This window comes from Bordetella bronchialis (assembly GCF_001676705.1).
Classification (GTDB): domain Bacteria; phylum Pseudomonadota; class Gammaproteobacteria; order Burkholderiales; family Burkholderiaceae_B; genus Bordetella_C; species Bordetella_C bronchialis.
This window is the reverse complement of record NZ_CP016170.1, coordinates 1,422,694-1,478,697: the sequence shown is the minus strand read 5'-3', so window position 1 is coordinate 1,478,697 and position 56,004 is coordinate 1,422,694. Positions and strand designations below refer to the sequence as shown.

The following is a 56,004-nucleotide window of genomic DNA, read 5'->3' as shown; positions in this document are numbered from 1 at the left end:
GTCTTGTTCACAGGGTGCACCGCCTTGGTTGCCTGTCAATCCATGAGGATCGTGCGGTTCCTGCGGTTGGATCGATTTCCGCCATAGATCTCGCATATAGCCTCATTCCAAGCAAGCGGTGCTCGGATCCATAGCAGGCTCGGACGAAGCCATGGGCACGCTTTCGGATGACGGCGCGTGCGAGTGAGTGCAGTCAGAGTGCAGCGGGCGGGCGTCCGAGTGCAGTAGTTGCGGGTAGAAGACGCTATCGCAGCCGAGCCGCCCCGGCGTAACTAACGGAAATATAAGGGAATTATGGCCCGCCCTACACGATTCGAACGTGTGACCGCTCGCTTAGAAGGCGAGTGCTCTATCCAACTGAGCTAAGGGCGGATGGCATGGACGCGGCATCGGCCGGCGCCGATCCGGGGAGCGGCGAATTTTACCCTGTCCCCGCTCCCGCAACCCGGGGCCGGCCGCAAAAACGGCGCGGGTCCTGTGGCATGGCCCTCACAGGTGTAATCCAATATCAGCCGCAGGTAACGAAGTCGTACACCCCTGCGCTAGGGACTTTACGCCATTCGTACACATCGTGGCGGGCCGCGGCGGAGCGCCGGCCCTTCCTCTGCCGTCATCGACATTACAGGTCGTTTCAACCCCTGCCAGGGGCGATGCTAGAGTGCAACGTCCCGAATCCAGGCAGCAGAAGACCCTATGCCACGCACTGTATCCCAGCGCCTGACACGGCAATTGGGCGGTATCGCCGCCCTGATCTCCGCGGCCGCCGCCTGCACCGCGCACGCGGGCGTCAGCTACAAGCTGGACCGCGCCAGCGCGGCCCCCGGGACCCGCATCCAGGTGCAGGCCGTCTATTTCAACGATACGGAGGCCGGCGGCCGCTGGCAGCCGCCGCGCAGCCTGGTGCTGCAGTGGCGCTCGCCCTCCGGCGCCGTAGTGCGCAGCCTGGCGCAAGCCGACAGCGACGACCTGGAGTTCAACGTGCCGGTCAACAACTTCGCGCGCATGTCATGGACCGCGGTCGTGCCGACCAACGTGACCGGCCTGCAGGCCGTCTCCATCGAAGGCGAACCGGCGCTGATGGCCCTGGACGCCAGCGGCATAGGCGCCATCGCGAGCAAGCCGGCCGACGTACCGGTGGTCGATGCGCGCACCGGCAAACCCTTGCCGCCCGCCGAAGTCGAGGCGACCGGCGTTTCTCCCGTGGAAGGCCCCGCGCCCACGCAGGTGGCGGCGCAATCCGCGCCGGATTCCATCGGCAACCCTGCCTTCGACCGGCTGCGTGCGGGCCTGTCGGAATACCAGCCGACCTATTTCGACCTGCGTACGCGCGACCGCACCACGGCCAAATTCCAGTTCAGCTTCAAGTACCGGCTGTTCACGCCCGAGCGCGGCGAGGAGGCCGGCTTCCTGGACCACCTGTACCTGGGCTACACGCAGACATCAGTGTGGGACCTGGAGGGCGATTCGCGCCCCTTCATCGATACGACTTTCAACCCCAGCCTGTTCTGGCTGTCGGAAAGGATGTGGCAATCCAAGGACAACAATTGGTCCCTGGGCATGGCCAGCGGCGTGGAGCATGCCTCGAACGGCAAGGCAGGCGACGACTCGCGCTCGGTCAACGACGCCTTTGTGCAGCCCGCCCTGAACTATCGCTTCCAGGGCGGCAGCACCTTGACCTTCGCGCCGCGCATCAAGGGCTATTTCGCGCTGGGGGACGAGAACCGCGATTACACCGACTACACGGGCTGGGTGGACTATCACCTGCGCTGGGCCCAGGACAACGGCCTGGTCGCGTCGGTGATGTACCGGCAAGGCGACAGCGCGCGGCGCACCACGCAGCTGGATCTGGCGTGGCCGCTGAAGCGCACCTTCCTGAACATGAATGGCTATTTGCACCTGCAGTACTTCAACGGCTACGGCGATACCCTGCTGGGCTACAACCAGCGGCAGCGTTCGCAGATAGGCATAGGCCTGTCGCTGGTGCCTTGACGGCCCGGGGGGCTCATGGCGCCGGCCGATACGCCAGCACCGCGCGCTGGGCGTCGATATGCGCGTAGAGCAGCGTCTCCACGGCGGCATAGTCGGCGGCCGGATAGATATCCTGGCCGATGCGCAGCCGTCGCGTCACGGTGACGATGCCGTCGGCGTCCGCCCGATGTCGCGCCGTGACCTGCCCGGCGGCAGTGGCGACATCCACATCGGCGGGCAGGTGCTCCACCACCGTCCCCGCCGGCAGGCGGATGCGGTAGGTCCACATATAGTCGCGCGCGCCTATCATCAGCGGGAAATGGCGCTTGCCGCCGCGCGCGATATAGGCGCGTAGATCGCCGCTGGGCGTCATATCGATGCCCAGCGGCACGGTCATATACGTGGAAGGCGAGGCCCGCACGACGCCATGCGGGCTGCTCCAGCTTCCCGATAACTTCAGCGGCTCCGCCAGGTTGCCGGGATCGCTGGCATGCAGGGATCCGAAACCGCCCTCGGGGGTGGGCGCGAGCAGGCGCGCGGCGAGCGTCTCCGGCGACCCGCCGGCGGCCACCGCGCGGCGCAGCGGCGCCTCCAGGCGCGGCGATGCGCTCATCGTATTCGTGCCCGTGACGGTGCCATCGGCCGCGATGGCCAGGCTGGCAACGGACCGGTACCGGTTCTGCTCCCGTGGCGATGCAGGCGTGCGCCGCACCTCGCCTCGGTCCGTCGCGATGACCGCCAGTTTGCCCGACAGCAGAATATCCAGCGCGCCCAGGGCCGCGTAAGGGTCGGTGGTATTGCCGTAGACATCGAAGTCGGGCAGGTACACCAGGGCATGGTTGAAGGACGAGCCCGACCACGACGGCAGCGGCTGCATGCGGTTGTCCCAATTGACCAGCGCCGCCTGGGCCCGTATGCCGACGGCCGCCAGCAAGGCCTGCATAAGGACTACGTGGTCCTTGCAATCGCCATAGCCGTTGCGCAGGACAGAGGCGGCGTCGTGGGGCACGAGATCGTCGGCCGGATCCAGGTAGACCGCCACGTAGCGGATGTGTGCAGCCACCCAATCGTGCAGGGCACGGGCGGCGTCCAGACCCTTGGCTTCGCCCGCGACGCTGCGGGCCAGCGTGGCGATTTCCGGCGTGACCGCGGCCTTGCCGGCGCTGCGCTGTGCATAGATCGCGCCGATTTCCTCGTAGCCGGACAGCGTGGACGCGACGAAGGCGGGGCCCACGTCCACGGGCGCCACCATATAGGGCTCGGCCGCGGGGGCCGCCTGCACGGCAATGGACGCGGTGACGACCCGCATGCCGTCCTCGACGGTCTCGTTCGTCTCGAAGCCGCCGCGCTGACGATAGGCCAGGGGCAGGCCCGCGGGCGCTTGGATGCGGATGTCCACCGCCGTATGGGCTTGCAGGCCCAGCAGCACGTTGGCGCTGAAGCCGAATATCTGCGGCGCCTTGATGGTGTGGCGCCACTTGCTATGCAGCACGCTTCCCGCCTGCAGTTGCGGGAACACCACCGTGGCCGTCTGCGTGGCGACGAAGCCGGGCGCGTTACGCGCCGCGGCGCTGGGCCGCGTATAGATACTGGCCGCCGGCACATCGATGCGGGTGCCGTCGGGATGCTGGATCCAGGCCTCCAGCACTTCCAGGCTTTCGTCGCCGGGATCGAAGTCGAAGGACGCGGTACCGGCATCGGCGCCCATCGCCGCCTCGGTCAGCCGCGTTTCTACCGTGCGGATTTCCGTGTAGCGCTTATCGGCTTCCACCGTGTATTCATGGCGCGCATAGTGTTTCTGGCCCGGCGCGATCTGCGCCTTGGCCAGGCCCGGCACGATGCAGGCGAACAGGACCCACACGGCCGCGGCCTGCCGGCCCCGCGACCGGGGACACCGCGCGGAAGTCGCGGTACGCGTATGGCAGCCATGGCCGCGGACTCTTCCGGGCAGCGAGGACAGGAATCGCAGCGATCGCAAATCGGTCTCCCACGGGGCATGCCCGCCACGGATCGGTCGACCCGTGCCTGGAGCGGGCAATCGGCGGCAGATTGTCCCATGGGAGTGGCGGGCATGGCATTCCGGCGCAAATGCGTTGGAGCGGCGCCGCGAGGGCGCCTTCCCCGCCAGGGTGCCGCGTCAATCCCCGATAGGCGTATGCGAGGCCACGCCGCTGCGCAGCTCCAGGTCCGGCATGCGCCGCACCACCAGCAGCGACAGGACGGCGATGCCCGCGCCGAAGGCGAAGATATCGCGGAAGGTCGATGCCACGCCGTCCATCAGGACGCGCCGCGTCCCCTCGGGCAGGTTGGAGAGCACGTCGCTGCCATGCCGCAGGGCCCCCAGGTCGATCTGCTGAGTGATCCCGGCGGCCAGGAGCGAACCGGCGAAACCCAGGCCCAGCAGCGTGCCGGCCAGCGCGCTGCCGAAGGCGCTGCCCATGGACCGCAGCACCAGCACCGACCCCGTGCCGGCGCCGATGTCGCCCGGCTCCAGCGCGTTCTGCACCACCATGATGGTGGCGACCATGCAGGAACCCAGGCCGACACCCGTCAGCAGCGTGGCGGCCAGTACGGCCGCCAAGGGCACGCCGGGACCCATGAAGGCCAGCAGGCACAGGCCGATGCAGCCGCCGATGAAGCCGGCCGACAGAATGCCGCGCATGCGTCCGGTGCGGCGCGCCAGATTGCTGCTGATGATGTTGCCCAGGACGTTGGACAGCAGGAAGGGGGTGACGAACAGCCCGGACTCGGAAGCGCTGGTGCCGCGCACCAGCTGGAAATACAGCGGCAGGGCGAAGATGCACAGGAAGATCGCCAGCGCGCCCAGGGAAGAGGCCGCGATGCCGCATACGAACACGCGGTTGCGGAACATGCGCGGAGGCAGCAGCGGATCGGCGGCGCGGCGCTCCTGCCACACCAGTCCGCCCAGCGCGGCCGCGCTCAGGGCGACCAGCCCCAGTATCTGCGGCGAAAACCAGCCGTAGCTGGCGCCGCCCCAGCTCAGCGCCAGCAGGCAGGCAACGATAGAGGCGGCCAGCAGCAACGAACCCATGATGTCCAGGCGGACCTTGCCGCCGCGCGGCTTGAGCATGCGCAGGCCGCGATTGCAGGAGTACATGGCGAACAGGCCCAGCGGCAGGTTCAGCCAGAACAGCCAGCGCCACGAAAGATGCTCCGAGACGTAGCCGCCCACCAGCGGCCCGGCGATGGAGGCCACGCCCCACACGGCCGCCATATAGCCCTGGTAGCGCCCGCGCTGGCGCGGCGCCACCACGTCTGCGATGGCGGCCTGGGCCAGCGACATCAGCCCGCCGCCGCCCAGGCCTTGCAGCACGCGGAAGGCGATCAACTGGTCCAGCGTCTGCGCGAGCGCGCACAACACCGAGGTGACCACGAACACTCCGATCGAGATCGTCAGCAACTGGCGACGTCCGTAGATATCGGAAAGCTTGCCGTAGATCGGCGTTGTCACGGTCGCCGCGATCAGGTAGGCGGCGACGATCCAGGACAGGTGCCCGAATCCGTTCAGGTCCGCGGCAATGGCGGGAACCGCGGGAATCACCACTGTCTGGTCCAGCGCGGCAAGCAGGATACAGAGCACGATGCCGCCGATCACGCGCATGATCTCGCGGTGGGTCAGGCTGGCGGGGGATGCTGCAGGGGCGGACGGTGAAGCGAGCGTGCCGGTGGGCGTGGACATGATGCTGCGGGGGGCGCGACGGAGAAGCTGGCCGGTGACCAGGGCCAAAAAAGGGGACGACGTTGAAGTCTTATATAAGTTATATATATTAATATATATCTCATACTCCCGAGCCGTACGCGTCCATCGATCCATCGAGAAAGGCGATACCGCCGGCGAAAATCCCTTCCGGCCTTCCCGGCCAGTACCCAGGGAACGCATATCGAAGATCTCTTACCCAGGAGCGCGCCACGCCGCCTGGGCGTGGCCGTGCTTCCTCGACGGCCACTCGGCTAGGAGATCATCATGCAGATACGCCCTTCTTCCAATACCGCTTCCGATCTGGCCGACTTCCAGGCGCGGATGGCCGCCGAGCAAGCGGCGATACGCCAGATCAATGACGCGATCGACATCGACTGCCTGGTGCGCAGCTACTACGGCACCCTGGACGCCACGACACCCATGTATGACGAGCCGGGCTTTCCCGCCGCGCTGGGCTCCCAGGTGGAATTGGGCATACGCGCCCAGCTGGCCGCCTTGGTGGACAAGGCAGCCACCTTGCTCGCCGAGCATTCCTCCACGTTCACCGACGCGGATGAACGCCGTTTGCAAAGCGGCTTCGGCGACAAGATCCGCCAGGCCAGCCTTCACCCGGAAGAACGCCTGTACTTCTACAGCCAGCCGTTCAAGGCCACGTTGGAACGAAAACTCGCCCTGGCGGACCGCGCGGGCCTTTCGGACCACGGCGCCGCGATGAAGGAATTGCGGACCCTGGTCCATTTGCTGGGCGATCCTTCCCGTTTCTTCACGGCCGTGGTCGGCAAAAGCATCGTGCAGGACTTCGCCGACGCTTTCCAGAAAGCGACGGACGGCGCCTTCGCGGCATCCACGGCGGGCACGGAATCCTCGTCGCGGCGTTTTCCGCTGGCGTAAGCGCCCACGGTTCCGTCGGCATCGGCGCCTTGCCCCCCGGCGCGGGGCGGGGATTTCGCCGGGCGCGCGCGGACCCGGCGAGCCGTTTCTACGCCTTCAGGGCCGCCAGCGTTTCGTGAATGATCGCCAGCGTGGCCTCGCGTTCGGCGCCCGTCAGCGGCAGGCGCGGCTCGCGCACCGTTTCCGCGTAGCCGGCCGTGACGTTTTCCGCCAGCTTGATGTACTGCACCAGCTTGACGTGCGTGTCCAGGTGGAAAAGCTTGATCAGCTTGCGATACAGGACGCGCGCGCCGTCATAGTCGCCCTTCACGGCCAGCTCCAGCAGTTGCACCGATTCCTTGGGCAGCGCGTTGGCCATGCCGGAGACCCAGCCCTTCACGCCCAGCGCCGCGCTTTCCAGCACCAGGTCGTCGACGCCGCAGAACACGGTGTAGCGGTCGCCCAGGCGGGCATAGATATCGGTCACGCGCGTGGTGTCGTAGGTCTCTTCCTTGATGCAGGCCAGCGTGGGTTCGTCGGCCAGCTGTTCCAACAGCTGGGGCGTCATATCGACGCCGTAGCCGCGCGGATTGTTGTAGATCATGATCGGCAAGCCGCTGGACCGCGCCACGCCGCGGTAGAAGGCCATGGTCTCGGCCGCGTCGGACTTGTAGGTCAAGGCCGGGAACACCATCAGGCCGTCCACGCCGATGCGCTCGGCTTCCTTGGCATAGCGCCCCGCCGCGGCCGTGGTCGTTTCGGCCAAACCGGAGACGATGGGCACGCGCCCCTTGATCGTTTCCTTGGCGATGCGCAGCACCGTCAGTTTCTCTTCGGGCGCCAGCGAGGCGTTTTCGCCCACCATGCCCATCATCACCACGCCGCCCACGCCGTTGGCGAGCAGCCGCTCCAGCCCCGCCGCGATCGCCTCGTGGTCCAGGGATTGATCCGCCTTCATCTTGGTGGTCACGGCGGGAAAGACACCAGCCCAGTTCACTTTCATGATTTCCGTCCGATAGAAAAATAGGTGTAGGCCCGGGTGGCGCCGGCGCCGCCCGGGAATGGCGCGTCAACGCAGGTGCACGGGCTTGCCCGCCTTCATCACCATGGCCAGGTGTTCCCCCTGGCCGCACAGCAGCGATATATCCGCGACGGGATCGCCGTCGACGATCAGCAGGTCGGCATACGCGTCCGCCGCGATCACTCCCAGCTTGTCCTTCTGCCCGACGATCTCCGCCCCCACTTGCGTCGCCTGGCAGATCACTTCGAAGTTGCTCAGTACCTGCGAGCGGATGCGCAGCTCGTCGCTCTGGAAGGTATGCATTTCGCCCAGCAGGTCGGACCCCAGGCCCATGCGCACGCCGTGCCGCTTGAAAATCTCCAGCGATTGCAGGCCTTGCAGGCGGACGTCGTCGATCTTGGCCACGGCCTCCGGCGGCACGCCGTATTGCGCGCCCACCTTGTGCAGGGCGTCGTAGGTCACCAGCGTGGGGACGGCGAAGGCACTGTGCTCCGCCATGGCCGCGGCCGCGGCGTCGTCGACCAGGTTGCCGTGCTCGATGGTGCGCACGCCCAGCTTCACCGCGCGCGCGATGGCCTGCCCCGTGTAGGCATGCGCCATGACGTAGGTCTGGTGCGAGGCCGCTTCTTCCACGATGGCGGAGATCTCGTCGCGCGAGTACTGCAGATTGCCGATGGGATCGGTGGGCGAGGCGACGCCGCCGGACGCCATGATCTTGATATGGGTGGCGCCCGCGCGCATCTCTTCGCGCACCGCCTTGCGCACCGCATCCACGCCATCGACCACGCGGGCGATGGCGCCCAGGTTGCGATGGCAGGGACAGGGGTCGGGATCGCTCGGGTCGATGCGTTCGCGGAAGTCGCCATGGCCGCCGGTCTGCGACAGCGCCTTGCCGGCGATGAACAGGCGCGGGCCGTCTATCAGGCCATCGTCGACCGCGCGGCGCAGCGCATAGTCGGCGCCGCCCGCGTCGCGCACGGTGGTAAAGCCGCGGCGCAGCATGGCGGCCAGGATGGGCACCGCGCGCAGCGTGGCGAAGGCGGCCGGCATGCGGGCATTGGTGCCCAGGTTGGCCATCGAGGCGACCACATGGACGTGGCAATCGATCATGCCCGGCATCAGGGTGCGGCCGGCGACGTCGATGACCTGGTCGTCGCGCCCGGCCTGGACGGGCCGCGGCGAGACCTCGCGGATGCGGTCGCCTTCGACGACGACGTCATAGGCGCCGTCGTCATCCTTGTGATGCGCGTCCAGGACGCGCGCGTTCTTCAGAATCAGCATAGCGGGTTCGCCTTGTTGAAACGGGAAATCGAATAAGGCCGCAGGTCCAGGCCGGGCTGGCTTCCCGCCAGCAGGCTGCCGACGATGGCCCCCGTGGTGGCGGCCTGCGTCAAGCCCAGATGGCCATGGCCGAAGGCATAGAGCAGGCGGTCCGTGGCGGGCGATGGGCCGATGACCGGCAGCGAGTCCGGCGTCGCGGGCCGGTTGCCCATCCAGCGCCGCGCATTCCGCTCGTCCATGCCGGGCAGATAGCGCCGCGCCAGGGCCAGCAGCGCGTCGCTGCGGCGGTAGTTGGGTGGCGCGTCCAGGCCGGCGAACTCGGCGGCGCCGCCGATGCGCAGCCCGACCGCCAGCGGCGTCGCGACGAACTTGCGCTCGGCGAAGATGACCTCGCGATCCAGCATGCCGGTCGCGCCCGGCAGCGTGGTGTTGTAGCCGCGCTCGCTTTCCAGCAGGACCCGGTCGCCCGCCGAGCGGGCCAGCGCGCCGGACCACGCCCCGGCGGCGACCAGCAGGCGGTCGCCCGCGTGCCGGCGCCCATCGCGATCCACGGCCGCGGGGCGCAGGGCATCGTCCAGCGCCAGCGTGGCGACATCGGCAGTCACCAGCCGGCCGCCATCCTGGCGGATGCGTTCGCGCAACGCGCGCACGATATTCAGCGGGTCGTCGACATGCGCCCAGTCCTCCAGCATGACGGCATGGCGGAATACCGGCGCCAGCGCGGGCTCCAGTGCGCGCAGTTCATCTCGCGCGACGGGACGCCAGCGCACGCCCAGCTCGCGCTTCCATGCCCATTCGCCAGCGTCCGCGGCATAGGCGGCGTCGGTCTCATAGACGGTCAGCGCGCCGCGGCGGTGCAGCTGGCCCGCCATGCCCAGGTCGTCCAGCACCGGCGACAGGTCGGCCAGGGCGCGTTCGTTCAGCGCGGCCAGCGCGCGCGAAATACGGCGGAAGTGTTCGGGCCGCCCCACCTGATTGAATACCCGCAGCCAGGGCAGCAGGCGCGGCGCATGGCGGGGGCGGATGGCCAGCGGCCCCAGTGGGTCCATCAGCCAGCGCAGCGCCTTCAGGCTGAAGCCGGACACCGCGATGGGGGTCGATTCGCTGACGGCGATGCCGCCCGCGTTGCCATGCGACGCGCGGTCGCCTTCGAAATCCCGATCCAGCAATGTCACGCGCCAGCCGAGTTGCTGCGCGCGGCGTGCGCAGGCCAGGCCGATCACGCCCGCCCCCACCACGACAAGTTCCGTCATGCTCTGTCCGCTCTATGCATCGTGTTTACCCAGGAAAAGATCGGCCGCGCGGCTGTCGTTCAGGAGATCGCGCGCGTCCCCTTCCATGGCGACCACGCCTTGGTCGATGATGTAGCCGCGCTGGCTGACCGCGAGCGACTGGCGGGCGCGCTGTTCCACCATCAACACCGTGGTGCCGGCGGCCGGAAGGCCGCGCACATAGGCAAAGATCTCATCCACGCGCGCGGGCGATAGCGCCGCCGTCGGCTCGTCGAGCAGCAGCATATCCGGTTCGCGCATCAGCGCACGGGCGAAGGCCAGTTGCTGGCGCTCGCCGCCCGACAGCGTGCCCGCGGGACGGCGGCGATGGCGCACCAGCGCGGGGAACATCTGGTACATGGCATCGGCCCGCGCGCGCGGACGCTTGACGCCCTGCACCACCAGCAGGTTCTCATGCACCGTCAAGGAGGCGAACACGTTGGCCACCTGGGGCACGTAGCCGATGCCGCGGTCCAGGCGCGATTCGACGCTCAGGGCCGCGATATCGCGGTCGCGCAGCAGGACCTGGCCGCCGGTGCGCGGCAGCAGGCCCATCACCGCCTTGATGATGGTCGACTTGCCGGCGCCATTGGTGCCGGCGATGGTGACGATCTCGCCCGGCAGGACGTGCAGCGAGATGCCTTTCAGGATATCGGCATCCCCATAGCCGCCGCGCAGCGCGGACAGGCGCAGTACGGGCTGGACGCCGGCGCCGTCCGCGGCGGTGGACGGCGGCGCGCCATGACGGACCGCCGTGGGCGCCAGGGTGCTCGTCGGGGTGCTCATGGCGTCTCCGTGGCGACCGGCGCCAGCGCGCCCATGTACGCTTCCCGCACGCGGGCATCGGCCAGCACCTGGCCGGGTTCGCCGTGCGCCAGCAGGCGGCCGCCGTCCAGCACGTACAGGTCGGACACCAGGCGGTTCAGGGCCATCAGGTTGTGCTCGATGATCAGGAAACCGATCCCGCGGCGCGCGTTGATCTCGCGGATGCGCTGCGAGATCTCTTCGATCAGCACGGGATTCACTCCGGCATAAGGTTCGTCCAGCAAGATGAATTTGGGATCCGACATCAAGGCGCGCCCCAGCTCCAGCAGTTTCTTCTGTCCGCCGGACAGGCCGCCGGCCGGCTTGTCGGCCACCGCATTGAGCTTGAGGAAATCCAGCATGTGCTGCGCGCGGTCGGCGATCTCCGCTTCGGCCCGCCTTACCCGGCCCGGCGCAAGGAACAGCGGCAGCAGGGACTCGCCGGGTTGGTCGCGCGGCCCCACCATCAGGTTCTGCCGCACCGTCAGGTGCATGAATTCGCGCGGGATCTGGAAGGTGCGGCCCAGGCCCATGCGGGCACGCGCCGCGGGGCCGGCGCCGCCCAGGACGGCGCCGCCGAAGGCGACCTCGCCCGCCGAGGGACGCAGGAAACCGCTCAGCACGGCGAAGAACGTGCTTTTGCCCGCGCCGTTGGGACCGATCATGCCGTGCAGGCCGTCCAGGCTCATGGACAGCGTCACGCCATCCAGCACCTGGAAGTCGCCATAGGATAGGGAGACACCGCTGGTCGCCAGGGTAGTCATCGCGCGCCCCTGGCGCCGAACAGGCCCTGCGGGCGCCAGCGCATGAAAAGAATTAGGATCAGCCCGACCACCCCCAGCTGCACGCTGCCCATGTCGGCATCCGAGACGCCGGGGATGATGCCGCGCGTAAAGCGCACGCCTTCCAGGAACAGCACCAGCAGCACCGCGCCCGCGACGCTGCCCGAGAGCCGCGCCACGCCGCCCATGATGATGGCCATCCACACGTAGAAGGTGATCAGCGGCACGAACTGGTCGGGCACGATATAGGTCATGTAGTGCGCGAAATAGGCGCCGGCCAGGCCGGCCAGCGCGGCGCCCACCATCAGCACCTGCGTCTTGAAGCGCGCCGGCTCCTTGCCCAGCACGCGCACCGCGGTTTCGTCGTCGCGTACCGCCTGGATGGTGCGGCCATAGGGACTGTGCGTGATCCGCCGCAGCAAGGCCACGGCCAGCGCGATGGACAGGGCCAGCAACACCAGCAGCAGGGTGTCGCTGAAGCGCGCGCCGCCCCAGCCGGCGCCCAGCCGCGGCACGCCCGGTATGCCTTGCACGCCATTGGTCAGCCACTGCTCCTGCACGAGCACCAGGCGCACGATCTCGGAGAATCCCAGCGTAACGATGGCCAGATAGTCGTCGCGCAGGCGCAGCGCCACCCGGCCCAGCGGCCACGCCAGCAGCGCCGCGGCCAGCATCGCGGCCGGGAAGGACAGCAGCGGCGACCAGCCCGCCTTCAGGGTCAGCAGCGCAGACGCGTAGGCGCCGATACCGAAGAAGCCCGCCAGGCCGAAGTTGATCAGTCCGGTAAAGCCGTATTGCAGGTCCAGCGCCAGGGCGAGCAGCATATAGATGCCCATGATCACCAGGATGGACAACAGGTAAGTCAGCATCAGCGCACCCCCACCGGCCGGTTGAACAGCCCTTGCGGGCGCAGCAGCAGCACGATCATCATGAAGACGTAGCCCAGCGCGATCTTGTAGACGAAGCCCACCACCGGCGTGGACAGTTCCTGCAGCACGCCCAGCAACAGGGCTCCCATGACGGCGCCCACGGGATTGCCCAGGCCGCCCACCACCGCGGCGGCGAACGCGGGCAGCAGCAGGTTCCAGCCCGCGTCCGGATAGACCACCGTGCGCATGCCGGTCACGGTGCCGGCGATGCCGCACACCACGCCGGCGATGGTCCACATGGCCAGCATGCATCGTTCGCGGCGGATGCCGCTGACGCGGGCCAGGTCCGGATCGTCGGCGATGGCGCGCAGGGACCGGCCCAGCGGCGTGGCATAGAGGATGACGAATACCAGCGCCAGCGTCGCCAGCGTCAGCGCGGCCAAACTGAGGTCCGCCGGTGCGATGGAGATATCGCCGAAGCGCCAGGCGCGCTCCAGCGGCATGTCGAAGGCGCGCGGGTCGTGGCCGAACAGGACGCCCAGCGCGGCGCGGATGACGAAGCCCACGCCGATGGAAGTCAGCAGCAGCGTAATGACCGAGCGGCGGATGACCGGCCGGAAAGCCAGCAGAAAGGCCAGCACCGATGCGACGGCGCCGCCGGCCGCGCCGGCCAGGCCGGCGACGACGAGCGATCCCGACAGGTGATGCGCCGCCAGCCCCGCGTAGCCGCCCACGGCGACGATATCGCCGGTGGCGGCATTGGGAAAGCGGGCCAGCCCGTAGACCAGGGTCAGCGCCAGGGCCGGCAAGGCGATGATCAGCCCTTCCACCAGCCCGTTGATGACCAGATTGACGTAATCGGCGTAGGACACGCGGCGGCCCTACAGCTTGACCACGTACTTGCGCACGAGCTTGCCGTTTTCCACGAAGGAGGCCGCGAAATCCGGCGTCACGTCGTTGTACTGGTCGAAGTTCAGCGCGCTGGAGGCACCGACATACGTGATGCGCTTGCCGGCTTCCAGCAGTTTCTTGCCTTCCGCGAAGCTGGTCACGGTCTGGCCGCCGGGCGTGCCCATTTCATGCACCTTCTTCGCCAGTTCCGGACCGCTGGCCTTGGGGCCCAGCGCCTGCACCGCCAGCGCCAGGATGATGGCCTGGTCATAGGCCATGGGCGCGTAGACGTTGCCGGCGACGTCCACGCCCTCCTTGCCCAGCGCGTCGCGCACGTGGGCATAGTTGGGCGCGTTTTCGTTGCTGACCGATTCCACCGAAATAATGCCTTCGGTCACCTTGGGGCCGAGGGCCTTGATGAGATCCGCGTTGGCCGCCCAGCCGGGAATGATCCAGTGCGTGTCGATGCCGGTCTGGTACCACTCGCGCAGCAGGATGGTGGTGTCGGCCAGGTAGGAACCGGTGACGATGACATCCGGCTTGGCCCGCAGCACGGATTGCAGTTCGGAACGGTAGGACGGCCGGTTGGGCTCGTACACCACGCTGGCCACGACCTTGCCGCCGGCCGCCTTCCAGGCTTGCGCGAAACCTTCGGTATTGCCAATGCCGGAGGCGTTGTTGAAGGCCATGGTGGCCGGCTGTTTGTAGCCCTGGCGCTCCGCGATCTTGGCGAAGGCCTGGCCGAAGCGGCCGTTGGTGGCCTGGAAGCGGAAGCCCAGGCGCTTGGGATTGGCATCGGCGCTCAGGGCGGGCGCGCCCGAACCGTGCATCAGCGGAATATCGGCCTCGTTCGTCAGCGGAATAACGGCCAGCGATTCGCCCGAACTCCAGCAGCCGAGTATGGCGCGCACCTTGTCCACTTCGATCATCTTCTTGGCGCCGGTGACCGCTGCCTGCGGCGCGGTTTGCGTGTCTTCGACCACGACGCGGAATTGCGCGCCCTGCGCCCCGCCCGCCGCGTTGATTTCCTTGGCCGCGAGCTGGATGGCCTTGACCATGCCCGGCCCGTAGGGCGCGCCGGAACCGGTAAGCGGGCTGAGCGCGCCCACCACGAAGTCGGAGGACTGCGCCAGCGCGGGCAGGCTGGAACTGCTGGCCGCGGCGGCGACCAGCGCGGCGGCGACGAAATGACGGCGGTTCATGTGGGCTCTCTCTAAGGGCTCGAAGACGCGGTACGCGCGCCACGCGGGTCCGACCCAGACATCGCGATACTAGATTGGATCCAATATCCTGGATACGGCACCCATGCTAAACTGCGGCTCACCCCCGGGTCAATAAGACGGGGCCTAGGGTTTACGTGAGACTCCATGAACCAACCGCCCTTCCCCGCGGGGGATAACAAACTCGTGCGGCGCACCACGGTCGACCTGGTGCTGGACGCACTGCGCCAGCAGATCCTGTCCGGCCAACTGCGGCCGGGCGCCCCGTTGCGGCAGGAAGCGCTGGCGGAAGAGTTGGGCGTCAGCCGCATCCCCGTGCGCGAGGCCATCCGACGGCTGGAAGCCGAAGGCCTGGTCTCCGTGCATGCGCATCGCGGCGCCTATGTCTGCGCCATTTCGGCCGCCGACGTGATCGAAACCTTCGAACTGCGCCTGCAGATCGAACCCTGGCTGTTCGGCGAAGCCATCCGTGCCGGCGGCGGCACGCGGCTGGACGCCGCGCGGGCCGCGCTGGAGGCCACCCGGCACGCCGACGCGGCGGACTGGGGGCGCGTCAACTGGCGCCTGCACGAAACCCTCTACCTGCCGGCCGGCCGCGACCTGGCGATGACCGTGCTCAAGCAGTTGCATGACCGCGGCGATCGCTATCTGCGCTTCCAGGTCGTCAACCTGCCGCTGCGCCAGCAGGCCCATGCGGAGCACCTGCAATTGATCGAGTACGCGGAAAAAGGCGACGTCCCGGCCGCCGTCAAGGCCTTGCGCGCGCATATCCAGGTGGCGCTGGAGCAGGTGGTGGACGTGGTGGCCGGATTGACCCAGCACGCCGGGCAATGAATGCGATGGAATAAATCCGGCCGCCGTGGTGTACACTCCCATGCAAACCCACCACACGGAGGTCTTATGGTTCGCAACTTCACGTTTTCCGCCCTGGGCGTCGCCGCCCTGCTGATCGCCGGCAGCGCCATGGCGGCCGCCCCCGGCAAGGCCAGCAATGGCGTGCTGGTCGGCGACAAGGGCATGACGCTGTACACCTTCGACAAGGACACCGCCAATTCCGGCAAGAGCGTCTGCAACGACAAGTGCGCGGCCAACTGGCCTCCCCTGGCAGCCGCCGCCGGCGCCAAGGCCGACGGCGCGTGGACGGTCATCTCGCGTGACGACGGATCCAAACAATGGGCCTACAAGGGCCAGCCGCTGTATTACTGGGTGAAGGACCAGGCGCCCGGCGACAAGACCGGCGACGGCGTCGGCGGCGTCTGGCACGCGGCCAAGCCCTGAGCTTCATGGCATCGGCGGCGGGCGTGGAGCAGATCCTCGCCCATATCCCCTCGCTGCGCCGCTACGCCCGCCTGCTGGCGGGCGACGCGGCCGGCGCGGACGACCTGGTACAGGACACGCTGGAGCGGGCCTGCGCCAAATGGTCGCTGTGGAAGCCCGGCACCGCGCTGCGCGCGTGGCTGATGACCCTGATGCATAACCTGTACCTGAACCGGGTCCGCGATTGGCGCCATGACGACAATCACGACATCTGGGACGAACATACCGACGTGGCGCACGAGCCCCTGGCCCTGGCGCCCGACATGCTGGACCTGCAGCGCGCGCTGGCGCGCCTGAGCCCCACGCTGCGTACCGTGCTGCTGCTGGTGACCGTGGAGGAATACACATATGCGGAGGCCGCGGAAATCCTGCAGATTCCCATCGGCACGGTCATGTCGCGGCTGCATCGCGCGCGCGAAGCGGTGCGGGCGGCCATGGCCGGGCCCGACGGGGCGGCCGCGCCCACTCCCCTGCATCTGGTGAAGCGATGATGGAAACCGACGCCCCTGTCTCGGATGACGATCTGCACGCTTTCGTCGACGGCCAGCTGGACGCGTCGCGCGTGCCGGCGCTGGCCACGGGTGCGCTCGCCAGCGCGCCCCCGCAATTCGTGCGCGACGCCACGGCCGCCTATGCCGTGTTCGCGCCGGAAGTGCGCCATCCCGTGGAGGTCGGCGCGCAGGAAGAGGCGCATCTGGTGCAGTGGCTGAGCCGCCGCCTGGGCCGTCCCCTGGCGGCGCCGTCCCTGCAGGACCGCGGCTTCCGGCTGTTGGGCGGCAGGCTGCTGCCCGGCGAAGCGGCCGCCCAGGCCGGCGCCAACGCCAATCCGGCGTCGGCCACGAAGACAGCCGGCGGCGCGGCGGGCAATGCGCTGGCGCGCGCCCAATTCATGTACGAGGACGGCCGCGGCCGCCGCGTCACGCTGTACGTCGCGGTGTTCGCCGCCGACGTGGCCCCACGGGAAACCGCCTTCCGTTCCGTGCGGTCGGGCAGCGGCACGGCTTTCTATTGGGTGGAGAACGGCTACGGCTACGCCTTGAACGGCGACCTGCCGGCCGCCGAATTGCAGGCCCTGGCCGGCGACGTGTACGATCAGCTGTTCCCGCGCTAGCGCCGCCGCGACGGCCGAGCGCGCCATCGCAACGCAGCTCAACGGCACTCGAACGGCACCGCCCATGTCACCGACCCTGATCCGTCCCATCGAAGCGCGCGACGAAGCCCGCTGGCGCACCCTGTGGGACGCCTACACCCGTTTCTACGAGCGCGAGCCGGACGAGGCGGTGACCCGCCATACCTGGGCCCGCATCCTGGATCCCGGCACGCCCGTGCACGCCATCGTCGCCGAGGACGCCGGCCAGGTCATCGGCATCGCGAACTACCTGCTGCACGAGAACACCTCGACCCTGACCCCGGTGTGCTATCTGCAGGACCTGTTCGTCGATCCCGGGGTGCGCGCCCGCGGCACCGGCAAACTGCTGATCGACTGGCTGGTCGACCAGATGAAGGCGCACAATTGGTCGCGGCTGTACTGGCAGACCCGCGAAAACAACTACCGGGCCCGGGGGCTGTACGACAAGTACACCGCGCACAGCGGCTTCGTGCGCTATGCGATCAACAACGAGGACATCTAGGGCCATGCGGGACACGTCGGGACTCTACAGCGCCGGCGGCGGCCGTGCCGGCCCGCGCGTCGCCGTCATCGGCGCGGGCATCGTCGGCGCCGTCACGGCGTACACGCTGCGCCAGCGCGGCGCCGACGTGACCTTGATAGACCGCGACGAACCCGGCAGCGGCTGCAGCTTCGGCAATTCCGGCGCCATCAGCCCCGGTTCGGTGGCGCCGCTGGCCATGCCGGGCATCCTCAAATCGGTCCCCGGGATGATGCTGGACCCGGAAAGCCCGCTGCGGCTGCCGCTGGCCTACCTGCCGCGCGCCCTGCCCTGGCTCGCGCGCTTCGTCGCCGCTTCGCGCCCCGCCGCCGTCGCCGACGCGGCGCGGCGGCTGGCGGCGCTGCACGCCGGCGCGGTGGAGCGGCATGTGGCGCTGGCACGGGAGATCGGCGTGCCCGAGTTGATCCTGCGGCGCGGCCACCTGCATCTGTATCCCGACGAGGCGGCGCTGGCCAAGGATGCGGCGGGCTGGCGGCTGCGCGAGCAGTACGGCTACCGCTTCGAGAAACTGGACCGCCCCGGCATCCTGGACCTGGAACCGGCCGTCGGCGCGCGCTACCGGATCGGCATGTTCCTGGCCGACCATGCCACGGTGCTGAACCCCTTCCGCTACGTACAGGCCGTGGTGCGCGCGTATGCCGCGCGCGGCGGCCGCGTGCTGCGCGGCCAGGCCGCCGCGCCCCGGCGCAACGGCGGCACCGGCTGGCGTGTCGGCGTCAACGACGCGCCGCACGATTTCCAGCACGTGGTCGTCGCCACGGGCGCGTGGACACCGCGGCTGCTGCGTCCGCTGGGCGTACGCCTGCGCCTGGAAAGCCAGCGCGGCTACCACGTGCAATTCCAGGGCGCGTCCTCGACCATTTCGCGCACCGTCGTGCTGGCCGACCGCAAGGTCTTCATTACGCCGATGGAAGACGGCTTGCGCGTGGGCGGCACCGTGGAGATCGCCGGCCTGTCGCGCGCCCCCGATCCGCGGCGCGCGCAAGTGCTGGCGCACATCGCGCGCGACACCTTCCAGGGACTGGATCGGGCACCCGTCACGGAATGGATGGGACACCGTCCCTGCATGCCGGACTCCGTGCCCGTGATCGGCCCGGTCGCCGGCCAGCCGGGCCTGTGGATCGCCACGGGTCACGGCCACCTGGGCCTGACCGACTCCGTGCATACCGCCGTACGCATCGCCGACGCCATGCTGGGCGATGCACGCCAGGCCCGCGACACGAAATCGGACGGCTCCGCAAGGGACGCCGTGCTGTAGCCCACCACACAGCAATCCGGCAAGCGCCTGCCCGGCCTTGCAGCCGGCGCCGCGGCATCCAGGCCCGCACCGCGCCACCCTTACCGGCCGCATGCCCCGCTCGCCCACGGCCCTGAACGGCTGGAAGGCGCCGGGGCCATTGCATCGCGGCTTCCAACGGAGCGACAACCCATGACGATTTCCACCACGGGCCCCGGCACGCCGCCGCCCGCCTATCCGCAACCCGCGGGCATGCCAGTCCTTGCCACGGCGCCCGGCCACGCGACCGCCGACGCCTTGGCCGCCTATCGCGCCGAGGCCGCGGACGCCGCCCCGCCGGGCGGTTGCGGGTGGCGGCCCAGGTCGGACGGCATCGCCGGGCGCCAGGATGCGCCGTCCGGCGGACGGCCGCCGGATGCGACGCGCGAACCGTCGCGCGCCACGGCCGTCCCCTGCCAGGTGCACGGTGTGGACGAATTCTTCAAGGTCGTGGCGAAATGGTCCAGGCAGGAGCCGTCCGTGGCAAGCGTGGCGCAAGGGATCTACCTGGGCGACCGCCTGGACGCGGCGGCGATGGACCTGCTGCGCCGCATCGTGGCCGAGTGGCAGGCACGCGGCGTCCTCGCCCCCTTGATGGCGCGCGTCATGGCGCGCTACGAGCGCGATGGCACCCTGGCGGCCACGATAGACGACCTGATGTCCAGGGACCCCCGCAAGGACCGGGCGGCGGCCGGCCAGGCGGCGCGCGAATTGCTGGCTTCCTGGAGCGACGATCCGCAAGCCGCAAAAGCCAGGTTCGATCTGCTGCTGGATCCGGACAGCGATATCGGAGATGGCGCCGATAGCGATAGCGGGAATGCGGCCGATACCGCGTCCGCGCGCCGCTGACTCCTTATCAGGCCACCGGTGTCAGCGGCCGCCGCCTTTCGAACCAGCCGTCCAGGTTGGCGATGACCAGGTCGGCCATGGCTTGCCGCGTCTCGACGGTGCTGCTGCCGATGTGCGGCGACAGCACCACCTGGTCCATCGCGCACAGTGCCGGCGGCACGTCGGGCTCGTTCTCGAATACGTCCAGGCCGGCGCCGGCGATGCGGCCCTCGCGCAAGGCCGTGACGAGCGCGTCCTGGTCCACCACGCTGCCGCGCGATACGTTGACCAGGATGCCGTCGGCGCCCAGGGCTTCGAGCACATCCGCGTCGACCACGCGCCGCGTGTCGCCGCCCCCCGGCAGGGACAGCACCAGGACGTCGCTGGCGCGGGCCAGCGCGCGGACATCCTCGCAATACAGATAATGCGCGGGCACATCGCGCCGCGGCGAGCGGTTGTGATAGGCGATGTCCATGCCGAAGGCTTCGGCGCGCCGCGCGATCTGCCGGCCGATGTTGCCCAGGCCCAGGATGCCGCAGCGGCGGCCGCCCAGCTTGCGGCCCAGCGGCGGCGTTTCGCCGCGCCAACGTCCCGCGCGCACGAAGCGGTCCAGCTCGCAGATGCGCCGCGATACGCCCAGCATCAGCGCCAGCGCCGTATCGGCCACGCAGTCGTCCAGCACGCCGGGCGTATTGGTGACGACGATATCGCGCTGGCGTGCCGCCGCCATATCGATGGGGTCGATGCCGACGCCAAAGCTGACGATGACTTCCAGCGATGGCAGCGCCTCTATCATCGCCCGCGTGGCGCCGTAGCGGCCGCTGGTGACGATGCCGCGGATGGCCGCGCCCTGCCGGGCCAGGCGGGCGGCGGGATCGTCCATTTCCCACCAGCGGTGGACACGGTATTTGCCCTCGATCCGCGCCATGAGTTCCGGCAGCAGGGGGCCGGCCATCAGGAGCTCCACGGGCGTGGCGTGTGTGGCGGTCGTAGCGGTCGTAGCGGTGTGATTCACGGCGTGGGAAGCAACAGTCTGCATAAGGGTTATCGGGGCGGCGCGCCGTCCGCGCATCGCCTAGTCGACGCGCAGATTGCGCTGTTTGATGATGTCGCCATAGCGGGCGCGTTCGCGGGCCGCAAGATCGGCCAGTTCCGCCGGGGTGGAGCCATGCGGCACGGCGCCCTGCGAAATAAGCTTTTCCTTGACGTCCGGCAGGTCGGCGACCTGGCGGATCGCCAGCGACAGTTTATCGACGATGGCCTGCGGCGTGCCGGCGGGCGCCAGCACGGCGGTCCAGGAGCCCGTTTGCGCATTGCGCACGCCGGCTTCGTCCAGCGTCGGCACATCGGGCATCACGGGCGAGCGCGCCGGCCCCGTGACGGCCAGCGCGCGCAGCTTGCCGGCGTTCACGTAGGTGACCGTTTCCAGTACCGAGGCGAACAGCATGTCGACCCGGCCGGCCATCAGGTCGGTCATGGCCGGCCCGCCGCCCTTGTAGGGCACGTGTGTCAGTTGCACGCCCGTGGCCTGCTGGAAGATCTCACCGGCCAGATGCGGCGCGCCGCCGGTGCCGGAGCTGGCGAAGGTATGCGCGCCGGGCTGGGACTTGGCCAGCGCCACCAGCTCGCCCACGGTTTTGGCCGGCAAATTGGGCGGCACCACGAGCACGAAGGGCAGGTCGGAAAACAGCGAGACCGGCACGAAGGCCTTGGCCGGATCGCTGTGCAGCTTGTACAGCCAGGGATTGATGGCCAGCATGCCGGAATTGGCGAACAGCAGCGTGTAGCCATCCGGCGCGGCGCGCGCCACGAGGTCGGCGGCGATCTGCCCGCCCGCGCCGGGCCGGTTGTCCACCACGACCGAGGCGTTCATCCGCTGGCCCAGCGCCGCGGCCAGCAGCCGGGCCGAGATGTCCGTCCCCCCGCCGGGAGAGAAAGGCACGATCAGGCTGATGGGGCGGGATGGAAAGTCGTCCGCGGCGCGGCCGGCGCCCGGCAGGGCGGCGGCCAGGGCGAAGGCGGCCGCGATCATGCGCACACGCAGGCGCGCGGCGGGCTTGGTGTTCATCGTCGTCTCCTCGTCGTTGGACGCGGGGCGGCGCGCACCGCCTGCCGGGGACCGGGGCCCTGGCATGCCGCCCGCGGGCCGTCCGGTCTGCGCCGGCCTGGTCCCGGGGCCCGACCCTTCGGATGAAGGGCGCGTCCGCCGCGTCGTGGCAGCAAGGAGTATAGGAAGGGATTCCCGTGATCGGTGCGATCGAGCTATAAATAGCAACGATCAATTCAAGCCTTGTATCGATGGAACTTCGCCAACTGGAGTGCTTCGTGGCGGTCGCGGAAGAGCTGCACTTCGGCCGAGCCGCGGCGCGCCTGTGCATGACCCAGCCTCCCCTGAGCCGCCAGATCCAGCTGCTGGAACAGGCGCTGGGCGTCACGCTGCTGGAGCGCAGCAGCCGGGTGGTGACGCTGACCTCCGCGGGACGCAGCTTCCTGCGCGACGCCCGCCATCTGCTGGCCTATTCCGCGCGAGCGGCCTCCAGCGCCCGGCGCGCATCGGGCGGCGAGGCCGGCCATATCACGCTGGGATTCACCGCGGTGGCCGCGTATCGCCTCATGCCGGCCTGGGTGATGAAGGCGCGCGAAATCCTGCCGGACGTGGACATCGAACTGCGCGAGCGCGTCTCCACCGACCTGGGCCGCCTGCTGGTGGCCGGCGAGCTGGACGCGATGCTGGCCCGCCACCTGCCCCGCCAGGACGGCCTGGCGCACCGCCTGATCGAACGCGAGCCCATGGTATTGGCCGTGCCGCGCAAATCGCCGCTGCTGGCCCGCGACGCCGTCCCGCTGCGCGCCCTGCACGGCCAGCCTTTCGTGGCCTACGCACCGGGCGAAGGCAAGTACTTCTACGAGCGCATCGCCGCGGCCCTGGGGGCCGCCGGCGTCGAACCGGACTATGTGCAACACGCGGGCCAGACCCACACGCTGCTGGGCCTGGTGCGCGCGGGACTGGGCGTGGGCCTGGTGCCGGATTCGGCCCGCGAGCTGCGGATGGAGGGCGTGTCCTTCCTGCCGGTGGCGCAGGACAAGCTTTACGCGGATATGTACCTGGCCTGGCGCGAGCGGCACGACAATCCCGCGCTGGATGCCTTCATCGCCCGCGTGGTGGAAGCGCCCGCGGCAAGGCGCTAGTGCCTTGCCGCGGGTGCTCAGGCGGCCGCGGGCGCGACGGCCGCGCCTTCGATGCGATGACGCTTCAATGCATCGGTGACAAAGCCGCTGGCTTTCATTTCTTCCACGAAGGCGCGCAATTCCTTCGCCGCGGCGTCGCCACGTCCCTTGGGCAGGCCCATCGCCTGGCGTATCACCATGAAGCTGCCCGGCAGCAGGCGCAGGCCCGGCACGCGCCGCATGTCGGCTTCCAGCTGCTGCTTCACGCCGGCCGCGACCTCCGTCTTTTCGGCCAGGAAGAAATCGACGACCGCGGGCGATGTCGGCGCGCGGACGATCTCCGCCTGCTTCAGTTCCCGGGTCAGGTACAGGTCGTAGGCGCTTCCCTTCCCGACGGTGACCCGCGTACCCGGCCGGTCGACTTCCGCGCGGTCGCGGAGCGGAGATTCCTCGCGCACCAGATACGCGCCTTCGATCAGCACATAGGCGTCCGTGAAGTCGATGCCCGCGCCACGCACCGGATCGATGGCGAAGAAGCCGATGTCCGCCTGTTCGGCCGTCACGGCATCCACGGACTTGCCGGCGCTGTCGAACACCACCAGCTCCAGCTCCACGCCCAGGCGCTGGGCAAAGGCCCGCGCCAGGTCCACCGACACGCCGGCCGCGCCCCCCGGGCCGTCGTCGCGGCGCGCCAGGATGGGGTTGCCGACATTGATGGACGCGCGCAGGCGGCCGGTGGGAATGAATTGGGCTAGGACTTGCGGATCAAGCGGCATCTCGGCTCTCTCGTGTATGAAGGGGCCCGTCGGCGGACCGGCGGCTCAGGCGCTGTAGCGCGCGGTCTCGCCGCCGCAGCACAGATCGATGACGGTGGGTTCCAGGTTTTCGCCGAACCATGCATTCATGGCGGCGCGGCGTTCCCCGACGTAGACGGGCTGGCCCTTGTCGTCCAGGCGCATGCACAGGTCGTGGCCCGGGATGAGCAGTGTATCGGCTTGCCGCCGCCACGTCGCCCAGATGAGCTCCAGCGTGGCCCGGCTGGCCTGCATGTCGTAGGTATCGTTGACGGTCATGCTCAATAGCTCGGCGCGGTTCTTCGCCGCATCGCCGGTGAACAGCAGGGGCTGGGCCGCGCCGGCAACCGTGAACAGCAGGTGGCCCGGCGTGTGGCCCGGCGCCACGATGGCCGTGAAGCCGGGCAGGAAGCGTTCGCCGTCGCCGATACGGCGCACGCGCGGCGAAACGGACAGTTCGCGCACATAGAGCTCGGGCAGCGGGTCGAAGCCGGGAGGCTGCGCGGCCGCCCATTCCAGTTCGCGCTCGCCTATCCACACCGTGGCATTGGGGAACAGCGTGAAGTTGACGGAATGATCGTAGTGCGCATGCGTCAGGACCACGTCGGTGACGTCGGCCGGGTCCATGCGGACATCGGCCAGCTGCTTCTTCAGCAGGTGGCGCGCGCCGAAGGCGCCGACGTCCACCAGGATGTTGCGCCCTTCGCCGCGCAGCAGCGTGGTGGTGCTCCATCCCAGGCTGCCGTGGAACAGGCTGCGCCCGGGATAGCCGTTGATCAGCACATCGAGTTGATACATATCGTTCGCTCCATGCCGGGCGCGATCGCCCGGTCCGTCCTTGCCGCGCGCGGCGCGCATTATTGCTTCGGTATGTTGGCGTCTTCGATCAGCCTGCGGTACAGGCCCAGGTCGGATTCGATCTGCGCGGCGAATTCCGCCGGCGTGCCGGCCACCAGGTCGTTGCCCCCTTCCGTGACCAGCTTGCGCACCACGTCGGGATCGCGCGATGCCTTGACCACTTCGTCGTGCAGGCGGGCGATGATCGCGGGATCGGTGCCGGCCGGCGCCAGCAGGCCCTGGAACTGGGTAATGGAGAAGCCTTTATAGCCCAACTCTTCCATGGTCGGGATATCGGGCAGCACGCTGGCGCGATGAGGGCCCGACACGGCGAACGGACGCAGGCGGCCGGCCTGGATCTGCGGCGCGGACGTGACCACCGTATCGAAGGTAAATGAAAGCTGCCCGCTCAAGACATCGGTCAGTGCCTGCGCGTTGCCCTTGTAGGGCACATGGACCAGCTGCGTGTGCGTCATCAGTGCCAGCAGCTCTCCCGCGAGGTGGCCGCCCGCGCCCACGCCGGCGGATCCATAGCTCAACTGGCCGGGATGGGCGCGCGCCTGCGCGACCAGGTCGTCCAAGCCGTGGATGGGCGACTTTCCGGGCACGACCAGCACGTACTGGTAACTCGCGATCTGCGAGATCGGCGCGAAGTCCTTGACCGGGTCATAGGGTGTCTTGCGGGCGTACAAGGACGGGTTCACCACCAGCGGGCCGCTGGCGTCCAGCAACAGGGTATAGCCGTCGGGCGCCGCCTTGGCGACGAAGTCCGTGCCTATCATGCCGTTGGCGCCGGGCTTGTTCTCCACGACCAGCGCCACGCCCATGCTCATGGACATCTTCTGCGCGAAGACCCGCGCGGTGATGTCGGCCGCGCCGCCGGCCACATAGGGCACGATGACGCGGATGGGTTTGCTCGGATAGCTATCCGCCCGCGCGCCGGCACTCGTCAGGGCAAGCGCGCACAGGGCCAGTCCGCCCAGCAGCTTATGCATGGATGTCTCCTTGGATTTTTTTGTCGTAAGCCGGCGCTAGGCCGGGGCCTTGGCGGCGTGCCGGCGCAGCAGCGCCACCGTCGCCGGATCCAGCGCGATGCCTTCTTCCCGCTGCCGCGCCATTTTGCGCAACTCGATTTCGCCGGGGACGATCACCGGCCGCGCCGGATCGGTGGGCGCGCTGTCGTGCAGGATGGCCGCGAAATCGTTCATGCGCTCGGCCAGCCACTGCGGCGAGCCCAGGCGGCGCGTATCGATCAGGATGAAGAAGTGGCCCAGGTTCTGCGGCTCGTCGGGCGCATCGACCCAGGACTTCACATGCGTCAGGTACGCCGCGTTCGACAGCAGGCCGGAGAACAGGTCCACCAGCAAGGCCAGCCCGTAGCCCTTGTGTCCGCCGATGGGCAGCAGGAACCCGTCCAGGGCTGCCTTGGGGTCCGTGGTGGGACGACCGCCGGCATCGGTGGCCCAGGTATCCGGTATGGCCTCGCCGCGCTTGAGCGCATTGCGTATCTTCGCGCGAGCCACCACGCTCATCGCCATGTCGAGCAGGAAAGGATCGCCGCCCGGATTGGGCACGCCGAACCCCAGGGGACTGTTGCCCAGCCGGGCATCGCTGCCGCCCCACGGCGCGATGGTGGTCGTGGCATTGCTGCCGATGATGCTGGCATAGCCCGCCTGCGCGGCGATCAGGCCGTAGGGCGAGATGGGGCCGAAATGATTGCTGCCGCGCGCGAAGGCCACGCCCACGCCGCAGGCGCTCGCCGCCTCCATCGCGGCGCGCAGCGCGTGCATGCCGACCAGCGGACCGACGCCGTTATCGCCGTCGATCAGGCGCAAGGCGCGCGCGACGGTTTCGGTGGTGACGCGGGCCCGCGCATTGATGCCCTTGACCTGCAGGCGTTCGCCATACGATTCGATGCGGCTCAGGCCATGGGTGGACAGGCCGAACAAGTCCGCCAGCACCAGGACGCGCACCACGTCGGCCGCGTCCGCCTCGGGCAGCCCCAGGCCCATGAAGGCGCGGGTCCCGAGCGCGGTCAGTTCCGCCTCGGTGAAAAGTGTCTTGTCTTGCGCTTGCTCGGTCATGGCTGTGTCGTCCCTGTGAAAGCAGAAGCGCCGCCCGGTCCGGCGGCACGGCCAGCATGATGCGCAAGCGCGCGGACTCAGTAAAGCGCAAATATCCGTGGCATTGATGCGTGATACGCATCAGTCCGCGCCGGCCACCTTTTGCGCGACATAGCGGCCCAGCGCGATGGAAGAGGTCAGGCCGGGCGACTCGATGCCGAACAGGTTGACCAGCCCCTTGGCGCCGTGCACGGCCGGGGTCTGGACCACGAAATCGGCCGCGCCGGAATGGAGCGGGTCGTTCGGGCCGGCCAGCCGCGGCCGGATACCGGTGTAGCCGGGCTGCAGCGCGCCGTCGGCCAGCCCGGGGTAGTACCGCCGGATGCCCTCGTAGAAATCCGCCTCGGCGCCGTCCTGGAAGCGGTAGTCCACGCGGTCTATCCACTCCAGGTCGGGACCGAACTTGCATTGCCCGCCCAGGTCCAGGGTGACGTGCACGCGCAGGTGGGAGACCCGCGACACCGGGTAGACCAGGTGCGTGAAGGGCGACTTGCCGCTCATGGTGTAGTACCGGCCGATGGCATAGTGGATGGGCGGTATCGCGGGCGTGGGCACGCCATCCAGGCTGCCCGCCACTTTCTGCGCATACAGTCCCGCGGCGTTGACCACGTCGCGGCACAGGACTTCCATGGGCTCGTCGCCGCCCACCCGCAACACGATGCCATCGGACGTGACCTCGCCGCCCAGCACCGGACTGTTCAGGGCCAGGACCGCGCCGGCGTTCTCCGCGTCGCCCAGGTAGGCCAGCATCAGGCCATGGCTGTCGACGATGCCGGTGGACGGCGAGTACACCGCCGCCACGGCGCGCACCTCCGGCTCCATGCGCTTCAGTTCGTCCTGGTCCACGGCGCGCAGGTCGTGCACGCCGGCCGCCTTGCCCTGGTCGACGTACTTCTTCAGGCCCGCCATGTCGTCCTCGGTGGTGGCGACGATAAGCTTGCCCACGCGGCGGTGGCCGATGCCGCGTTCGGCGCAGTAGGCGTACATCGCGTCGCGCCCTTCCACGCACAGCCGCGCCTTCAGCGAATTGGCCGGATAGGAAATGCCGGCATGGATGACCTCGGAGTTGCGCGAGCTCGTCTGCGTGCCGATGGCGTTCTCCGCCTCCAGGATGACCACTTCGCGCCCCGCCTGCGCCAGATGGCGCGCGACGGACAGGCCAACCACCCCCGCGCCGATGACGGCGCAATCGATCTTCTGCAATTCAGTCTCCCGTGGGGCCCATGGGCAGCGGCACGCCCATGCCGCGTTCGCGCGCGGCCGCCAGTATCGCCGCGCCCGCGTACAGATCCTGGACCGCCATGCCATGGGACTCGAACAGCGTGATCTGCGCGTCGGCCGTGCGGCCGGGCCAGCGTCCGGTGACCACCCCGCCCATGTCCGCCAGGTTTTCCCAATAAATCAGGCCGTTCTCGAAGGCCGGCAGCAGATCCCCGCATTCGCCCTGCGCCACTTCGCGCGAGTCGACGGCGATGATGTCGGCGCGCCGCACGGTTTCGGTGTCGATTTCGCGGCGGTCCAGGGCATTGGACCCGGTCGCGGCGACGAACTGCCCCGGCTCCAGCCAGCGGCCGTCGAAGAGGGGCTCCGATGCACGCGTCATGGTGACGATGATGTCCGAGCCGCGCACGGTTTCCTCGCGCGACTGCGCGGGCCGCACCTTGGCCGATACGCGCTGGGACATTTCGTCGCAGAACGCGCGCACCGCGTCCTGGTTGCGGCCGAACACTTTTACTTCGGCGATGTCGCGCACGGTGCACACGGCTTCCAGCTGGGTGCGGGCATGGCGGCCATAGCCGAAGAGGCCCAGGATGCGGGCATCCTGGCGCGCCAGATAGCGTGCCGCGACGCCGGTGGCCGCGCCGGTGCGGATGCGGCCCAGCCAATCCGATTCGATGATGGCCTCGGTATTGCCCTGCTCGTGGTTCATCATGTGCAGCAGGGTATTGAGCGGCTTGCCCGGCCGGTTGTAGTAGGCCTTGTAGCCGATATAGCCGATCTCCGGCGCGGCCGCCTGCAGGATGTGCAGATGCCCGCCCGGCTGCCGGGTCCGGCGCCGCGGCACGTCGAACGCCTTGCCCCGGCCATGCGCCGAGAAGGCGCGTTCGACTTCTTCCACCGCGCGCGACATGGTCAGGAGTTGACGCACGTCGGATTCATTCAAGTAGAGCACCATGCCGGTATCCTGTTTGCTGCGGCTCGCGCCGAAAGAAAAACCCGGGCCGCCGGCACGCGGCGGCCCGCCTGGAACACGGAAAAGCAGGCAGATTGTTAAGCCGGGCCGCCACCGCCTGTCAAGCCCGCGCCGCTTTGCGCGACGCATGGCGGGAACCGGCCGGCCGCGTGGCCCGGCAATCCGCCGTCAGCCCGCCGCCCTGGACACGCCGGACAGCAACAGCCCGCCATCGGCGGCCGTGTCGCGCACGCCTATGGTCCGCAGCGCATTCCACATCATCGCGGTGGCGCTGGAAATCACCGGCTTGCCCAGGTCGCGTTCCAGCAGATTGATGGCGTCCACGGTAGGCATGCCCACGCCGCTCAGGAACAAGGCCTGCGCATCCGGGTGATCCACCTGCCGCCCCAGGGCGTAGGCCCGCTCCGGCGTTTCGTCGTAGATGTTCACCACATTGGGAAGGATGCCGTGCGCCACGACCTTCATGCCGCACGCTTCCAGGTGCGCCCTGCCCTGCAGCGTGGTCTGCTCGTTGTAGGGCGTGGCATAGGCCACCCGCTCGATGCCCAGGTGCCTGAACGCCGCCAGCACGCTGCCGAAGGCGGTGACGAAGGGAATGCCGTGCTGTTGTTCCATCCGCGCCGCCAGTTCGGCTTCACCCTGCCTGCCCAGCGTATAGCTGGTGGCGGTGTGCGCCATCACGATCACGCCGGGCCTGACCATGGCCAGCAGTTCGACGTTCTCGGGTATGTGCGCGATCTGCGTGCGGTTGCGGTCTTCCTGGCCCGCATGGGCGCCGGTCAAGCCGTGGGCCACCATGCGCGTGAAATGCAGCGATACCCCCTTGGGGACCAATTGCTGCATCTCGGGCTCCACGGTCGGATTGCCCGGGGGAACCAGAAAGCCGATGCGGCCGCGCCATCCCATCATGATGAAATCCTTTCAATAAAACCCAGGGCGATGTCCGCGCACGCGTCGGGATGCGTGGCGGCGATGTGGTACGAATCGGCCTGCAACTCCACCAGTTCCGATCCGGGAATGCGGGTCTGCCAGCGGCGTACTTCCGCCACCGGCTGGCGCTGATCGTAGGCGCCGGGCTTTTCGGGTTGGACGGCGACGATCACCTGCGTCGGGCAGCGTATGGCTTCCAGCCGTTCCGGCTCGGCCAGGCGGGGAAACATGCGTATGCAGGCCTTGACCGTGGCCGCGGGCGCCATGCCCATATAGCGGGTCCACCACGCCATGGCCGCCGGCGGCAGGGCACTCCCCAGGCGGCCAGGCATGGTGGCGCGCGCCCAGCCTTCCACGCCGGATGCGTCGACCAGGCCTATCCATTCGTCGACCCATTTGCCCAGCGCTCCGCCAGGGGAGATCAGCACGCCGGCCAGGGTCATCGATGCCATCCAGGGCGCGTTGCGCTGCGCCAGCTCCAGCGCGATCTGCGCGCCCAGCTTGGCGCCCACCACGTGGATCGGCCGGCCGATACGCCGCGCCAGGGCGTCGATATCGTCCGCCATGGCGCCGATGGACAATGCATCGTGCTCGTCGACCGGCGATGACAATCCATGCCCGCGCAGATCGACGCGCAGCACGCGGCAGCGCCGCGCCAGCCGCGGCACCCAGCCGGTGTAGGCCTCGGCCGACTCCGCCACGCCATGCAATAACATCGCCAACGGCGCGTCGCGCCAGCCATCGGTGTAGTCGTCCACCACGTAGGCGAGCTCGACGCCGGGCGACACCGCCACGCGGGCCGAGGCGGCCCGGCCGGCGGCGTAGTCCTTGAAGCTGCCGGCGGACGCGGCGCCGGCCGTATCGTTGTGCTGCGGCATGGGGGCCACCTTCCCTATTGCTTATCGATGTTGCTGTCCTTGATCACCGTGGCCCATTTGTCGATCTCCTTCTGGATCAGGGCTTGCAGGTCTTTCGCCGGCAGGGCATGCGGGTGGATGGTCTGGGCTTCCAGCTTCTGCTTGACCCCCGGGTCGTTCACCGCCTGGATGAACACCTTTTCCAGCTTGGCGGTGACATCGGGCGGCATCCCGGCCGGGCCGAGCAGGCCGATCCAGTAGGACGTTTCATAACCGGGGTAGCCGAGCTCCGCGATGGTCGGCACATCGGGCAGGATGGGGTCGCGCTGCGCGCTGGTCACCGCCAGTACCTTCAGCTTCCCTTCCTTCACCATGCCCATGGAGGTCGCATAGGCCTCGATCTTGACGTCCACGCGGCCGGCGATCAGGTCGGCCTTGGCGGGACCGGTGCCCTGGTAGGGCACATGCACCATCTGCAAGCCGGCATCCTTGGCCAGCATGGTCATGGACAGGTGCGGCCAGCTGCCCGTGCCGGCGGACGAATACACCACCTTGCCCGGGTTGGCCTTGGCATAGGCGATGAACTCCTTGAAGGTGTCGTAGGGCTTGCTGTGCTGGGCCAGGAAGACACCGGGGTGGTCGGCCATCAGCGCGATGGGCGTGAAGTCCTTGACCGTGTCGTACGGCAGCTTCTCGCGCAGCGACGCGTTCACGGCGAAGGCCGTCTGGCCCACCAGCAGCGTATAGCCGTCCGGCGCGGCCTTGGCCACGTAGTCCGAGCCGATGATGCTGCCCGCGCCGCCGCGGTTTTCCACGATGATGTTCTGCCCGAGCAGTTCCTGCGCCTTCGCCACGACGATGCGCGTGACCACGTCGGTCGAACCGCCGGGCGGGAACGGCACGATGACGTGTATGGGGCGGTCCGGATAGGCGGCGTGGGCGGGGGCGCCGACGACGAGCGTCGCGACGGCCGCCGCCATGAGGCTGGCCAATTTCATGGGTGGGTCTCCTGATAGTTATATGGGCCCCGGACGCGGGGCCCTATGGGTCATTCGGCGGGCCGCAGCAGCGCCGTCAGCGCGCCGATATCCGGCACGTCCTCCAGCGCCATCACCATGTCCAGCAGCGCGGCGCCGCGCGCCGCCGGCATGCACGGCTCCGTCAGCCGGCGGAACTTGGCGACGATCTTGTCGGTGGTCGGCGTCAGGCTGTCCATCTCCAGGCCGGAGATGCCATGCGAGGCGCCGGCATGCAGGACTTCCAGGTCCACGCGGCCGTCCTGGTCCGGGGCGGGATCCAGCAGATCGATACGGTCGGACAGCGCCAGGACCTCCGGGTCCGCGGTATTGTCGTACCAGGCATATTCGTCCACCGGACGGCCCAGCAGCGCGGCGGCCACCGTGAAGCGCACGCTGATGCGAGCCTTCAAGGGCGTCTGGTACGGCGCCACATTGGTGTAGCCGGGATTGGTCAGCGTCAGCCACGGCGCGCGTATCGTCACGCGTTCGATGCGCGCGGGATCGAAACCGTGCCGCGCCCGCAGCGTCAAGGCCAGATGCACGGGCGTCTGCACGAAGATGCACACCGGGCGTTCCTTGTAGACCACCTCGTCGATCATGAAGCGGCGGCCCAGGTCGCGCGTGGCGTCGGCGGCATGATCCGCCGTGCGCCCGAAGGCGCGGAAGTAGCCGGATTCGCCTTCGAAAGCCAGGGGCGATGCCGTGGCCCCCGCGGCGGCCAGCTCGGCCGCCGACACGCCGGTCCGCGACGCCCAGCCCACGTTCAGCTTGACGTCCATGGTTCCGGAACGGAAGCCTTCGCCAAAGCCCGAGGCGAACATGGCCGCGCACCCCAATGCGTTGACCATCCGCTGGCGATCCAGCGCCAGCATCCTGCCGGCGGCAGCGGCCGCGCCGATGGCACCGGCCACGCCGGTCCCGCGAAAGGCGGGCAACATGCCCGGCGCGCCCAGGTAGGCGCGCGCCACGATGTCATAGCCCAGCACGATGGCGGCCAGCAGCTCGGCGCCGCTCGCGCCGTGCGCTTCGCCCGAGGCCAGGGCGGCCGGAATGGTGACCGCCCCCGGATGGGACTTGGCCAGGAAGTCGTCATGGGTACAGCCGTTGACCAGCGTGGCGTTGACGAAGGCCGCGTCCACGGCAGGCAGGCGTTCCGCGTGGCCGATCACCGTGGCGGGACCGCGGTTGGCCCGCACGAAGCGGCGCGCGACGGCCGGTACCGGCAGATCGCGCGCGGCCATCGCGGTCGCCAGCGCATCCAGCAGCCGCGACTTGGCGCGCGCAACGGTAGGCGCGGGCAGATCGGAAAAGCGGGTGTCGTGGAGGAAGGCTGCCCATTGTTCGGCGACGCTGGGCGTGGGCGCGGCGGCCGCTGGGCCGGCCGTCGCGCGTGGCGATCCGGCCTGCGCCGGGTGGGTTGCATGCATGCGCTGGTCTCCTGTGGCCATGCATCGGTCCGCGCGCCACGCCGATGCGGTCTGTCGCGCGTGTTGGCCGCGCTCGATCCGATTCCCCTGCCGTCCGGGTTGTTCCGCCGCAGTCGTTCCGCTTCGGTTGTTTCGCTCACCGAACTAGTGTATCGTTCAATGGACTATAAATGCACGCGTCGCCGCTTGTCAAGGGCCGGCGCGTCGTCCCGCCCCTGTGCTCCCGGAGACCCGCTCCATGCAGCCATCCGCCCCGCCCGCCGGCGCCAGCGATGCCGATACCGGCACTGTGAACCGCGTGCTGCGCATCCTGAGCCGCTTCGCGGAAAAAGACCGCTGGGGGCTGAACGAGCTGTCGCGCAGCCTGAACCTGCCGCGCGGCACCACGCATCGCCTGCTGGCCCTCTGCAAGCCGCTGGCCTTCGTCACGCAGGACGAAGAAGGCCAATATGTGCCCGGCATCGAGCTCTATCGGCTGGCGGGACGCCTGGCCGCGCAACTGCCTCTGCACCACGTCGCCGATCCCATCCTGCGCGCCCTGCGCGACCGCACCGACGAAACCGTCTTGCTGACCGTGCTCGCGCGGGAAGACCTGAAGATGTTCTTCTCCCTGTCGGCATCGCCGGCGCATCCGCTGCGCTACCGCATCGAGATCAACCGCCTGGAACCGCTGGGCTGGGGCTCGGCGGGACGTTCGCTGCTGGCCTTTCTGCGCCCCGAGGAAATCGAACAGGTGATCGCGCGCGCCGAGCCTTCGCCATTGGACGGCCGTCCGATGGACGAAGCCGAACTACGCCGATCGCTACACGCCATACGCAGGGCCGGCTGGGCGTCCAGCTTTTCGCAGCGCGCGCCCGGCGCCCACGGCTTGTCCATGCCGTTCTTCGATGCCCGCGGCGACGTGCGCGGCAACCTGACGCTGACCATCCCCGACTTCCGCTTCGATGCCGCCAGGCAGCAGGCCCTGCTGCCCATGCTGCGCGAAGCCGCGGCGCTGCTGATGCAACGCATGGGCTGGTCCTGAGATACGACTGTCCGGCAGATACGCGAGCGGCGTTGAATGAAGAGCAGGCCGCGCGCATGAAACGCTTTGCAAATCACGCGCCGGCGGCCGCGCCGACGGCGTCGCGCGGCGTACTATGCCTGCTGGGTTCCGGACACAGCGACCATGAAACGAATGCAGCTTCCCCTGCGCATACGGCCGCCGCGTATAGAGGCCGCGCCATCCGGCGACTTCAGGATCCTGCGCATCACGCCTGCCCATATTCCCGGCTACCGGCGAGCGCTGGACACGGTCGCCCGTGAACGGCGCCACCTCAGTTTCCTGGAGGCGCCGCCGTCGGAACAGACGCGCGCCTTCGTCATGCACAACATCGCCATGCGCCATCCCCACTTCATCGCGGTGGCGCGCGACGAGGTCATCGGCTGGTGCGATATCGTTCCCCTGAGCCAGCCGGGCTTCACGCACACCGGTGTGCTGGGCATGGGCGTGCATGCATCATGGCGCGGCCGCGGCGTCGGCAAGGCGCTGCTGAGCGCGGCCCTGGATGCCGCCGCGGCCCAGGAACTGAGCCGCATCGAACTCGAGGTCTATGCCGGCAACGCGCCGGCACGCGCCCTCTACCGGTCTTGCGGATTCGTCGAGGAAGGGCTCAAGCGCAAGGCGCGCTATCTGGATGGCCTGCACGAAGACGTGGTGATCATGGCGCGCCTATTGCGCTGACGGCCTCGCAAGGCCGCGCAAGGCCGCGCTAGGCCTGTCGCCGCGCATGTCGCGGCGCGTGGCCCCGGTTTTCCTACAGCGATATCGGCGATTGCCGTGCGCGGCCGATGCGCCCGCCGGCTTACCGCCTGGCGCGTGCCGCCTAGCCTATCCGGTTTTCAATGGCGGGCGCGCGCAGCCATCCGGCTCATGGACCGCCGCGCCCCGTCGCCCCACAGGACGGCTTGCATGCCGCGACAGCCCATGACGCAAAGTACCCGGATTCTGATACTGGCCACCGCCCTGCTGGCGGGCTGCGCCACCCCGCAGGAAAGACTCGCTCGCGGGCTGCGGACCCTGCATGGCCAGCATCTGGAAGCCGCCATACAGCGGCTGGGCGTGCCCGTGGGAGAAGAAAACGTCGCCGGCATGCGCATCCTGGTGTGGTCGACCAACGAGACGCGCACGGACACCGTCACGCAAACGACCCGGGCCTCGGCGGGCCTGTTCAAGGGCGACAAGCTGAAGGACATCGACGCCAGCTTTTCCGTCCAAACGCCTATCGTCGTCCACGTCCATTGCACCATCAGGCTGCGGATCGGAAAGGACGACATCATCCTGGGCAGCGACTACAACGGCGATCTCTGGACCTGCCGCCGCTACATCCATGCATTGAACCCGGACGACTGGATCAACCGGCTGGAAGTGGGCTAGGAAGCGAGCCGGCCCGCCGCCGGCGCCCACGCGGCCGGCACGCCGGAACGATGGACAGCCGGAGCGCCGGAGCGCCGGAACGCCGGAACGCCGGAGCGCCGGAGCGCCGGAGCGCCCCAACATCGTGCATAGCGCACGGGATTCGGCACCACCGTGGCGCACGGAACCGCGTTGCCACGCCCGTCCGCCCGCGCGGCGCGTTTGGCATGCGTATTGCTTTGCTGACAGGGTCGGGAACGGCCCCGGCACTACAACTTGAGCATCCCAGGCAAAGGCGCCTCGACCTCACGGTCGCGGGCGCCTTTTTGTCTTTTGAAAACGCAATCGCTACGCCCCGGTGAAACCCATGAATGCAACGCACCCCGCCGAAACATTGATCGTGATCGGCAATGGCATGGTCGGCCATCACTTCGTCGAGCAACTGATTGCCCAAGGCGCGCTCGACCGCTACCGCATTCTGGTCTATGGCGAGGAAAGCCGCCGCGCCTACGACCGCGTCCATTTGTCCGAATACCTGGCCGGCCGCGATGCCGAATCGATGGCCATGAGCGATGCGGCCTTCTACGAACGGCCCGGCCTGAGCCTGCGCCTGGGCGTACGGGTGCAGGAGATCGACCGCCGCAACCGCGAGATCGTCACCGACGAAGGACGCCAGGCCTACGACAAGCTGGTGCTGGCCACCGGCTCCTTTCCCTTCGTGCCCCCCGTGGCCGGGGCCGAAGGCACGGCCGGCCTGGTGTACCGCACGCTGGACGACCTGGACCTGATCCGCGCGGCGGCGGCCGGCGCGCGCCGCGGCGTGGTCGTGGGCGGCGGCCTGCTGGGGCTGGAAGCGGCCAACTCGCTGAAGACCCTGGGACTGGAAGTGCATGTCGTGGAGTTCGCGCCGCGCCTCATGCCCGTGCAACTGGATGACTTCGGCGGTGCCGCCTTGAAGTCGCGCATCGAGGCATTGGGCGCCAGCGTCCACCTGTCGCGCGCCACGCAGTCGATCAAGGAGGGCCTGCGCTACCGCTACAGCATGCGCTTCGCCGAAGGAGAGCCGTTGGAGACCGACCTGGTCGTGTTCTCGGCGGGCATCCGGCCGCGCGACGGGCTGGGCCGCGCAGCCGGACTGACGGTGGGCGAGCGCGGCGGCATCGTCATCGACGACTTTTGCCGCACCAGCGACAAGGACGTGTACGCCATCGGGGAATGCGCGATCTGGAACGGCACGGTTTTCGGCCTGGTGGCGCCCGGCTACCAGATGGCGCGCACGGCCGCGGCCGACCTGTGCGGCGCTGCGCCGCAGCCCTTCACCGGCGCCGACATGTCCACCAAGCTCAAGCTGCTGGGCGTGGACGTGGGCTCCATCGGCGACGCCCATGGCCGCACGCCCGGGGCGGTCAGTTATCGCTATATCGACGAAGCCGGCGCCAGCTATCGCCGCCTGGTCGTTTCCGCCGACGGCAAGCGCGTGCTGGGCGCGGTACTGGTGGGCGACAACAGCTATTACGACACCCTGCTGCAGTACGCGCAGAACGGCATCGCGCCGCCGGCCGATCCCGCGGGCCTGATCCTGCCCGCCGGCCAGGGCGCGCCGGCGCTGGGACCGGATGCCCTGCCGGCCGGCGCGACCATCTGCTCCTGCCACAACGTCAGCAAGGGCGCGGTGTGCGACGCCATCGACGCGGGCTGTACGGACCTGGGAACAATCAAGTCCTGCACCAAGGCCTCCACGGGCTGCGGCGGCTGCGCCGCCTTGCTGAAGCAGGTCTTCGAGCACGAACTGTCCCGCCGCGGCGTGGCCGTGGACAAGAGCCTGTGCGAACACTTCGCCTACACGCGGCAGGAGCTGTACGGCATCGTCCGCGTGGAAGGCATCGAAAGCTTCGAGGCGCTGCTGGCCCGGCACGGCCGGGGCCGCGTGGGCTGCGACATCTGCAAGCCCGCCGTCGCCTCCATCCTGGCCTCGTGCTGGAACCGGCCCATCCAGGATCCCAGCCTGGTGCCGCTGCAGGACACCAACGATACCTTCATGGCCAATATGCAGAAGAACGGCACGTATTCGGTCGTGCCGCGCATTCCCGGCGGCGAGATCACGCCGGACGGCCTGCTGGCCATAGGCGCCGTCGCCAAGAAGTACAAGCTCTACACCAAGATCACCGGCGGGCAGCGCATAGACCTGTTCGGCGCGCAACTGCACGAACTGCCCGACATCTGGCAGGCGCTGATCGATGCCGGCTTCGAAACCGGACACGCCTACGGCAAGGCCACGCGCACCGTGAAGTCCTGCGTGGGCAGCACCTGGTGCCGCTACGGCGTACAGGACAGCGTCGCCATGGCCTTGCACATCGAGAACCGCTACAAAGGCCTGCGCGCGCCGCACAAGCTGAAGTTCGCGGTATCGGGCTGCACGCGCGAATGCGCGGAGGCCCAGAGCAAGGACGTCGGCGTGATCGCCACGGAAAAAGGCTGGAACCTGTACCTGTGCGGCAACGGCGGCATGCGTCCGCGCCATGCGGAGCTGTTCGCCACCGACCTGGACGATGCCACCCTGATCCGCTATATCGACCGCTTCCTGATGTTCTACATCCGCACCGCCGACAAGCTGCAGCGCACGTCGGTGTGGCGCGATGCGCTGGAAGGCGGGCTGGACTACCTGAAGGCCGTCATCATCGACGATTCGCTGGGCCTGGCCGCCGAACTGGAAGCGCAGATGCAGCTGGTGGTGGACCGCTACGAATGCGAATGGGCCAATGCCCTGAAAGACCCCGAGAAACTCAAGCGCTTCCGCACCTTCGTCAACGACCGGCGCGGCGACCCGGATATCCGCTTCGTGCAGGAGCGCGGCCAGCCGCGGCCCGCCCGTCCGGATGAACTGCGCGCCATTCCCATCGTCGAGGAGATCGCCTGATGAACGCCCGCGACAACGGCCACGCAGACTGGCGCCCCGTCTGCCGGCGCCAGGACCTGGTTCCCAACTCCGGCGTGGTCGCCCTGCTGGAGGACGCGCAGATCGCGCTGTTCTATCTGCCCGACAACCCGGACCAGCCCTTATACGCCATCGACAACCGCGATCCGAAGTCCGGCGCCAATGTCGTCGGGCGGGGCATCGTGGGGCACCTGGGCGGCGAACTGGTCGTGGCCTCGCCCCTGTACAAGCAGCATTTCCGCCTGCGCGACGGCGTATGCGTGGAGTATCCGCAGCACCGTCTACGCACCTGGCGCGCGCGCCTGAATGGGGATGTGGTCGAGACCCTGCCGGAGGCCGCGCACGGGGCCTAGTGCGCGGCCTCCGGCACTTGCGCCACGAACAGCCGGCGCAGCTTGCTGGCGTAGATCATGCGGGCGTGCACGGGCAAGCGGGCCAGCGCCTCGGCCTCGTCGTCGCGCGGGATGGCCAGGAATACCCGGCCACCGGCGGGCGGTATGACCTCGTCCACGCGGTCCAGGTCGATGGCGCGGGCCGTGCCGCGGGAATAGAACCGTCCCGAGAACGGCACGCGCCCCACGAAGTACAGCGTTTCCCCGGGCGCTTGCATGGCCGCGGCGGCATTCACCAGGTCTTTCTCCGTCTTGAAGCGCCCGGGGGCGACGATCGCCGCCGTCCCGACGACCAGGAAGGCCAGCGGCACCGCCAGCACGCAGGCCAGGATGGCCTTGCGCAAGGCCGGCCGCGGCGCGTCCGGCATGGCCGTGGCCAGCAGCAGGGCGACCGGCGGCAGCGCCGGCAGCACATAGGTCCAGATAATGTTGCCCGCGAAGGTGAAGAACAGCGGCGTGGCAAGCGCCCACGCCAGCAGATAGCTCCAGCGCGCATCGCGCAGGATGGCGGGCAGGCGCTCCCGCCGGAACCCGCGGTCGCGGCAACGCCACACGGCGGCCGCCAGGCCCGCAGCGCCCCAGGGCAGCGACGCCACCAGCCATTCCAGCCAGATACTGCCGTAGGGACTGTCATGCGCCGAGCCATACCGATCGCCCTGCCAGCCCGGATCCACGAAGCGGTAGAAATGCTCGCCCAGGATGAAGTAGCGCAGGAAGCCGGGCGTCTTGATTTCAGCCGCCACATACCACGGCAACGCCAGGGCGGCGGTCACCAGGATGCCGGAAAGCCAGGGCAGGCGCGGCAGGGCTTGCGCCGGGCCGGCGGCAAGCCAGCGGCGCCAGGCCAGCCAGGGGATGATCGCACCGGCCACCAGGACCACGGCCAGCGGCCCCTTGGCCAATAGCCCGATACCCAGGCCGACGAAGAAGCCATACCGCCAGCGCCACCCGGCGCCCTGCCCGGCAAGATGGAACGCCGTCATGCACAGGCAGACGGCAAAGGCCAGATAAGTGTCCGTCAAGACCGCCCCCGCCGCCGCCGCGGGCAGCAGCATGGTGCTGAAGATCGCCAGCCACCGCGCGGCCGCCTCGCGCGACGACATGTTGCGTGCCAGCACGTACCCCAGCCACAGCATGCCCGCCATCGGCGGCAGCGAGGCCATCCGGATGCTCAGTTCCGACAGGCCGAAGACGCGGATGCACAGCGCCTGTGCCCAGAAGGCCAGCGGCGGCTTACCCCAGAACGGCACGTCCGGCGCGAACCAGGGCGTAATCCAATCGCCGGATACGGCCATCAGCCGGGCGATCTCGGCATAGCGCGGCTCCGACGTATCGACGAAGGGCATGGCCGCCATCGCGAAAACGCGTATGGCCCATATGCCCGCCAGCGCGTACCACACCTGAACCGCCATGGACCGCATGTCGCCGCCTCCGTCGCCGTTGACAGCGGCATAGTATCGCGAGGCCCCGACGGCGCGATAGGCGGCCGCCTGCCGGCGCTATGGCCCGTCCGCTCCGCCGGCGCCGCCCAGCCGCGACAGGGGCGCCAGGCCGCGCTTACTGCGTCAGGTGGCTGGACAATTTATCGACCGTGGCCTGGGCGCGCTGGACGATGGGCGCGAATTGCTCCGGGCCGTTCCCCACGGGCTGTATCAACAGCGGCTGCAGCACTTTCAGCACCTGGGGATCGGCCGCCGCCAGGCGCATGCCTTCGGCGATCTTCCGCACCACCGCATCCGGCGTCTTGGCGGGCACGAAGATGCCGTACCAGTTGTTGGTGAAATCCACATCGCCCAGCCCGACCTCGGCGTAGGTGGGAACGTCGGGCACTTCCGGCAAGCGCTTGTCGCTGCTCAGGGCCAGGATCTTCATGGTGCCGGACTTGTGATGCGGTACCACCGACGACAGGCCCGTCACCACCATCGTGACACGGCCGCCGATAATGTCGTTGACCGCCGCAGATGTCCCGGCGTAGCGCACATTGGTCATGTCCTTCAGGCCCATTTTCTCCACCAGGCCGGTGCCGGCCAGCAAGGTGAACGGCTCGCCGCTGGCCCAGCTGCAACGCGCCGCCTTGCCGCAGGCGCGCTTCAGGTCGTCGATGGTCTGGATGTCGGTGCCGCCCTTGACGACGATGCCCGTCGGCCCCGACGCCAGCATGCTGACCGGCCGCAATTCCACCAGCGGATCGGCGTCCATGGACTTATTGATGTATTTCAGCGCGGCGATCGCGGGAATCGAAATCAGCAGGGTATAGCCGTCCGGGGCCGCGCGCATCACCTGCCGGGTGGCGATCATGCCGTCCGCGCCGGGCTTGTTCTCCACGATGACCGGCTGCTTCCAGTGCTGGGTCAGGAAGTTGGCGGTGGCGCGGGCGATGTTGTCGCTGCCGCCGCCCGGCGAATACGGCACCACCAGCGTGACCGGCTTGTCGGGGTATTTATCGGCCTGCGCCCGCGCAGTGGGTGCCGCCAGGGCGACGGCGGATGCGATAAGTATGGCGCTAATCCCTAGCTTCATGGTTGGTCTCCTCGGGCCGCGTGCACCGGCGCGGGCGCCGGCGCCGTGGCCGCGTTATGGTTGGAAAACGCACTGCGACGAAAGCGCCGCCGGCCGGTCAATCCGGGGTGGCGTAGCGGGCTTCCTGCTGGACGATGCGGCCCAGGCCGACGAAGTCATTGAAGGTCTCGAAAGGCGTCAGGCGGTCGGCGATCGCATCGGTCGAGCAGCCTTCGCGCATGAAGGTCTCCATCATCTCCTTCACCGCCTTGTGCATGGCCAGCATGGGCTCCACCGGGCACAGCGCGTAATCGAAGCCGATGTCGTGGACTTCCTTGAGCGACAGGTAGGGGCTTTTGCCGGAGCGCACCATATTGAACAGGATGGGCTTGCCCAGCGGCTTCAGGCGCCGGACGATCTCGCGCATCTGGTCGACACTTTCCGGCGCGTCGGCATACAGGCCGTCCACACCGGTGGCCGCATACGCTTCCAGGCGATCCAGCGCGTCCGACAGGCCGGTCACCGCGATCGCGTCCGTACGCGCGACCACGAAGAAGTCCGGATCCGTGCGCGCATCCAGCATCGCCCGCAGCTTCTGCGTCATTTCTTCCTTGGACACCAGTTGCTTGCCGGCGAAATGCCCGCACTTCTTGGGCACGGCCTGGTCCTCCAGGTGCAGCACGGAAGCCCCGGCCTCTTCCCAGAGCTGGATGGTGCGCTGGGCATCCAGCACGCCGCCGTAGCCCGTATCGGCGTCCGCGAATACCGGTACGCGGGTCACGCGGCATATGCGGCGGATATGGTCGAACATCTCCGTCTGCGATAGCAGCCCCACGTCGGGCTTGCCGGCGACGATGGCCGACGCGACGAACCCGCTCACATAGATGGCCGGCGCGCCGGCCTGCTCCGCCAGCATGGCCGTCACGGCGTCGTGGGCGCCCATGCAGACGAAGGGCGGTTTCTTCAGCAGTTCGCGAAACTTCTCAGAGCGTGTCACGCCGGTCTCCTTGGTGAATGATGGATGACGCCAACTCCGGGCGTCGATACCCGGATCGCCCGCCCTCGCCCTGCCCCGCGTCCCTTGCACGGGACAGGCCGACGGCGGTGTTCACGCTTTCCCGGCCGCCTTGCCGCGGACCTCCACGCCCGCGGCCGCTTCGCTCAGGCGCACGATCTCGGTCAGGTCCGCCTCGTCGCCCAGGCGCTCGCGCGCATCGTCCAGCAGCTCGCGCACGGCGCTGCCCACGCGCAGCGGGGCGCCTATCGCCTCGCTTTCCGCCAGGCACAGGCCGACGTCCTTGGCGGAGAGGCCCAGCGCGAAGCCAAAGCCGAAGCTGCGGCTCAGCACATACTTGGGGATCTTGTCCTCCGATGCGTTGCTGCGCCCCGATCCGGAGTTGATGACCTGCACCATGATGTCCGGGTCCAGGCCGGCCTTCACCCCCATCACCAGCGCTTCCGAGGTGACGGCCAGCGCCGTCACCGACACCAGGTTGTTGATGACCTTCATGGTCTGCGCCAGGCCGGGCTGTTCGCCGATGTAGAAGGATTTGCCCAGCACGTCCAGCACGGGACCGAGGGCGTCGCAGGCATCGCGCGGGCCGGACAGCATGAGCGCCAGCGTGCCCTTGGTCGCGCCGGCCACGCCGCCGCTGACCGGGCAATCCACCGAGGCGATGCCGCGCTCGCCCAGGCCGCGCGCCAGCTCGCGCGCCGCCGTGGCGCCCGAGGTCGACAGGTCCACGACGATACGCACCGCCGTGCCATGCACCAGGCCCTGCGTGCCCAGCACCACGTCGCGCACGATGTCGGGCTTGGGCAGCGACACCAGGACGATGGACGCCGCATCGGCCACCGCGCGCGGCGATGGCGCGGCCTGCGCGCCCAGGGCCGCCAGGGCTTGCACCGCCTGCGGCTGCGTATCGTGGATGGCCACGCGGTAACCGGCTTCCAACAGGCGCCGGGCCATGGGCGTCCCCATGCGGCCGATACCCACGAAGCCCAGCACGGGTTTGTCATTCTGCGTCATTGTCGTCTCCCTCTATGGCTGATCCTGGTTGTGACGTGCCGCGCGGGAACGCGGACACGCCGCGCACGATTCAGGTGGCGGTCCAGCCGCCGTCTATCGGCAGCATCGCGCCGGTGATGTCCGCGCCGGCGGGCGAGCAAAGCAGCAAGACCATCGCCGCCACGCTCTCCATCGCCACGAAGCGGCCTGTGGGCTGGCGCGCCGCCAGGTAGTCGGCGGCGGCCTGCTCGGCGGATATGCCGCGCTCCGCGGCGATACGCGCCATGCGCGCGACGATGGGCGGCGTGGGGACCGTGCCCGGCATCAGCGCGTTGCAGGTCACGCCCGTGCGCGCCGTCTCGACGGCGATGGCACGGGTCATGCCGACCAGCGCGGTCTTGGTGGTGATGTAGGCGATACGATCCGCCGTCGCGCCGGCACCGTAGACCGACGACATATTCACGATGCGGCCCCATCCGCGCGCGCGCATCCCCGGCAGCGACAGGCGCACCGCATGGAAGGCGGCCGACAGGTTCACCGCCATCGCTTCATTCCATTGCTCGGTGCGCAAGCGGTCCACCGGCGCGAAGTGCCGGACCACCGCGTTGTTCACCAGGATGTCGACGCCGCCGAGTTCCGACTCGGCGCGGGCCATCATGGCCTCGATCTGCGCGACGTCGTTCAGGTCGGCGCGCGACAGCAATACACGCGCGCCCGTGTCCCGCGCCAGGCGCTCCGCCGCCGCCCGCGCCACATCCTCGGGTTCCAGGCCATGCAAGACCACGTCCGCGCCGGCCGCGGCCAGACTGGCGGCAATGGCGTGGCCCAATCCGGCCACCGATCCCGTGACCAGCGCGCGCTTGCCGGACAGCGCCGGCGGGCTTGCCGCATTTGTCTCCATGTCTCTTCCTGCTCTCCTGGGCGGGCCCGGAAACCCGGGCGAACGCGGCGCTCGTCGGCGCTTCGTTATGATTGTATTATCGAAATACGGTTGCGTCACATCCCGTTTCACGCACCGCAAGCCGCGCCGCGGGCGCGGCACCCGTGATGAATGCCGCCGCGCGCGCCGCCGGCCAGGCGGCACGGCGCCTTCGGCGTATTCGATGGAGCAACGATGAACCCTTCCACAGGCCAGGACGACCGCTTCGGTCCCATCACACGCGAACTCGCCCGCTTTGGGGCGCAGTGGCGATGGGAAGACATTCCGGAGCAGGCGCGCCATGAGGCCCGGCGCTCGCTGTTGAACTACTTCGCCGTGGCGCTGGCCGGCGCCAGCGACCCCACCATCGATATCGCGGCGGGCGTTTTTGCCGGCTTCAGCGCGGGTGGGCAGGCCAACGTTATCGGCCGGGGAACGCGCACCGATATCCTGCACGCGGCCAGCCTGAACGCCATGGCCGCCAACGTCTTCGATTACGACGACACGCATCCGGCCACCATCATCCATCCCACGGCCCCCGTGGCGCCCGTGGTCTTCGCGCTGGCGCAGACGCGCGCCGTCAGTGGCGCCCGGCTGCTGCAGGCCTTTGTCCTGGGCGCGGAGGTCGAGTGCCGCATGGGCAATGCGCTGACACCGTCCCACTATGCCCGCGGCTGGCACATCACCTCCACCTGCGGGGTGTTCGGCGCCGCCATCGCCGCCGCCCGCCTGCTTGGACTGGATGCGCGCCACACCGCCTGGGCGCTGGGCAGCGCCGGCAACCAGACCGGCGGGCTGGTGGAGACGCTCGGCACCATGGCGAAGAGCATCGCGGTAGGCAACGCGGCGCGCAACGGGCTGCTGTCCGCCCTGCTCGCCCGTGCCGGCTACGCCGGACCGGACCAGCCGATAGAAGGACCGCGCGGCGTCCTGAACGTGCTATCGGACGCGCCCGCGCCGGACCGGCTGATCGGCGATCTGGGACGGCGCTGGGAACTGTGCCGCAACACCTACAAGCCTTATCCCTGCGGCGTCGTGCTGCACCCCGTGATCGATGCCGTCCTGGCGCTGGCGCGCGAGTCGATGCCGTCCACAATGGACCCGGGCCGCGTGGCGCGCGTGGATCTTACCGGCCACCCGCTGCTGCGCCAGCGCACCGACCGGCCCGGCGTGCGCAGCGGGCGGGAATCGCAGGTCAGCGCCCAGCATGCCATCGCCGTGTGCCTGCTGCATGGCCGCGCCGACCTGGCGGAATTTTCCGACGCCGCGGTAGCCGATCCGCGCGCCCACGCCCTGGATACCCGGGTGCACTTCCATGACGACGAGACCTGCGCGGCGGACGCGGTGGAAGTGCGCATCACCCTGCAAGACGGCAGCAGCCATGTCCGGCGCGTCGAGGCCGCACGGGGTTCGGCGGGCAATCCCCTGACCGACGCGGATCTGGAAGACAAGCTGCGCCGGTTGTGCGCCCATGGCGGCACCGGCTGCGACGCCCAGGCCATCATCGACGGCGTGTGGGGGCTGGAGGCCGCCACCGACGCCGGCGCGCTGATGGCCCATGCGGCGGGTCGCCCGCGCGCCTGAGCCGGGCCGCCGGCGCGCGGCTAGAACCGCCAGGTGGCGTTGGCCTGGACGGCGTGCGACTGCATGCCGCGCGCCAGCTGGCCGCTATAGCCGGCACTCAAGCGCATGCCGCGGGCGGATGCCAATGTGGCGCCCGCCTCCAGCAGCATGGCATCGCGCGCCACCGGCGTGCCGTGCACATCGTATCCTTGCCCCTGCGCGAACCGCATGCGGGCGACGGGCGTAAGCGTGCCGTAGGCATGGCGCCACCCCGCGCCGCCGTGCAGCGCCAGGCGCGCGCCGTCCTTCAGGTCCCAGCCGGTATCGCCGCGCAGGCCCAGCGTGGACGTGCCCAGCCGCTGTCTTGCGGCATCGGCGCGCAGGCCCGCGTCGCCGGATTCCTGGAAGGCGCGGCGCCGGGTATCGGCGTAGGCCAGTCCCGCATACGGTTCGATCGTGGTGTCGCCGAAGGCCTGCGGCAAACCGGCCTCGGCAAAGACCTGCGCCGTGCCGGCCTTGTAGCGTGCCTCGGCCCGATCCAGGCCCGTATCCCGCTTGGACGAGATGGCGTGCCAGCTGTACGCGGCGCCATATCGCACGCGCACCGCGCCATCCGTGCCCGTATTGCCGTAGGCCCCCAGCGTATGGCTATCGACCTTGGCGCTGCTGCCCCGCTCCCGGACCTTGATGCCGCCGTTGGAGAAGCCGGCCATCAGCCCCACGCGCCCGCCGGACAGGGGCATATCGCCGCCGATCAGCAGGCCGGAGCGGGTGGCGTCCACCGACGCCGCGTTGCCGTTGCCCGAAAGCCGGTCGCGCGAGCCCGCGTACCGGGCCCACGCCGCCTTGCCGCTGTCGTCCCGCACCACCGCCTGCGATGACGACCCGCCCGGGGCGCCGCCGCCATCGCCCATGGCCCGGGCGCGGCCCAGCATGCCGTCGCGCAATTCCGCCGCCTGCGTGCTCAACACGCTAAGGGTGCTGGCATGGGCCTCGCCCGACCAGCGGTCGAAGGCGGCCGCCAGGCCATCCGTACGCGTGGCCATCACCGTGGCGTCGTACGGCGCCAGGCCCACCCCGGCCGTGTCCAGCGCCTGCGCCACCGCGCGCTGGTTGGCGCTGTCCGCGGCCGTGTCGAAGCCGGTGCCATTCCGCTGGAGGGCCACGCGGTAGCGCGTGGGATCGTCCGCGCGCACCCCTTGCCGCAGATCCAGGAATACATAGGGATCGGCAAGCCTGGCATAGCCGCCACTGATACCGCCGTCGGCCTGCAGGACGGTGTACTCGCGGTTCACCGCCTTCGGCCCCAGGCCATCCAGGCGCAAGGCGGCGTTCTCGATACGCGCCTGGCCCTGCACCTGGATCGCGTCGGCGGCCTCTCCGTCGTCGCCGACGCCCGCCACGTAGGTACTCCCGGCGTGCTGTACGTAGGCGCCCGCCACTCGCAGCGGGGCGCCCGGATTGCCCGGCGCCACCGTGCCCGAGACCTCGGTCGGACCGACCGTGCCGCTGCCTGTCAGCGTGCCGTCGCGCTCGATGGTCAGCCTCGACAAGGCATTGGATCCGTATACCGCGAGCGTGCCGCCCTTGACGGTGGTGGGCCCGGTGTAGCGGTTGTCCCCCGTCATCAGCAGCAGGCCCGCGCCGCGCTTGGTCATCCCCCCGACGCCGGAGATGTCGTTGCCCCACCAGGAGTCGTGTCCCTGCGTGTCGACGTCGAAGATGGGCGCGAAGCCGTCGGCGCCGAACTCCACGGGGCCCCGCACCGCGCGGCCCAGGTCGACCTCGCCCCAGCCATAGACGCCTTTCTCGCCCAGATGCGCGCGCCGGTCCGCCGAGGTCAGCAGGATTTCGCGCAGCTGCGTCATCCTCATGTAGGGAAAAGCTTCTTTGAGGACGGCAAGCGATCCCGCCACCATGGGCGCGGCATAAGAGGTGCCCACCATACCGTCCGACGCATAGCCATCGGGCGTCGCGGTGTACATCCCGCTCTGGCCCCACGTTTGGCCGCGATGCGGAAGGTCGCCGCCCGGCGCGGCGATGCACCAGCGCCACGCCACGCCGCAGCGGTTGCTGTACGACGCGATGCGGCCATCGGGGCCGAGCGCCACCACGGCGATCATGCTCTGCTCGAGATCGCTGAAGTCGATTTCCTGCAGGCGGCTGTCGTCGCGCTCCACCTGGATGTACGCGCTGGGATCCAGGTCCAGATACTCGCCGAAGTCGCCATCGACGAACTGGTAGACACCCGAATCGTGGTTCTCGGGACGGATGTAAGGGAGGAGCGCGCTGCTGGACGGATTCACGGCCGCTTTCGGATGCATGATGTTGTCGTTGCCCGCGGAATAGACCATGACCGCATCGTGCGCGGCGGCATAACGCAAGGCTTCCGCCTCTTTGCCCAAGACCTGCAAGGTGCCGGTCTCGCCCTTCAGCGCGAAGGTCTGCAGCGACTGGTCCCCGTGCGCCCAGGGACCCTCGATATCGCCACGAGGCGGATAGGGAAAGACGGGCAGGCCGTAACTGCCATTGATTACCTGTGCGCCGCGATCGACGGCATCGCGTATGGCCTGCGGGGTTTGGAAGCCGTCTTCTGATATCAGCAGGATGGGGACCAGGTCGGCCCCGTACGCGACGCCGTGCATGCCCCGGCCGTCCTTGGACGCCGCCAGCACGCCGGAAACTTCCGTGCTGTGCTCCCCCACCATGCCGTAGTACGCCGCGCGCCGCGGGCCATCCGGGCTCCAGCCGACGATGCGGCCCGCGAATTCCTGGTGGGCGAGGATATCGCCATCGTCGACAACGCCTACCCGCACACCCTTGCCGCTATAGCCGAGAGCATAGGCATCCGCGGCATGGATGGCCTCCAGCGCCCACGATGCCCGATATTCATCGGTACGGAATTGCGCCGGATCCAGGAGCGTGGCCGGCCCCACCTGGCCATAGGCCAGCACCGGGACGCACAGGCATCCCGCCAGGACGCCACGATAGGCCGGCGACCGCCGCCGCGGCCGTTGGCGAAGGCCCTTTCCTGTTCTGCCATTTTCAATCTTGCTATGCACGCTGCTCATCCAAACTGCGAAAGAGCTGCGTGTGTACGCCGGTCTACCCGAATGTTCCGAAGCTTCGCAACGCCGGAATGACACCCCTCCCGGCTTTACCGGTCCGCGCCGGTTCGCGGAAAATTCCCCGCCGCGCAAGCGCGGGAATCCTGGCTGCCATGGCATGGCAGCCGGACTCCGCCGTCCGCACTTCGTACACCGGCATCGTCATGCGCGACGCCGGACGCCTGAAAGCGTCACGATGGCGATCCCCGCCACGATCGCGACCAGTCCCGCCAACAGCCCGCCGGTCATCGGTTCCCCAAGCACCAGCCCGGCCATCGCCAGACCCACCACCGGCACCCCGAGCATCGCGGTCGACATCGTCGTGCTGGACAACCAGGAACTCGCTGCGTTCACCGCGACGAAACAGAATGCGGTCGCCAGCGGCCCGACATACAGTGCAACTTCCCAGAAGGCCCGCGAGCCATCCCCGGTGAACGGCCCTTCCAGTACGCGCGCCATCGGCACCAGCAGCGTGGCGGCGATCAGCATCTGCCAGGGCGCCAGCTGGTAGGCGCCGGAAACCGCGCGTCCGTGGCGCAGATGAAGGATGCACACCGCCCAGCAGAACGCGGCAAGCAACAGGAGCACATTGGCGCGTACGAGCGGCGCATCGTGCCAATCGAAACTGGCCGGATTGAACAGGACCAGTACGCCGGCCAAGGCCAGGGCGCTTCCCGCCTTTTGCCCGCGCGACAAGGTTTCGCCGAACACCAGTACCGCGATGGGAATCACCCAGACCGGCGTCGTATAGGCCAGGATGGCGGAGCGGCCAGCCGGAACATGCGTCATCGCGACCGCGCCCAGCACCGTGAAGGCCAGCATCTGCAGCAAGCCGACGCTAAGCATGACGGGCAGGTCCGCCCGCCGGGGCGCACGCAAGGTGCCGGTCGCCGCCTGCAGGCCGAACAGCGTCAAGGCGCCCAGCCCGAAGCGGATGGCCGAAAACCATACCGGCGTCACATGCGCCAGACCGGCCTTCATAACCGGCCAGTTGGCGCCCCACAACACGATCGCAACGCCCAGAAGGGCATACCCGCGCAGGCGTCCCGCACGGGCCTTGGCCGTACGGCCGCCGGCGTGCACGGCCATCTCGCTCGCTATCCTTTCCATGATCTTTCCTTGGCACCGCGCGGCGATGGATCAAATGAATGTCATGATCTGCGCGCGGGGAAGGCGCGACTTCGGCAAGCGGGCATTGAAATCCTTCTCGCCGTGATAGCCCAGCGACAGCAGCACCACGCTGGTATAGCCCTGCTCGCGCAGCCCCAGCTCGGCATCCAGCAGCGGGAAATCGAAACCTTCCATCGGGGTGGCGTCGATGCCCAGCGTGGCCGCGGCCAGCATGGTGCCGCCCAGCGCCAGGTATACCTGCTTCTCCATCCAATGCTGCAGGTCCTTGCGGTCGTAGCGATGAAGATCCACATAGGACTGCCTGCCCTTGGCCTGGCCTTCCTTGGCGCCCTCGATGCGGAAGCGGCCGTCGCGTTCTTCCTGTGCCAGCACGCTTTCCAGATGCGCCGCCGTCATATCGGTGGCGGCGGCGAACACGATCACATGCGAGGCATCCATCACCTTCGAGGCGTTGTAGCCATAAGTGCCTTGCGCCGCCTTGGCGATGCGCGCCTTGCCCGCGTCGTCGGAGGCGACGATGAAACGCCAGGGTTGCGAGTTGACCGAGGAAGGGCTGAGCCGCAATACCTCCAGCAGTGCTTCGATCTTTTCCGGCGGAATCTTGCGCGTGCCGTCATAGGCCTTGGTCGTGTAGCGGTTCCGGGCAGCGGTAAGCGTGTTCATGGCGATCTCCTGGGAAGAATGGCGCGGGACGGTTGGGTTGGTCTCGCGCGGTGCAGTCATGATCGACCTTCCCGGCCTCTCGAAAAACGGGCAAACTAGGAAATCGCTTTACTAAAAAGAGTGAAAATGATCCGGGTCGGCGATCTCTCCCTTTTCGTGCGTGCCGCCGCGCTGGGCGGCTTCTCCGATGCGGCGCGCGAAGTGGACCTGCTGCCCGGCCAGGTCAGTACGGCCATCCAGCGGCTGGAACGCGACCTGGGGGTACGCCTGTTTGCCCGCTCGACCCGCAGCCTGCGCTTGACCGCCGAAGGCGAGGCCTATCTGCCGCATGCCCAGGCCGCCCTGGACAGCCTGCGGTCCGGGCACGAGGAACTGCACGGCCAACACCGCGAGCTTCGCGGCGTGCTGCAGGTGGCGGCGCCCTCCGACCTGGGCCGCAACGTCCTGCTGCCATGGTTCGCGACCTTCCGGCGCCCCTACCCGCATCTCACGCTGAAGCTGTTCTTTTCCGACCGCGTAACGGACGTCTTCCGCGATCCGGTGGATGTGGCCATCCGCTACACCCCTTCGGACGACGCAAGCTACATTGCCTTGCCGCTGGCCTTGAACAACCGCCGCGTTCTGGTGGCCTCGCCGGAATACCTGGCGCGCCGCGGCGTGCCGGCTGGCCTGGACGACCTCGGCAGCCACGATTGCCTGCTCTATCTGCTTAGCAGCAGGCTATATGACAAGTGGACTTTCCACGATGGGGAACACAAGCTGACGGCCACGGTGCGCGGCACCGTGCATAGCGACGACGGGGATGTGGTGCACCGCCTGGCATTGGCGGGAGAAGGCATCGCCTACAAATCCTGGCTGGACGTCAGCGACGACGTGCGCATGGGCAAGCTGCATTTGCTGCTGCCCCACCTCGCGGGCGAGGCCGCGCCGCTGCACTTCGTCTACCCGCATCGCCGCCAGTATTCGCCCGCGCTGCAGGAACTCTATCGCCTGCTGCGCGATCGATGCGAGGCCGTGGCCGGCACGCTCCCGGCCCCGCAACCGCAACCTACCGCGTCGGCGCGGGCGCGGCGTCGATCCTGATGCGGAACAGGCTGTACGGCTTCTGCCGCAAATCCTTGCCGGCGTGGAAGCCCGGCTGGCGGTGCAGCTGGTTGGCGGTGAAGTAAAGATAGCCATCCGGCCCGATGGACATGGTGTCCGGCCACAAAATGCGGGGATCGTGGGCGATGGTCTCCCACTGGCCGTCGGGCAGGCGCTTGCGGATGGCGTTGCGCTCGTAATCGCCCGCGTAGACCGCCCCCTGCGCATCGGCCTCCAGGCCGTCGGACGCGCCTTTCTCGCCCAGGTCGCGCACCGCGGCGGCCAGTTGGGCCTCGCTCACGTTGGGATCGCGCAGCATGTCGGTCGGCACCGCGTACAGATGCCGGCTCGACAGCGGGCAGTAGTACAGCGTCTTGCCGTCCGGCGACAGCGCGATGCCGTCGGACGCCACGGTGAATGGCGACGTGCTGCCGTCGGGATTGCGGCCGATCAGCGTTTCGCCTTCCACCATGGGTACGAAGGACGGATCGGCCGAGGTCGACCGGTCCCCCGTCAGGCGCCGGACCGCCGTCCCGCTGTCCAGATCCACCACGATAATGCCGCCCGTACCGCTCAGCGACGAGTCGGTCACATAGGCCACGCCGGCCTTGCCGACCCGGTAGTCGAAACGGACATCGTTGACATAGGTTTGCTCGCGCATGACCTCGGGCGGAAACACAATGGTCTTGACGACCTTGTCCGTGCTGAGGTCGATCGCCACCAGCTTCGCGCCCCCGGCCTGCGGCGGGCCGAACTTCGGCGCGGCCGTATCGAGTACCCAGAGATGGTTGCGGCCGTCGGCCACCACGCTTTGCACGCTCAGGAATTGCCGGGCCGGCGCGCTGGTGTCGCCGCGATTGATGGCGGCGTCGGGATACGGAACCACCTTGCCGCCGCGCACCTCGCCCACCGTGAATGGCACGTCGTCGCCCCAGCGCGGGAAGTTGACGAAAATCCGGCCGCCTTCCGTGACCGCCACGCCGGTCGGCATCGCGCCGTGGAACACCGCGACCGTCTCCAGCTTGCCGTATGCGCGCTCACGGGCCTGGTTTTCCACGTGGATGGGCACGATAGCGGATGCCAGTGCGGGCGTTCCCATGGCGGCGACCGACGTGGCGATCAAGGTCTTACGTACGAAGGAATGAAAAAGCGTGGACATGACGATCTCCTTGCCCCGCGAGGCACTGAAGGGATTCGGCGCGGCCATGGGCGCCGCTGTGGTTCATATCTTGGACCCGCTCCGGTTTCCGATAAACCAGAGAAATGAATGAGCACTTTTCCGGAAATCAGGAAAATCCAGAATCCCGATAAAGTGAGTTTCCCGAAGCCCCGTCCGGCTTCGATGGCGGCGTTGATGGTTCCGTAGTCCTCGCGCAACGTGGTCCTTAGCACGCCGCGATCCACCAGTTGAGAGACCTCGGCCAGGATGCGGTGCTGCTCCTGGGTGAATAGCAGCTCCCCAGGCGGTGAGCGCGGTCAGGGGCAGCGCGGCGGCCTGCGCGGCCGTCTGCTTATCCCCGCAGCCGGTCCAGCCGCAGCCGGTCGCGGGCGTCGGTCAGCCGCTTCATCGCCGCGTAGGCCGCGCCCATGGCGGCCAGCGCGCTGGCGCCGCACAGCAGGAACATGAGCAGGATCTGGTACTTCGCGGCTTCGACCGGATCCATGCCGGCGATGATCTGTCCTGTCATGATGCCGGGCAGCGTGATGATGCCGGCGGCGGACATCTGGTTGATGCTGGGCACCAGGCCGCGCCGCACCGATTCGCGCAGCAGCCCCGCGAAGGCCTGGCGCGCCGTCGCGCCGAGCGCGAGCCTGGCCTCGATTCCCGCGCGTTCGCGCCGCACGCCGGACAGCATGGTATCCAGGCTGAGGCTGGCCGCGTTCAATACGCTGCCCAGCACGATTCCCACAAGCGCGATGGTGTAGCGCGGGTCGTACCAGGGCTCGGGACGCAGGGCGGTATGCAGGATGAACATCGCCGTCACCAGCGTCGTCGCCATGACCGTGGCGGCCGCCACGACGCCGTTGCCATGCGATCGCAGCCGCCCGCGCGGACGCGCGGCCACCTCGCGGGCCGCCAGCGCCATCATCGCCAGCACCACCAGCACGGTCAGCCAGGCGGAGGCATGGGCGAACACCAACCGCAGGATGTGGCCGACCAGCAGCAGCTGCACGACGGTACGCAGGGCCGCCCATAGCACCTGGCCATGCAAGGCCAGCCGCATCGCCATGGAGATCAAGGCGGCCAGCGCGACCAGGCACGCGGCCATGGCCAGATCGGAGGTACTCAGGGAAATAACGTTCATGGCTGCCGCTCCAGGCGCCCCTGCCCCATGCGCCAGAAATGCGTGGCCAGGCGGCCGGCCTGTTCCGGGCTATGCGTCACCAGCAATACCGCGGCGCCGTCCCGCAGGCGGGCCCGGATCTCCTGCTCGACTTGCAGCGTGGCGTGGGCGTCCAGCGCGGCGGTGGGTTCGTCCAGGAGCAGCAGCGGCGGCTTCAGCAGCAGCGCCCGGATCAAACCCAGACGTTGCCGCTCCCCCGTGGACAATTCGTGCACCATGGCGTCCAGTTTGGCGGGCGCCACGCCCAGGCGCTCCATGAAGGGAATGGCGGCCTGTCGATCGGGAAAGTGCGGCGCCACCGCCTCGTGCCACCAGCCGGCCTCCGCCTGGCAGTACACCACCTGCCTGCGCCACTGCGGCCCGGACATGCGGGAGCGGTCGACGCCGCGCAAGGCGGCCGTGCCCGCGCCGGGATCCAGGTCGGCGATCAGCCGCAGCAGCACGGATTTGCCGGAGCCGGACGGTCCTTGAATGGCATGGCACTCGCCCGCTTCGCAGTCCAGGTCGACCGGTTCCAGGCGTGGCGAAGAAAGGCGGCTCAATTGAAGAAGCGGCATGCGGAAACGGCAGAGTCAGCGATGAGTCTGCAACAGTACCCGATTCGAACCCGATCCGAAGCGCATCCGCAACAGGCGGGCCGCCCATGCGTAAACGTCCTTGAACAGATGCCGGTGTATCGCCTGCAGATGCGCCAGGTCGAAGTCCCCGACTATTGGCTTCGCAAGCAGCTCATTGGAACGCAATGCGGCGAGTGCAGCTTCGGCCCTATCGAGCCCGTCCTGGCTTGTGATGTTCAAACGATTCCGCAGTACACCGGACTGTTGATCGGTGTAGGGGTCTGACCTATCCGTGGGATACTTGGACATCGCGCGACCAAAGAAAAAACCGGCCGAAATGGCCGGTCAGATGCCAAACTCACCGGCAAGAATTCGTCGCTTGACCTTTTCAACAATCTCTTCGGTGGTCACTTCGCCATCGGCAATACGATGCATGTCGGCGATCGTTTCCGCATCAACTTCCAGGCCTTCCAACCGCTGGCTTGCCACAGCGTTTTCTACTGCCCGATGCCGCTGCCAAGAGAGGAAATCTGCGTCCATCTTTGGCTCCTTGGAAAGCTCCATTTTACCCTGCGGCAGGGCCCTGCGCACAGGGGGTTTTAGCCGCTAAACCGCCCGGTTAAACCGCCCGGTAATGCGCATGGCCACGGGATCTGTGCCGGGAATGGAATGCGGCGGCCGGGGGGGATGCCTTCATTTTGCGAGCGGGATAGAGGAGCGAACGCACCCTCATCTTTTTTCCGGCTCTTCAAGGCCTTGATTTGTATGGTCGGGGCGGCGGGATTCGAACTCGCGACCCTCTGCTCCCAAAGCAGATGCGCTACCAGGCTGCGCTACGCCCCGACGGCCGTCCGGATTCCCGAACGGGCCTGCATTGTACCCGAGACTTTCCGCACCCCATCCGCGTACCCGGCAGTACGACCCCACGGTCGTTGAATGGACGATCGAGGCCGTCTCCATGCCGCGCGTTGATCGCGCGCCGCGCGCGTCGCTTGCCGCACCGCGCCCAGGGTTTGTACTAAATACGGAATAAATACCAAATATGGTACTTTGTCATTTTCCATCATTGCGTGCGCCACGGCCTGCCGCGGCCACGCCTGCCCGCGGCAACGCTCCGGGCACCAGCCCTGCCAACGCCACCCCGCCGGGCGCGCACCCCGGATCGAAACATGCCTACCGATTTGAAGCCCCTGAAACGCGACCTGGCCCTGGCGCACCGCCTGCTGGTGGACCAGGGGGCCATGGATGCCTTCGGCCACGTCAGCGCGC

Annotated in this window: 54 protein-coding genes and 2 tRNA genes (2 of these 56 cut by a window edge); 20 read left to right on the top strand and 36 right to left on the bottom strand. The window is 68.6% G+C overall.

Translation table 11 applies throughout. From position 1 onward, the window contains the following. Positions 1-87, top strand: the 3' end of a protein-coding gene (locus BAU06_RS06585) for a hypothetical protein (RefSeq protein WP_066345907.1). 1,386 nt of this gene lie to the left of the window's left edge; only the last 87 of its 1,473 coding nucleotides appear in the window; its start codon lies off the left edge, out of view; its stop codon occupies positions 85-87. A 208-nt stretch (positions 88-295) separates the two neighbouring features. Here the strand turns inward: BAU06_RS06585 and BAU06_RS06580 are convergent. Further along, a tRNA-Arg gene (locus BAU06_RS06580) sits at positions 296-372 on the bottom strand. A gap of 321 nt (positions 373-693) precedes the next feature. Here BAU06_RS06580 and BAU06_RS06575 point away from each other — a divergent pair. Next, a complete protein-coding gene (locus tag BAU06_RS06575) occupies positions 694-1,989 on the top strand; it encodes a phospholipase A (protein ID WP_066345906.1) in 1,296 nt (431 codons plus the stop codon). A 13-nt stretch (positions 1,990-2,002) separates the two neighbouring features. On the opposite strand, the gene BAU06_RS06570 is transcribed toward BAU06_RS06575, so the two are convergent. Both BAU06_RS06570 and BAU06_RS06565 read right to left on the bottom strand, forming a co-directional pair. After that, entirely contained in the window at positions 2,003-3,829 is a 1,827-nt protein-coding gene (locus BAU06_RS06570) for a DUF3857 domain-containing transglutaminase family protein (protein ID WP_066345905.1), read from the bottom strand. A gap of 276 nt (positions 3,830-4,105) precedes the next feature. Continuing rightward, positions 4,106-5,668 (bottom strand): MDR family MFS transporter, encoded by a 1,563-nt coding sequence (locus tag BAU06_RS06565; RefSeq protein ID WP_335617493.1) that lies wholly within the window; start codon positions 5,666-5,668, stop codon positions 4,106-4,108. A 285-nt stretch (positions 5,669-5,953) separates the two neighbouring features. Here BAU06_RS06565 and BAU06_RS06560 point away from each other — a divergent pair, with 285 nt between their 5' ends. After that, complete coding sequence (locus tag BAU06_RS06560; RefSeq protein WP_066345896.1) at positions 5,954-6,580, top strand: hypothetical protein; 627 nt, start codon at positions 5,954-5,956, stop codon at positions 6,578-6,580. A gap of 88 nt (positions 6,581-6,668) precedes the next feature. Here the strand turns inward: BAU06_RS06560 and BAU06_RS06555 are convergent, their stop codons facing one another. The 8 genes from BAU06_RS06555 to BAU06_RS06520 all read right to left on the bottom strand — a co-directional run bounded on the left by BAU06_RS06555 (position 6,669) and on the right by BAU06_RS06520 (position 14,680). Continuing rightward, the gene (locus tag BAU06_RS06555) at positions 6,669-7,562 is read right to left on the bottom strand and encodes a dihydrodipicolinate synthase family protein (RefSeq protein ID WP_066345891.1); all 894 of its coding nucleotides are present in this window, start codon (positions 7,560-7,562) and stop codon (positions 6,669-6,671) included. A gap of 66 nt (positions 7,563-7,628) precedes the next feature. Further along, positions 7,629-8,861 (bottom strand): metal-dependent hydrolase family protein, encoded by a 1,233-nt coding sequence (locus tag BAU06_RS06550; RefSeq protein ID WP_066345873.1) that lies wholly within the window; start codon positions 8,859-8,861, stop codon positions 7,629-7,631. After that, positions 8,855-10,114, bottom strand: coding sequence for an NAD(P)/FAD-dependent oxidoreductase (locus BAU06_RS06545; RefSeq protein WP_066345870.1), 1,260 nt, complete (start codon positions 10,112-10,114; stop codon positions 8,855-8,857). Before BAU06_RS06545 ends, BAU06_RS06550 begins: the two co-directional genes overlap by 7 nt. A gap of 12 nt (positions 10,115-10,126) precedes the next feature. Continuing rightward, positions 10,127-10,918, bottom strand: a complete 792-nt coding sequence (locus tag BAU06_RS06540) for an ABC transporter ATP-binding protein (RefSeq protein ID WP_082988020.1) — start codon at positions 10,916-10,918, stop codon at positions 10,127-10,129. Further along, the gene (locus tag BAU06_RS06535) at positions 10,915-11,700 is read right to left on the bottom strand and encodes an ABC transporter ATP-binding protein (RefSeq protein WP_066345861.1); all 786 of its coding nucleotides are present in this window, start codon (positions 11,698-11,700) and stop codon (positions 10,915-10,917) included. The genes BAU06_RS06540 and BAU06_RS06535 overlap by 4 nt, the downstream gene beginning before the upstream one ends. Continuing rightward, positions 11,697-12,587 (bottom strand): branched-chain amino acid ABC transporter permease, encoded by an 891-nt coding sequence (locus BAU06_RS06530; RefSeq protein WP_066345852.1) that lies wholly within the window; start codon positions 12,585-12,587, stop codon positions 11,697-11,699. Before BAU06_RS06530 ends, BAU06_RS06535 begins: the two co-directional genes overlap by 4 nt. Next, entirely contained in the window at positions 12,587-13,459 is an 873-nt protein-coding gene (locus tag BAU06_RS06525) for a branched-chain amino acid ABC transporter permease (protein ID WP_066345846.1), read from the bottom strand. Before BAU06_RS06525 ends, BAU06_RS06530 begins: the two co-directional genes overlap by 1 nt. Before the next feature lie 9 nt (positions 13,460-13,468). Then, positions 13,469-14,680: an ABC transporter substrate-binding protein gene (locus tag BAU06_RS06520; protein ID WP_066345839.1), complete on the bottom strand. Its 1,212-nt coding sequence runs from the start codon at positions 14,678-14,680 to the stop codon at positions 13,469-13,471. A 165-nt stretch (positions 14,681-14,845) separates the two neighbouring features. Here BAU06_RS06520 and BAU06_RS06515 point away from each other — a divergent pair, with 165 nt between their 5' ends. From BAU06_RS06515 to BAU06_RS06485, 7 genes are all read left to right on the top strand, one after another. After that, complete coding sequence (locus tag BAU06_RS06515; protein ID WP_066345837.1) at positions 14,846-15,532, top strand: GntR family transcriptional regulator; 687 nt, start codon at positions 14,846-14,848, stop codon at positions 15,530-15,532. A 66-nt stretch (positions 15,533-15,598) separates the two neighbouring features. Next, on the top strand, positions 15,599-15,976 hold the full coding sequence (locus BAU06_RS06510; protein WP_066345834.1) for a COG4315 family predicted lipoprotein: 378 nt from the start codon (positions 15,599-15,601) through the stop codon (positions 15,974-15,976). Between the two features lie 5 nt (positions 15,977-15,981). Then, on the top strand, positions 15,982-16,506 hold the full coding sequence (locus BAU06_RS06505) for an RNA polymerase sigma factor (RefSeq protein ID WP_066345832.1): 525 nt from the start codon (positions 15,982-15,984) through the stop codon (positions 16,504-16,506). Further along, entirely contained in the window at positions 16,503-17,126 is a 624-nt protein-coding gene (locus BAU06_RS06500) for an anti-sigma factor family protein (protein WP_066345830.1), read from the top strand. The genes BAU06_RS06505 and BAU06_RS06500 overlap by 4 nt, the downstream gene beginning before the upstream one ends. Before the next feature lie 64 nt (positions 17,127-17,190). Next, complete coding sequence (locus tag BAU06_RS06495) at positions 17,191-17,646, top strand: GNAT family N-acetyltransferase (protein WP_066345825.1); 456 nt, start codon at positions 17,191-17,193, stop codon at positions 17,644-17,646. A gap of 4 nt (positions 17,647-17,650) precedes the next feature. After that, positions 17,651-18,943: an NAD(P)/FAD-dependent oxidoreductase gene (locus BAU06_RS06490; RefSeq protein ID WP_066345822.1), complete on the top strand. Its 1,293-nt coding sequence runs from the start codon at positions 17,651-17,653 to the stop codon at positions 18,941-18,943. Between the two features lie 171 nt (positions 18,944-19,114). After that, positions 19,115-19,810, top strand: a complete 696-nt coding sequence (locus BAU06_RS06485) for a hypothetical protein (RefSeq protein WP_066345819.1) — start codon at positions 19,115-19,117, stop codon at positions 19,808-19,810. A 7-nt stretch (positions 19,811-19,817) separates the two neighbouring features. Here BAU06_RS06485 and BAU06_RS06480 read toward each other — a convergent pair whose 3' ends face one another. Further along, positions 19,818-20,828, bottom strand: coding sequence for a 2-hydroxyacid dehydrogenase (locus BAU06_RS06480; RefSeq protein WP_082993538.1), 1,011 nt, complete (start codon positions 20,826-20,828; stop codon positions 19,818-19,820). 36 nt (positions 20,829-20,864) lie between these two features. Continuing rightward, positions 20,865-21,857 (bottom strand): Bug family tripartite tricarboxylate transporter substrate binding protein, encoded by a 993-nt coding sequence (locus tag BAU06_RS06475; protein ID WP_066345808.1) that lies wholly within the window; start codon positions 21,855-21,857, stop codon positions 20,865-20,867. Positions 21,858-22,087: 230 nt separating this feature from the next. Between BAU06_RS06475 and BAU06_RS06470 the strand changes: the two genes are divergently transcribed. Next, the gene (locus BAU06_RS06470; protein WP_066345805.1) at positions 22,088-22,978 is read left to right on the top strand and encodes a LysR family transcriptional regulator; all 891 of its coding nucleotides are present in this window, start codon (positions 22,088-22,090) and stop codon (positions 22,976-22,978) included. A gap of 17 nt (positions 22,979-22,995) precedes the next feature. Here BAU06_RS06470 and BAU06_RS06465 read toward each other — a convergent pair whose 3' ends face one another. The 10 genes from BAU06_RS06465 to BAU06_RS06420 all read right to left on the bottom strand — a co-directional run bounded on the left by BAU06_RS06465 (position 22,996) and on the right by BAU06_RS06420 (position 33,138). After that, the gene (locus BAU06_RS06465) at positions 22,996-23,733 is read right to left on the bottom strand and encodes an ABC transporter substrate-binding protein (protein ID WP_066345802.1); all 738 of its coding nucleotides are present in this window, start codon (positions 23,731-23,733) and stop codon (positions 22,996-22,998) included. Between the two features lie 45 nt (positions 23,734-23,778). Continuing rightward, entirely contained in the window at positions 23,779-24,549 is a 771-nt protein-coding gene (locus BAU06_RS06460; protein ID WP_066358271.1) for an MBL fold metallo-hydrolase, read from the bottom strand. Positions 24,550-24,608: 59 nt separating this feature from the next. Beyond that, complete coding sequence (locus BAU06_RS06455) at positions 24,609-25,583, bottom strand: Bug family tripartite tricarboxylate transporter substrate binding protein (protein WP_066345799.1); 975 nt, start codon at positions 25,581-25,583, stop codon at positions 24,609-24,611. Positions 25,584-25,619: 36 nt separating this feature from the next. Then, positions 25,620-26,672, bottom strand: coding sequence for an Ldh family oxidoreductase (locus BAU06_RS06450; protein ID WP_066345796.1), 1,053 nt, complete (start codon positions 26,670-26,672; stop codon positions 25,620-25,622). Between the two features lie 120 nt (positions 26,673-26,792). Next, positions 26,793-27,914, bottom strand: a complete 1,122-nt coding sequence (locus tag BAU06_RS06445; RefSeq protein ID WP_066345793.1) for an NAD(P)/FAD-dependent oxidoreductase — start codon at positions 27,912-27,914, stop codon at positions 26,793-26,795. 1 nt (position 27,915) lies between these two features. Continuing rightward, positions 27,916-28,887: an ornithine cyclodeaminase family protein gene (locus tag BAU06_RS06440; protein WP_066345785.1), complete on the bottom strand. Its 972-nt coding sequence runs from the start codon at positions 28,885-28,887 to the stop codon at positions 27,916-27,918. Positions 28,888-29,073: 186 nt separating this feature from the next. Next, on the bottom strand, positions 29,074-29,814 hold the full coding sequence (locus BAU06_RS06435) for a maleate cis-trans isomerase family protein (protein WP_066345779.1): 741 nt from the start codon (positions 29,812-29,814) through the stop codon (positions 29,074-29,076). Continuing rightward, on the bottom strand, positions 29,811-30,713 hold the full coding sequence (locus BAU06_RS06430) for an alpha/beta fold hydrolase (RefSeq protein ID WP_066345768.1): 903 nt from the start codon (positions 30,711-30,713) through the stop codon (positions 29,811-29,813). The genes BAU06_RS06435 and BAU06_RS06430 overlap by 4 nt, the downstream gene beginning before the upstream one ends. 14 nt (positions 30,714-30,727) lie before the next feature. Next, a complete protein-coding gene (locus tag BAU06_RS06425; protein ID WP_066345766.1) occupies positions 30,728-31,690 on the bottom strand; it encodes a Bug family tripartite tricarboxylate transporter substrate binding protein in 963 nt (320 codons plus the stop codon). Between the two features lie 50 nt (positions 31,691-31,740). Next, on the bottom strand, positions 31,741-33,138 hold the full coding sequence (locus BAU06_RS06420) for an MmgE/PrpD family protein (RefSeq protein ID WP_066345764.1): 1,398 nt from the start codon (positions 33,136-33,138) through the stop codon (positions 31,741-31,743). Positions 33,139-33,376: 238 nt separating this feature from the next. Here BAU06_RS06420 and BAU06_RS06415 point away from each other — a divergent pair, with 238 nt between their 5' ends. The 5 genes from BAU06_RS06415 to nirD all read left to right on the top strand — a co-directional run bounded on the left by BAU06_RS06415 (position 33,377) and on the right by nirD (position 38,821). Continuing rightward, positions 33,377-34,162 carry an IclR family transcriptional regulator gene (locus tag BAU06_RS06415; RefSeq protein ID WP_066345759.1) on the top strand — a complete coding sequence of 262 codons (786 nt, stop codon included), beginning with the start codon at positions 33,377-33,379 and terminating at the stop codon, positions 34,160-34,162. Between the two features lie 144 nt (positions 34,163-34,306). Continuing rightward, positions 34,307-34,861: a GNAT family N-acetyltransferase gene (locus BAU06_RS06410; protein WP_231934006.1), complete on the top strand. Its 555-nt coding sequence runs from the start codon at positions 34,307-34,309 to the stop codon at positions 34,859-34,861. Positions 34,862-35,104: 243 nt separating this feature from the next. Beyond that, positions 35,105-35,554 (top strand): hypothetical protein, encoded by a 450-nt coding sequence (locus BAU06_RS06405; RefSeq protein WP_066668656.1) that lies wholly within the window; start codon positions 35,105-35,107, stop codon positions 35,552-35,554. 346 nt (positions 35,555-35,900) lie between these two features. Continuing rightward, positions 35,901-38,450: a nitrite reductase large subunit NirB gene (gene nirB, locus BAU06_RS06400; protein WP_066345742.1), complete on the top strand. Its 2,550-nt coding sequence runs from the start codon at positions 35,901-35,903 to the stop codon at positions 38,448-38,450. Next, positions 38,450-38,821: a nitrite reductase small subunit NirD gene (nirD, locus tag BAU06_RS06395; RefSeq protein WP_066345735.1), complete on the top strand. Its 372-nt coding sequence runs from the start codon at positions 38,450-38,452 to the stop codon at positions 38,819-38,821. The genes nirB and nirD overlap by 1 nt, the downstream gene beginning before the upstream one ends. Here nirD and BAU06_RS06390 read toward each other — a convergent pair. The 5 genes from BAU06_RS06390 to BAU06_RS06370 form a co-directional block, all read right to left on the bottom strand. Then, positions 38,818-40,281: an ArnT family glycosyltransferase gene (locus BAU06_RS06390; protein WP_066345724.1), complete on the bottom strand. Its 1,464-nt coding sequence runs from the start codon at positions 40,279-40,281 to the stop codon at positions 38,818-38,820. The genes nirD and BAU06_RS06390 overlap by 4 nt on opposite strands. A gap of 136 nt (positions 40,282-40,417) precedes the next feature. Next, on the bottom strand, positions 40,418-41,380 hold the full coding sequence (locus BAU06_RS06385; protein WP_066345721.1) for a Bug family tripartite tricarboxylate transporter substrate binding protein: 963 nt from the start codon (positions 41,378-41,380) through the stop codon (positions 40,418-40,420). Between the two features lie 97 nt (positions 41,381-41,477). Next, a complete protein-coding gene (locus BAU06_RS06380) occupies positions 41,478-42,356 on the bottom strand; it encodes an isocitrate lyase/PEP mutase family protein (protein WP_066345713.1) in 879 nt (292 codons plus the stop codon). Positions 42,357-42,467: 111 nt separating this feature from the next. Further along, on the bottom strand, positions 42,468-43,388 hold the full coding sequence (locus BAU06_RS06375) for an NAD(P)-dependent oxidoreductase (RefSeq protein ID WP_066345711.1): 921 nt from the start codon (positions 43,386-43,388) through the stop codon (positions 42,468-42,470). 70 nt (positions 43,389-43,458) lie between these two features. After that, complete coding sequence (locus tag BAU06_RS06370) at positions 43,459-44,268, bottom strand: SDR family oxidoreductase (protein ID WP_156770164.1); 810 nt, start codon at positions 44,266-44,268, stop codon at positions 43,459-43,461. 213 nt (positions 44,269-44,481) lie between these two features. Between BAU06_RS06370 and BAU06_RS06365 the strand changes: the two genes are divergently transcribed. Next, positions 44,482-45,870 carry an MmgE/PrpD family protein gene (locus BAU06_RS06365; RefSeq protein ID WP_066345703.1) on the top strand — a complete coding sequence of 463 codons (1,389 nt, stop codon included), beginning with the start codon at positions 44,482-44,484 and terminating at the stop codon, positions 45,868-45,870. A 20-nt stretch (positions 45,871-45,890) separates the two neighbouring features. On the opposite strand, the gene BAU06_RS06360 is transcribed toward BAU06_RS06365, so the two are convergent. The 3 genes from BAU06_RS06360 to nfsB all read right to left on the bottom strand — a co-directional run bounded on the left by BAU06_RS06360 (position 45,891) and on the right by nfsB (position 50,750). Beyond that, the gene (locus BAU06_RS06360) at positions 45,891-48,911 is read right to left on the bottom strand and encodes an autotransporter domain-containing protein (protein ID WP_197509443.1); all 3,021 of its coding nucleotides are present in this window, start codon (positions 48,909-48,911) and stop codon (positions 45,891-45,893) included. Between the two features lie 207 nt (positions 48,912-49,118). Beyond that, the gene (locus BAU06_RS06355) at positions 49,119-50,066 is read right to left on the bottom strand and encodes a DMT family transporter (protein WP_066345692.1); all 948 of its coding nucleotides are present in this window, start codon (positions 50,064-50,066) and stop codon (positions 49,119-49,121) included. Positions 50,067-50,096: 30 nt separating this feature from the next. Next, positions 50,097-50,750: an oxygen-insensitive NAD(P)H nitroreductase gene (nfsB, locus tag BAU06_RS06350; RefSeq protein WP_066345684.1), complete on the bottom strand. Its 654-nt coding sequence runs from the start codon at positions 50,748-50,750 to the stop codon at positions 50,097-50,099. A 126-nt stretch (positions 50,751-50,876) separates the two neighbouring features. Between nfsB and BAU06_RS06345 the strand changes: the two genes are divergently transcribed. Continuing rightward, on the top strand, positions 50,877-51,833 hold the full coding sequence (locus tag BAU06_RS06345) for a LysR family transcriptional regulator (protein WP_066345682.1): 957 nt from the start codon (positions 50,877-50,879) through the stop codon (positions 51,831-51,833). On the opposite strand, the gene BAU06_RS06340 is transcribed toward BAU06_RS06345, so the two are convergent. The 3 genes from BAU06_RS06340 to BAU06_RS06330 form a co-directional block, all read right to left on the bottom strand. Then, positions 51,799-52,932 carry a major royal jelly family protein gene (locus tag BAU06_RS06340; protein WP_231934065.1) on the bottom strand — a complete coding sequence of 378 codons (1,134 nt, stop codon included), beginning with the start codon at positions 52,930-52,932 and terminating at the stop codon, positions 51,799-51,801. The two genes, BAU06_RS06345 and BAU06_RS06340, sit on opposite strands and share 35 nt — an antisense overlap. A gap of 412 nt (positions 52,933-53,344) precedes the next feature. After that, a complete protein-coding gene (locus BAU06_RS06335; RefSeq protein ID WP_066345676.1) occupies positions 53,345-54,139 on the bottom strand; it encodes an ABC transporter permease in 795 nt (264 codons plus the stop codon). Further along, positions 54,136-54,735 carry an ABC transporter ATP-binding protein gene (locus BAU06_RS06330; RefSeq protein WP_066345670.1) on the bottom strand — a complete coding sequence of 200 codons (600 nt, stop codon included), beginning with the start codon at positions 54,733-54,735 and terminating at the stop codon, positions 54,136-54,138. Before BAU06_RS06330 ends, BAU06_RS06335 begins: the two co-directional genes overlap by 4 nt. Before the next feature lie 21 nt (positions 54,736-54,756). Between BAU06_RS06330 and BAU06_RS26510 the strand changes: the two genes are divergently transcribed. Continuing rightward, positions 54,757-55,020: a hypothetical protein gene (locus BAU06_RS26510; protein WP_156770163.1), complete on the top strand. Its 264-nt coding sequence runs from the start codon at positions 54,757-54,759 to the stop codon at positions 55,018-55,020. A 60-nt stretch (positions 55,021-55,080) separates the two neighbouring features. Here BAU06_RS26510 and BAU06_RS06320 read toward each other — a convergent pair whose 3' ends face one another. Beyond that, positions 55,081-55,275 (bottom strand): antitoxin VbhA family protein, encoded by a 195-nt coding sequence (locus BAU06_RS06320; RefSeq protein WP_066345661.1) that lies wholly within the window; start codon positions 55,273-55,275, stop codon positions 55,081-55,083. Positions 55,276-55,501: 226 nt separating this feature from the next. After that, positions 55,502-55,578: transfer RNA gene (locus BAU06_RS06315), tRNA-Pro, on the bottom strand. A gap of 326 nt (positions 55,579-55,904) precedes the next feature. Here BAU06_RS06315 and BAU06_RS06310 point away from each other — a divergent pair. Continuing rightward, positions 55,905-56,004, top strand: the beginning of a protein-coding gene (locus tag BAU06_RS06310; protein WP_066345659.1) for a class II aldolase/adducin family protein. Its footprint extends 623 nt past the window's final position; 100 of the gene's 723 nt are visible here — the first part of the coding sequence; its start codon is at positions 55,905-55,907; its stop codon lies beyond the right edge, outside the window.

Coding starts and splice junctions, on each gene's coding strand:
- nirB (WP_066345742.1), top strand. CDS start 35,901: ATGAATGCAACGCACCCCGCCGAAACATTGATCGTGATCGGCAATGGC.
- BAU06_RS06515 (WP_066345837.1), top strand. CDS start 14,846: ATGAACCAACCGCCCTTCCCCGCGGGGGATAACAAACTCGTGCGGCGC.
- BAU06_RS06385 (WP_066345721.1), bottom strand. CDS start 41,380: ATGAAGCTAGGGATTAGCGCCATACTTATCGCATCCGCCGTCGCCCTG.
- BAU06_RS06375 (WP_066345711.1), bottom strand. CDS start 43,388: ATGACGCAGAATGACAAACCCGTGCTGGGCTTCGTGGGTATCGGCCGC.
- BAU06_RS06420 (WP_066345764.1), bottom strand. CDS start 33,138: ATGCATGCAACCCACCCGGCGCAGGCCGGATCGCCACGCGCGACGGCC.
- BAU06_RS06520 (WP_066345839.1), bottom strand. CDS start 14,680: ATGAACCGCCGTCATTTCGTCGCCGCCGCGCTGGTCGCCGCCGCGGCC.
- BAU06_RS06355 (WP_066345692.1), bottom strand. CDS start 50,066: ATGGAAAGGATAGCGAGCGAGATGGCCGTGCACGCCGGCGGCCGTACG.
- BAU06_RS06370 (WP_156770164.1), bottom strand. CDS start 44,268: ATGGAGACAAATGCGGCAAGCCCGCCGGCGCTGTCCGGCAAGCGCGCG.
- BAU06_RS06545 (WP_066345870.1), bottom strand. CDS start 10,114: ATGACGGAACTTGTCGTGGTGGGGGCGGGCGTGATCGGCCTGGCCTGC.
- BAU06_RS06405 (WP_066668656.1), top strand. CDS start 35,105: ATGACGCAAAGTACCCGGATTCTGATACTGGCCACCGCCCTGCTGGCG.
- BAU06_RS06450 (WP_066345796.1), bottom strand. CDS start 26,672: ATGACCGAGCAAGCGCAAGACAAGACACTTTTCACCGAGGCGGAACTG.
- BAU06_RS06575 (WP_066345906.1), top strand. CDS start 694: ATGCCACGCACTGTATCCCAGCGCCTGACACGGCAATTGGGCGGTATC.
- BAU06_RS06540 (WP_082988020.1), bottom strand. CDS start 10,918: ATGAGCACCCCGACGAGCACCCTGGCGCCCACGGCGGTCCGTCATGGC.
- nirD (WP_066345735.1), top strand. CDS start 38,450: ATGAACGCCCGCGACAACGGCCACGCAGACTGGCGCCCCGTCTGCCGG.
- BAU06_RS06365 (WP_066345703.1), top strand. CDS start 44,482: ATGAACCCTTCCACAGGCCAGGACGACCGCTTCGGTCCCATCACACGC.
- BAU06_RS06475 (WP_066345808.1), bottom strand. CDS start 21,857: ATGAACACCAAGCCCGCCGCGCGCCTGCGTGTGCGCATGATCGCGGCC.
- BAU06_RS06495 (WP_066345825.1), top strand. CDS start 17,191: ATGTCACCGACCCTGATCCGTCCCATCGAAGCGCGCGACGAAGCCCGC.
- BAU06_RS06340 (WP_231934065.1), bottom strand. CDS start 52,932: ATGGGAACGCCCGCACTGGCATCCGCTATCGTGCCCATCCACGTGGAA.
- BAU06_RS06435 (WP_066345779.1), bottom strand. CDS start 29,814: ATGATGGGATGGCGCGGCCGCATCGGCTTTCTGGTTCCCCCGGGCAAT.
- BAU06_RS06530 (WP_066345852.1), bottom strand. CDS start 12,587: ATGCTGACTTACCTGTTGTCCATCCTGGTGATCATGGGCATCTATATG.
- BAU06_RS06335 (WP_066345676.1), bottom strand. CDS start 54,139: ATGAACGTTATTTCCCTGAGTACCTCCGATCTGGCCATGGCCGCGTGC.
- BAU06_RS06480 (WP_082993538.1), bottom strand. CDS start 20,828: ATGCAGACTGTTGCTTCCCACGCCGTGAATCACACCGCTACGACCGCT.
- BAU06_RS06565 (WP_335617493.1), bottom strand. CDS start 5,668: ATGTCCACGCCCACCGGCACGCTCGCTTCACCGTCCGCCCCTGCAGCA.
- BAU06_RS06550 (WP_066345873.1), bottom strand. CDS start 8,861: ATGCTGATTCTGAAGAACGCGCGCGTCCTGGACGCGCATCACAAGGAT.
- BAU06_RS06430 (WP_066345768.1), bottom strand. CDS start 30,713: ATGCCGCAGCACAACGATACGGCCGGCGCCGCGTCCGCCGGCAGCTTC.
- BAU06_RS06460 (WP_066358271.1), bottom strand. CDS start 24,549: ATGTATCAACTCGATGTGCTGATCAACGGCTATCCCGGGCGCAGCCTG.
- BAU06_RS06440 (WP_066345785.1), bottom strand. CDS start 28,887: ATGGTGCTCTACTTGAATGAATCCGACGTGCGTCAACTCCTGACCATG.
- BAU06_RS06410 (WP_231934006.1), top strand. CDS start 34,307: ATGAAACGAATGCAGCTTCCCCTGCGCATACGGCCGCCGCGTATAGAG.
- BAU06_RS06560 (WP_066345896.1), top strand. CDS start 5,954: ATGCAGATACGCCCTTCTTCCAATACCGCTTCCGATCTGGCCGACTTC.
- BAU06_RS06510 (WP_066345834.1), top strand. CDS start 15,599: ATGGTTCGCAACTTCACGTTTTCCGCCCTGGGCGTCGCCGCCCTGCTG.
- BAU06_RS06485 (WP_066345819.1), top strand. CDS start 19,115: ATGACGATTTCCACCACGGGCCCCGGCACGCCGCCGCCCGCCTATCCG.
- BAU06_RS06390 (WP_066345724.1), bottom strand. CDS start 40,281: ATGCGGTCCATGGCGGTTCAGGTGTGGTACGCGCTGGCGGGCATATGG.
- BAU06_RS06455 (WP_066345799.1), bottom strand. CDS start 25,583: ATGCATAAGCTGCTGGGCGGACTGGCCCTGTGCGCGCTTGCCCTGACG.
- BAU06_RS06490 (WP_066345822.1), top strand. CDS start 17,651: ATGCGGGACACGTCGGGACTCTACAGCGCCGGCGGCGGCCGTGCCGGC.
- nfsB (WP_066345684.1), bottom strand. CDS start 50,750: ATGAACACGCTTACCGCTGCCCGGAACCGCTACACGACCAAGGCCTAT.
- BAU06_RS06470 (WP_066345805.1), top strand. CDS start 22,088: ATGGAACTTCGCCAACTGGAGTGCTTCGTGGCGGTCGCGGAAGAGCTG.
- BAU06_RS06345 (WP_066345682.1), top strand. CDS start 50,877: ATGATCCGGGTCGGCGATCTCTCCCTTTTCGTGCGTGCCGCCGCGCTG.
- BAU06_RS06555 (WP_066345891.1), bottom strand. CDS start 7,562: ATGAAAGTGAACTGGGCTGGTGTCTTTCCCGCCGTGACCACCAAGATG.
- BAU06_RS06330 (WP_066345670.1), bottom strand. CDS start 54,735: ATGCCGCTTCTTCAATTGAGCCGCCTTTCTTCGCCACGCCTGGAACCG.
- BAU06_RS06535 (WP_066345861.1), bottom strand. CDS start 11,700: ATGACTACCCTGGCGACCAGCGGTGTCTCCCTATCCTATGGCGACTTC.
- BAU06_RS06505 (WP_066345832.1), top strand. CDS start 15,982: ATGGCATCGGCGGCGGGCGTGGAGCAGATCCTCGCCCATATCCCCTCG.
- BAU06_RS06465 (WP_066345802.1), bottom strand. CDS start 23,733: ATGCCGCTTGATCCGCAAGTCCTAGCCCAATTCATTCCCACCGGCCGC.
- BAU06_RS06415 (WP_066345759.1), top strand. CDS start 33,377: ATGCAGCCATCCGCCCCGCCCGCCGGCGCCAGCGATGCCGATACCGGC.
- BAU06_RS06500 (WP_066345830.1), top strand. CDS start 16,503: ATGATGGAAACCGACGCCCCTGTCTCGGATGACGATCTGCACGCTTTC.
- BAU06_RS06425 (WP_066345766.1), bottom strand. CDS start 31,690: ATGAAATTGGCCAGCCTCATGGCGGCGGCCGTCGCGACGCTCGTCGTC.
- BAU06_RS06320 (WP_066345661.1), bottom strand. CDS start 55,275: ATGGACGCAGATTTCCTCTCTTGGCAGCGGCATCGGGCAGTAGAAAAC.
- BAU06_RS26510 (WP_156770163.1), top strand. CDS start 54,757: ATGAGTCTGCAACAGTACCCGATTCGAACCCGATCCGAAGCGCATCCG.